Below are 57671 nucleotides of genomic sequence, written 5' to 3'. Positions count from 1 at the left end.
AATCATGGTGCCGAAAGGCGAATGGGGCGACCGCGTGTTGCGCGCGTTCAGCCAGGACTGGCAGGCTAACGGTGGCAGCATCGTCGCCACCGAGCGTGTTGATCAGCCGGTGCAACTGGCCCAGCAGATCGCCGACATGTTCCAGCTGCGTCAGAGTGAAGCCCGCGCCAAGAGTCTGCAGAATGCGGCCGGCACCAACGTCGCCGCGCAGCCTTCGCGTCGCCAGGACATCGAATTCATCTTCCTTGCCGCCACGCCACAACAGGCGCAGCAGATCAAGCCGACCCTGAACTTCCAGTACGCCGGTGACGTTCCGGTCTACGCGACTTCGCACGTGTACAGCGCCAGCGGTGACGTCAACCAGTACAACGACATGAACGGCATTCGCTTCTGCGAAACCCCATGGTTGCTCGACACCAGCGATCCACTGCGTCAGCAAGTGGTTGCGCAGTGGCCGCAAGCCGCCGGCAGCCTCGGCCGCCTGTACGCAATGGGCGTCGACGCCTATCGCCTGGCACCGCGTCTGGGCCAGCTCAAGGCCCTGCCGGACAGCCGCATCGACGGTGAGTCGGGCAGCCTCGGCATGACCCAGACCCAACGCGTTGTCCGTCAGCTACCTTGGGCGCAGTTTGTCAGCGGTCAGGTGCAGCGCCTGCCGGACACTCCCCGCTGATGCCCGACAGGTCACGCTCGCAAAGCGGCAAGGATGCCGAGCGTCAGGCGCTCGAACATCTGCAAAATCAGGGTCTGCGCCTGCTGGCGCAGAACTGGCTCTGCAAACGCGGCGAGCTTGATCTGGTCATGCTTGATGGCGATACAGTAGTATTCGTCGAAGTTCGCTATAGAAAGAACACTCAATGGGGCGGCGCGCTTGCCAGCATCGATGCGCGCAAGCAGCAGAAACTGATTTTCGCCGCGCAGTATTTTCTTCAGCGTGAATCGCGCTGGGCCAATTCCCCCTGCCGCTTCGACGTGGTGGCGATCGACAGCCACCCCGATCAGCTGAACTGGTTGCAGAATGCTTTCGACAGTTGATCGCCGGCGTTGCGACCCGGACAATTTCACCGACACATTTTGCTCTTTGCTTTGCGGGCTGCACATTCATGTGCCGGACAGCCGCGCTACTTAAGGTCACACAGATGGACATGCAATCCCGAATTCGCCAGCTTTTCCAGGCCAGTATCGACACCAAGCAACAGGCGATGGACGTACTTGCACCGCACATCGAGCAAGCCAGCCAGATCATGGTCAACGCCCTGCTCAACGAGGGCAAGATGCTCTCATGCGGCAACGGTGGCTCTGCCGGCGACGCGCAGCACTTTTCCTCGGAGCTGCTCAACCGCTTCGAGCGCGAGCGCCCGAGCCTGCCAGCCATCGCGCTGACCACCGACACCTCGACGATCACCTCGATCGCCAACGACTACAGCTACAACGAAGTGTTCTCCAAGCAGATCCGCGCGCTGGGCCAACCCGGTGACGTGCTGCTGGCGATTTCGACCAGCGGTAACTCGGCGAACATTATTCAAGCGATCCAGGCCGCACATGATCGCGAAATGATTGTCGTAGCTTTGACCGGACGCGATGGCGGCGGCATGGCGTCGCTGCTGTTGCCCGAGGACGTCGAGATTCGCGTACCGGCCAATGTCACTGCACGTATTCAAGAAGTCCACTTGCTGGCGATCCATTGCCTCTGCGATCTGATCGACAGCCAACTGTTCGGGAGTGAAGAATGACCCCTAATCGCCTTGGCCTTCTGGCCTTGACTCTGTGCCTCGGCATCAGCGGCTGCACCTCGGTGGTGAATGCCAGCCGTGAAGCGCCGATCGAAGACGACCGTGGCACGCGCACCTTCGGCAGCAAGATCGACGATTCGTTGATCGAAACCAAGGTCGGCGTGAACATAGCCAAAGCCGACCCGGCGCTGGACAACGATTCGCACATCGTCGTCACCAGCTTCAACGGCGTGGTATTGCTCGCCGGCCAGACCCCGCGCGAAGATCTCAAGGCCAAGGCTGAACAGGCTGCCGCCAATGTGCAACGGGTCAAGAAAGTCCACAACGAACTGCAAGTGCTGCAGCCTTCGTCCCTGCTGGCCCGCCAGAATGACGCGTGGCTGACCACCAAGATCAAGACCCAGATGCTCACCGACGCGAGCATTCCCGGCTCGCGCATCAAAGTCATTACCGAAAATGGCATCGTCTACCTGCTGGGCCTGCTGACCAAACAGGAAGCCACTCAGGCGACGAATCTGGTTCAGGGCGTTTCCGGTGTGCAGAAGATCGTGAAGCTGTTCGAGTACATCGACTGACCGCTGAACGACAGGCACAAAAAAGGCGATCCATGCGGATCGCCTTTTTTATTACTTCACCACTTTCAGGCTTGGCCGGCCACTAGGGCGCGGCGGCTCGCTGTCCGGTGGCGGCTGATCGTCATCCTGCTCGATATCGTCTTCGTCATCCAGCGGCGACTCGAGATCGAATACCATGCCCTGACCGTTCTCCCGGGCGTAGATGCCCAGAATCGCGCTGATCGGCACGTACAGGCTGTGCGGCACACCACCGAAGCGACCTTCGAACGTCACCACGTCGTTGTCCATGTGCAGATGACGCACAGCACTTGGCGAGATGTTCAGCACGATCTGCCCGTCGCTGGCGAAACCTTGCGGCACCTGCACCGCCGGATATTCGGCATTGACCAGCATGTGCGGGGTGCAATCGTTATCCACAATCCACTCGTAGAGCGCGCGGACCAGATAAGGTCGACTGGAGTTCATAGCGGCTCCTTAAGCCTTAGCGCATGTCGCGTTCGACACCAGACAGACTCGCCTGGAAAGCCTCACGCGCAAACTGGCGCTCCATATAATCAAGCAGCGGCTTGGCCGGCCGCGGCAGTTCAATACCCAGAATCGGCAAACGCCAGAGTATGGGTAATAGGCAGCAATCGACCAGACTTTGTTCCTCACTGAGGAAGAACGGCTTGTCGGCAAACAGCGGCGACACGCCCGTCAGGCTTTCGCGCAATTCCTTGCGCGCCACCACCCGCGCGGCTTCCTTGGCCTTGGGATCAAGAATCAGATCCACCAGACCGCACCAGTCACGCTGAATGCGATGAATCAGCAGACGGCTGTTGGCACGCGCCACCGGATAAACCGGCATTAACGGCGGGTGCGGGTAACGCTCGTCCAGATACTCCATGACCACGGTCGATTCCCACAACGCCAGGTCGCGATCGACCAGCGTCGGCAGGCTGCCGTAAGGGTTCACCTCGATCAGTTTAGGCGGCTGGCGGCCAGCCTCCACATAAATGATTTCGGCGCTGACACCCTTCTCTGCAAGCACGATGCGCACTCGGTGGGAATAGTGGTCGGCGGGGTCGGAGTAACAGGCCAACCGATTGGTCACGCCCATGGCGATCCTCCTCGCTTGTTGAATTTTTCGGAACCGGAAAAACGCGCGCGCCCAGAGGGCACCTCCCGCAGGGTCTGACCGAGCAGACCCTGCTTTATCGGAGGCGCCCTTGGGCGCGCGCGATTAACAGCAATGCTTGAAGCGTATCAGTGCACGTCTTTCCAGTATTCACGCTTGAGCAGGTAGGCGAACACAAAGAAGAACGCCAGGTACAGCAAGACATAAGTACCGATGCGCTGATGTTGCAGCTTAACCGGGTTAGCCGAGTAAGCCAGGAAGGTTACCAGATTCTTGACCTTCTCATCGAACTGCTCTTCGTTCAGAGCACCGGATTTAGGCACGATGGTCAGTTGATCACAGGCTTCATGAGTCAAAGGCGTGCCGGTCAGCGGATCATATTGCTTCTTGCCGTCTTCGACGATCTGCACCTGCTTGCAACCTACGACCTGGCGACCTTGCAGGCCGACCAGTACGTTAGGCATGCCGACGTTCGGGAAGACCTTGTTGTTCACGCCCCACGGGCGCGCCGGATCTTCGTAGAACGACTTCAGGTAACCGTACAGCCAGTCAGTGCCACGCACGCGGGCCACCAGGGTCAGGTCCGGCGGCGCTGCGCCGAACCAGGTCTTGGCATCGGCCGGCTGCATGCCGATGTTCATGTGGTCGCCAATCTTGGCGCCGGTGAACACCAGTTTCTCCAGCATCAACTCGTGGGGAATACCGAGGTCATCGGCGACCCGCTCGTAACGCTGGAATTTGGCACTGTGGCAACCCATGCAATAGTTGGCGAAGGTCCGTGCGCCATCCTGCAAAGCCGCCTTGTCAGACACATCGATGTCGACTTTTTCCAGTTCCGGACCATGGCCCTCGGCAGCAAAAGCCAGGGAAGGCAGCGCAGCAAAAATCAGAGCAATAAATAACTTTTTCATCAGCCAGTCACCCTTTCCGGTACCGGTTTGGTCTTCTCGAGCCGGGTGTAGAACGGCATCAGAATGAAGTAGGCGAAGTACAGGAAGGTGCAGACCTGCGACAGCAACGTGCGGCCCGGCGTCGGCGCAAGCACACCGAGAATGCCGAGAATCACGAACGAAATGCAGAACACCACCAACCAGATCTTGCTCAGCCAGCCTTTATAGCGCATCGATTTGACCGGACTGCGATCCAGCCACGGCAGCACGAACAGCACTGCAATCGCCGCCCCCATGGCGATAACGCCGAGGAGTTTATCCGGCACCGCGCGCAAGATCGCGTAGAACGGCGTGAAGTACCAGACCGGTGCGATGTGCTCAGGCGTCTTGAATGGGTTGGCCGGCTCGAAGTTCGGTTTTTCGAGGAAGTAACCACCCATTTCCGGGAAGAAGAACACAATGAAGCAGAAGATGAACAGGAACACTACGACACCGACAATGTCTTTCACGGTGTAGTACGGGTGGAAGGCGATGCCGTCCAGCGGGATGCCGTTTTCGTCTTTGTGCTTCTTGATATCGACGCCGTCAGGGTTGTTCGAACCCACTTCGTGCAGCGCCAGAATGTGCAGCACCACCAGACCGAGAATCACGATCGGCAGCGCCACGACGTGCAGCGCGAAGAAGCGGTTCAAGGTGATCCCGGAGATCAGGTAGTCACCACGAATCCACTGGGTCAGGTCATCGCCGATCAGCGGAATCGCGCCGAACAGCGAGATGATCACCTGCGCACCCCAGTACGACATTTGCCCCCAGGGCAGCAGATACCCCATGAACGCTTCAGCCATCAGCGCCAGGTAGATCAGCATGCCGAACACCCAGACCAGCTCGCGCGGCTTCTGGTACGACCCGTAGAGCAGGCCGCGGAACATGTGCAGATACACCACGATGAAGAACGCCGAAGCACCGGTCGAGTGCAGCAGACGCAGGATCGAGCCGTACTCGACGTCGCGCATGATGTATTCGACGGAAGCGAACGCCTCTTCTGCCGACGGCGTGTAGCTCATGGTCAGCCAGACGCCGGTGACGATCTGATTGACCAGCACCAACAGCGCCAGAGAGCCGAAGAAATAGAAGAAGTTGAAGTTTTTCGGAGCGTAATACTTGCTGAGATGGTCTTCCCACATCTTGGTCGCAGGAAAGCGCGCATCAACCCAATCCATGAACTTGCTCATCACGCTTTCTCCGTATCGACGCCAATGACAATCAGGTCATCGGTCTCATAGGAATGCGGGGGAACTGGCAGGTTCAAAGGCGCAGGTTGCGACTTGTAGACGCGGCCAGCCAGATCGTAGTGGGAACCGTGGCAAGGGCAGAAATAACCGCCTACCCAGTCCTTGCCCAGATCAGCAGGTGCCACTTCGGGACGGAAAGTCGGTGAGCAACCCAGGTGTGTGCAGATCCCGATCAGCAGCAGAATTTCCGGCTTGATCGAGCGCACTTCAGGGTCGACATAGGTGGGTTGCGTAGAGTTTTTCGAGGTCGGATCGGAGAGCTGGCCCTCGATCTTCTTCAGATTCCCCAGGATTTCCTCGGTACGGCGGACAATGAACACCGGCTGGCCGCGCCATTCAGCAATCATTTGCTGGCCTGGCTCGATTTTGCTGACATTCACTTTCACCGGTGCGCCGGCGGCTTTCGCCTTGGCACTGGGAAACCATGACCCTACGAACGGGACCGCAGCCCCCACCGCTCCTGCAGCACCCACCACGGATGTGGCTGCTACCAGAAAGCGACGCCGGCCTGCATTCACGCCGTCATTGCTCATTCAGTCCTCTCCCATCAGCTTTTTTGGCCTGTTAAATCAGGCGTCTACTAAATAAACCACGTACTACTTATAAAAATTTTGCCGAATGGTAATGAAAAGCCCCAATTCTGACAAGGGAATTACCCGGAGCTCTCCACCCCTAAGCCTTGCAGTATAGGGGGTCTGCGAATGAGGCAAGTTGTCACAGCGCAATTCTTTCTGGAAAAACTGCAGGCATAAAAAAACGCCCGATTCCGTGAGGAATCGAGCGTTCTTTTTTGAACGTGGAAGCGGTATTAACGCTTCGAGTACTGCGGACGCTTACGCGCTTTACGCAGACCCACTTTCTTACGTTCAACTTCACGGGCGTCGCGGGTAACGAAGCCAGCTTTGCGCAGAGCGCTACGCAGGGTTTCATCGTAGTCCATCAGAGCGCGAGTGATGCCGTGGCGGATTGCGCCAGCCTGACCACTTACACCACCGCCGATCACGGTGACGTAGATGTCGAACTTCTCGACAGTCTCGGTCAGCTCCAGCGGCTGACGAACTACCATGCGGGCAGTTTCGCGGCCGAAGAAGTTATCCAGCGAACGGTTGTTGATGGAGATGTTACCAGTACCCGGACGCAGGAAAACGCGTGCGGTTGCGGTCTTGCGACGGCCAGTGCCGTAATTTTGAGTCGCCGACATAATGTACTATTCCGTTAAAACTTCAGTTCTTGGGGCTGCTGAGCAGTATGAGGGTGAGCAGCGCCCGCATAGACTTTCAGCTTACGGTACATGTCGCGACCCAGTGGGTTTTTAGGCAGCATGCCTTTAACCGCGGTCTCGATCACGCGCTCAGGGGCCTTGGCGATCAGCTTTTCAAAGTTGATCGACTTGATGCCGCCCGGGAAACCGGAGTGGGAGTAGTACATTTTGTCAGTGGTTTTAGCGCCGGTAACACGGATCTGCTCGGCGTTGATGACGACGATGTAGTCGCCGGTGTCAACGTGAGGAGTGTACTCAGGCTTGTGCTTGCCACGCAGACGGCTCGCGATTTCGGTGGCCAGACGACCCAGGGTCTGACCAGCAGCGTCGACGACAAACCAGTCGCGCTTTACTGTTTCCGGTTTAGCAGTAAAAGTTTTCATTCTTTATAGCCTCAGGGGCCGCCTGTAAATAAGACGGCGGATCTTACTGAATAGTGCGTACTTTGACAAGTCAAAGGCAGCCGGATACAGACGCTTTCGGGGGCTCGGGTCGGCGCGTCCGTTCAACGGCAAGATTCTTCGGCGGCGGCGCATCACTTCCACTGCAGAAAGAGGTCGGCAATTATGCAGATTGCGAAAAATATTTCAACCTGCTTTTATGATTGTTTTGCCCAAGGAGCACCCGATGGACTATCGCCAGCTAGGCCGTACCGACCTGAACGTGAGTGCAATCTGCCTCGGCACCATGACCTGGGGCGAGCAGAACACTGAAGCTGAAGCCTTCGCCCAGATCGAACGCGCCAAAGAGGCCGGGATCAATTTCCTCGACACCGCCGAGATGTACCCGGTGCCGCCGAAAGCCGAAACCTACGCCACCACCGAGCGCTACATCGGCAATTACTTCAAGAGTCGCGGCGACCGTGCCGACTGGATCCTCGCCAGCAAGATCGCCGGCCCGGGCAACACCATCGACTACATTCGCGACAAGAACCTGCGCCACAACCGTCAGCACATCACCGAAGCGCTGGACGCCAGCCTCAAGCGCCTGCAGACCGACTACATCGATCTGTATCAACTGCACTGGCCGGAACGCAGCACCAACTTTTTCGGACAGCTGGGCTACAAGCACAAGACCGAAGCCAACCTGACGCCGCTGGAAGACACCCTCGAAGCCCTCGACGAGCAAGTGAAAGCCGGCAAAATCCGCCACATCGGCCTGTCCAACGAAACGCCATGGGGCACCATGCGCTTTCTCGCCCTGGCCGAAGCCCGTGGCTGGCCGCGTGCGGTGTCGATCCAGAATCCGTACAACCTGCTCAACCGCAGCTTTGAAGTGGGCCTGGCGGAAATCGCCATCCGCGAACAGTGCGGCCTGCTCGCCTATTCACCGCTGGCGTTCGGCTTCCTCTCGGGCAAGTACGAGGACGGCGCGCGCCCGCCGAAAGGGCGCCTGAGCCTCTACAGCCGCTTCAGCCGCTATTTCAACCCGCAGTCTGAGGCAGCCTGCAGCCGTTACGTTGCTCTGGCCCGTGAGCACGGTCTGGATCCGGCGCAGATGGCCCTCGCATTCGTCAATCAGCAAACGTTCGTCACCAGCAACATCATTGGTGCGACGACACTTGAGCAACTGGACAGCAACATTGCCAGTTTTGATCTGAAGCTTTCCGATGAAGTGCTGGCCGGGATCGAGGCGATTCACAAGGATCATCCGAATCCTGCCCCATGATTTGCCGCTAAAAGCTTCGCGAGCAGGCTCGCTCCCACAGGTACGGTGAAGCCCTTTGGGAGCGAGCCTGCTCGCGAAGGGGCCAGTCAGATCACCTCCACAGCGGAACGCGGAGCGTCCCCGGCGGCATTCCCACGCAGAGCGTGGGAACGATCATCAGAGCGACCGCGCGATGATCTCCTTCATGATTTCATTGGTGCCGGCATAGATCCGCTGCACTCGCGCATCCGCCCACGCCCGGGCCACCGGGTATTCCCACATGAAGCCGTAGCCGCCATGCAACTGCACGCATTCATCGAGCACCTTGCACTGCAGGTCGGTGCCCCAGTATTTGGCCATCGCCGCCGTCGGCACATCCAGCTTGCCTTGCAGATGCAGCTCCAGGCAGCGGTCGACGAATACCCGGCCGATCTGGATCTCCGTGGCCATCTCGGCCAGCTTGAAGCGGGTATTCTGGAAATCGGCGATCGCTTTGCCGAACGCCTTGCGATCGCGGGTGTATTCGAGCGTCCACTGTAACGCCGCTTCGGCTGAGGCCAGGCCGCCGATCGCCACGGTCAGGCGTTCCTGCGGTAATTCCTGCATCAGGTAAGCGAACCCTGCCCCGGCCTGCCCCAGCAGATTTTCCTTCGGCACGCGCACGTCCTGGAAGAACAACTCGGACGTGTCCTGGGCCTTCATGCCGACCTTTTCCAGACGCTTGCCCTTCTCGAACCCCGGGGTGTTCGCCTCCACCAGAAACAGACTGGTACCTTTGGCACCAGCTTTCGGATCGGTCTTGGCAACGACGATCACCAGGTCGGCAAGAAAGCCGTTGGTGATGAAGGTTTTCGAGCCGTTGATCACATACTCGTCGCCGTCCAGCACGGCAGTGGTTTTAACCCCTTGCAGATCAGAGCCTGCACCCGGCTCGGTCATGGCGATCGCCGTAACCATCTCACCGGAGACCAGTTTCGGCAGGTATTTGTGCTTCAGCGCTTCACTGCCGTAATGCAGGATGTACGGCGCGACGATGTCCGAATGCAGAGAGAAACCGATCCCGGTCAAACCCAGTCGCCCGACCTCTTCGATCACCACCGCACTGTAGAGAAAATCCGCGCCCAGCCCGCCGTATTCCTCCGGCAGGTGCGAGCAGAGCATCCCCGCCTCGCCCGCCTTGTTCCATAGCTGACGGTCGATGTGGCCTTGTTTTTCCCATTGCGCGTGGAACGGCACCGCTTCTTTTTCGAGGAAGGTTCGTACGCTGTCGCGGAACAATTCGTGCTCTGCGCTGAACAGGGTTCTGGGGATCATGCGGCACCTGTCTTTCTTGTTGGAGGGATACGTCCCTCAGAGACTATGCGCCGCCAGCGTCACGGGACACTGGACACATCCGACAAAAAATAAGACGATCCAGCCGTCTGGTGACCACTTTCCCTTATAAAAACAAAACAAAAGTTGAATTATGTCCAAGCACGTCTCCACGCCCTTGCGGCGCGTCAGCATCCTGGCAATTGACCGGGTTTTCGCTTCCACTCTCATGCAAGCCAAGGATTTCTTTCATCTGGCCAGCCTGCGTTACGGCAAACAACTGGGCCAGGGCCTGACACCGGCGTTCGAAACGCGCCTGGTCAGCCCCGATGGCAAACCGGTGAACAGTTTCAGTGACGTGGTGATGCCGGTCGATGGCGGCCTGGAAAACGCCGACGTGATTATCCTTCCAGCGTTCTGGGATGACTTCGACACGCTGTGCAGCCGTTATCCGCAAATCCTGCCGTGGCTGCGTGAGCAACACGCCCGTGGTGCGGTGTTATGCGGCGAAGCCACCGGAGTGTTCTGGCTGGCCGAAGCGGGTTTGCTCAACGGCAAGGAAGCGACCACCTACTGGCGTTTCTTCAATGCTTTCGCCGAGCGCTTCCCCAAGGTGTATCTGAATCAGGACAAACACCTGACCGATGCCGACAATCTGTACTGCGCTGGCGGTACAACGTCGGCCTGCGACTTGTACATTTATCTGATCGAGCGCTTCTGCGGCGCCAACGTGGCGCAAGCCGTGGCCCGCGACATTCTTTACGAAGTGCAGCGCAGTTATTCGCCGGGACGCATTGGTTTCGGTGGGCAGAAGCTGCACCAGGACGTGATCATCCTGCAGATCCAGCACTGGCTCGAAGAGCATTTCGCCGACAAGTTCCGCTTCGAAGACGTGGCCCGCGAACACGGCATGAGCATCCGCAATTTCATGCGCCGCTTCCAGACCGCCACCGGTGACAAACCGCTGCACTACCTGCAGCGCCTGCGCATCGAAACCGCCAAAGGCTTGCTGTCGGGCAGCCGCAAGAGCATCAAGACCATCAGCTATGAGGTGGGATATGACGACGCGAGCTTCTTTGCGCGATTGTTCCGCCAGCACACCGAATTGTCGCCGAACCAGTATCGGCAGCAGTTTCAGCAGGCGGCTTAGAACAACCTCATCAACCTTGAGTTGATGATCGTTCCCACGCTCTGCGTGGGAATGCCGCCATCGGGCGCTCTGCGTCCGCTTCGCAAGTGACGCGGAGCGTCACGGGATGCATTCCCACGCGGAGCGTGGGAACGATCAGTTGGCGCGCGGCCGGATAAAAACCGAGTACAAAAAGGGCCTGCAATCGCAGGCCCTTTTTTTTTGCCGAAAGCTGTTTAAGGCTTGTGCGCCCGCGACAGGAATTCGTGGGATTGCATCTCGAGCAGTCGGCTCAGCGTACGCTGGAATTCGAAGGTCAGGCGGCCGCCGGTGTACAGATCCTTCAGCTCGACTTCGGCAGAAATGATCAGCTTGACGTTGCGGTCGTAGAACTCGTCGACCATGTTGATGAAGCGTCGGGCGATGTCGTCGGTGGTGACGCTCATCTGCTCGACACCGCTGAGCAACACGGCATGGAAAATCTTGCCCAGTTCGATGTAATCGTTCTGGCTGCGCGGGCCGTCGCACAGTTCACGGAAGTCGAACCAGGCGACGTCGTCGCAAGTGCGCAGCGCACGGATTTCGCGGTTCTCGATGATCAGCACATCGTTTTCGACCGCGGCGGTACACTCCGGCGTCAGCGCCTTGAAGCTCTTGCGCAGGCTTTCGTGAGCGGCTTCGTCGAGCGGATAGTGGAACAGCTCGGCTTGTTCGAGGTGGCGCAGACGGTAGTCGACGCCGCTGTCGACGTTGACGATCTCGGTGTTCTGCTTGATCAGCGCAATCGCTGGCAGGAAGCGCGCGCGTTGCAGGCCGTCCTTGTACAGACCGTCCGGGACGATGTTCGAGGTCGCAACCAGGGTCACGCCATTCTTGAACAACTCTTCCATCAAGGTGCCGAGAATCATCGCATCGGTGATGTCGGAGACGAAGAATTCATCGAAGCAGATCACCCGCGACTCGGTCGCGAAGCGCTTGGCGATGATGGTCAGCGGGTTTTTCTCGCCGCCGAGGGTTTTCATCTCTTCGTGCACACGCTTCATGAAGCGGTGGAAGTGGGTGCGGGTCTTTTCCTTGAACGGCAGCGCTTCGAAGAAGGTGTCGACCAGGTAAGTCTTGCCGCGACCGACGCCGCCCCAGAAATACAGCCCCTTGACCGGCGTCTGATCTTTTTTGCCAAACAGCTTGCCGAGGAACCCCGGCTTGTTCTGGTCGGCGGCGATCAGGTCGTCGTACAGACGCTGCAAATGACGCACAGCGGTTTCCTGCGCAGCGTCATGGAAGAAGTCCGGGCGTTTCAGATCTGCTTGATATCGTTCTAGGGGCGTCATAATTCGTTAGCAAGGCAACAAAAACGGGCCGTCACTGTAGCGACGGCCCGCGGGAATGGCAATCGGCCCTTGGTCGGGTCGTGCCGCCGATCAGTCCTGAGCCGGGGTCAGCGCGACGCGCAGTGCCGCGATGGCCGCGTCCCGCGCAGCCGCGTCGGCGAACGCCGGGCTGTCGCCGACGCATTCGCCTTGCAGCCAGACGCTGAAGCTCAGTTCATCGTTGCGCACGTCCAGCGGCTCGCCCGATTGCAACTGCTTGGTCACTTGCCCGGCGGTTTTGCCATCGGCGAAATTGCGCGACAACAGCAATTGCTCACCATCGGCTGCCAGCAGACGGAATCGGAAGCTGCCGTCGTCTTCGCGGAAGCTGACGAAGCGTGCGGCTTTGGCGGCTTTCTTCTTGGTGGTCGCGGCAACCTGCACCTGATTGACGAAAGAACGCAGGCCCACCGCTTCACGCAACTCATTGAGGAACGGCGTGGCCACGGCACGGGCCTTTTTCGCGCCGATCTGCAGAATGTCTTCCAGATCCGCCGGGCGCTCGATCAACTGGTGATACTTGTCGCGCGCTTCGCCCAATTCGTTGTCGAGCAACTGGAACAGGCGGTTCTTCGCCTCGCCCCAACCCAGACCGCCGAGCAGTTCGCTGCGGAATTCGTCAGCCTGTGCCGGTGTAGCGAACGCCGTGAACAGGGTGAACAGGTGCGAGTTGTCCGGATCCTTGGCTTCGCCCGGGGCTTTGGAGTCGGTGACGATCCGCGAGATCGCGTCCTTCATTTCCTTGGCGCTGGAAAACAACGGGATGGTGTTGTCGTAGCTCTTCGACATCTTGCGCCCGTCGAGGCCTGGCAGCGTCGCCACGCTTTCCTCGATCAGCGCTTCGGGCATGGTAAAGAACTCTTTGCCCTGGCCGAACAGATGGTTGAAGCGCTGACCGATATCCCGGGCCATTTCCACGTGCTGGATCTGGTCGCGACCGACCGGCACCTTGTGCGCGTTGAACATCAGGATGTCCGCGGCCATCAGCACCGGGTAGCTGTAGAGGCCCATGGTGATACCGGCGTCCGGGTCTTCACCGGTCTCGGCATTCTTGTCCACTGAGGCCTTGTAGGCGTGCGCACGGTTGAGCAGGCCTTTGGCGGCGACGCAGGTCAGCAGCCAGGTCAACTCGGGGATTTCCGGAATGTCGGACTGGCGGTAGAAAGTCACGCGGTCAACATCCAGGCCACCGGCCAGCCAGGTCGCGGCGATTTCCAGACGCGAGCGCTGGATGCGCAGCGGGTCATCGCATTTGATCAGGGCGTGGTAGTCAGCCAGAAAGTAAAACGAATCGGCGTTGCTGTCGCGGCTGGCGAGGATCGCCGGACGGATCGCACCGGCGTAGTTGCCCAGGTGCGGCGTGCCGGTGGTGGTGATGCCGGTGAGGATGCGGGTACGGTTGGTCATGAGTAATCGCTTGTCAGACTGCAATCAATTCGAGAGACGCGGCAGGATCAGATCCTTGAGATCGGTCAGCTTGCCGTGAAAAAAGTGTCCGCATTCTGCCACTTTCAGCAGCTCATGGGGGCGCTGGAGTTGTTCCGACCATTGGTAGACCAGCTGCGGATCGATGACCTCGTCGGTTTCCGGCTGGATCACGGTCAGTTCGCCGTGCTGCGGCAGTTGATCCTGCTCGCCCAGGCGCATTACCGCTGGGGCGACCATGAACAGTTGCTTGAGCCGCACGCCTTGGGCTTCGAGACGGCCACCGAGACTTGCTGCAACAAATCCGCCGAAGGAAAAACCGAACAGGGTCAGCGGCAAGTCCGGGTGTTTTTCACGCAGCCAGGCAGCGGCGGCCTGGGCGTCATCGACTTCACCCGTGCCCATGTCATGCGTGCCTTCGCTGGTGCCGACGCCGCGATAGTTGAAACGCAAGGTGATCAGCCCGGCGTCGCGCGCGGTGCGCTGCAGGGTCGAAACGACCTTGTTGAGCATGGTGCCGCCCTGCACCGGGTTCGGATGGCAGATCAGCGCGATGCCACGCGGCTGCTCGTTGTCCAGGTAAAGACTTTCCAATTGACCCACCGGGCCGGCAATCACTACAGGGGTTTCACGCATCAGCAAGGGAGGAACTCCGTGACCTCGAATCGGGTCGACTCGTCTAGCAAATTGTCTGTGCCGATCTATTGCGAGTGAATCGCGGTATACAGCGCAGGTTCGAGCCGTTAACGTAAAGCAAAGCCGTTTATAGAGGAAGGACTCGTGGAACACTCGCTCTTAGTTTGGTTGTTACCGACTCTTGCCCTGGTTGTGGGTGTCGCCATTGGATTCCTGATCGCGCGCGTTGCGCCGAACGCCGCACCGAGCCGTACGCAGCGTCAACTGGATGATATCCAGGAGCGTTTCGACAGTTATCAAAACGAGGTGGTTACGCACTTCAACAGCACCGCGATGCTGGTCAAGAAGCTCACTCAGAGCTATCAGGAAGTGCAGGATCATCTTGCCGAGGGCGCCAACCGTCTGGCCCTTGACGAGCAGACCCGCCAGCGCCTGATCGCCGCCCTGCATGCGGATGCCGCGCAGGCACCGCGTGAGCGCCTGACGCCGCCGCGCGATCAGGAACCACCGCGTGATTACGCACCGAAGAGCCCGAACTCGCCGGGCATGCTCGATGAGCATTATGGGTTGAAGAAGTAAGCAGTCGCAGCGACAGACAAGAAGCCCCTGGACAGTGATATGTCCGGGGGCTTTTTTGTGTCTGATGATTTTGTGGTGCCCATTTTATCGCCATCGCGAGCAGGCTCACTCCTACAGGGGAATGCATTTCAAGATGTAGGAGTGAGCCTGCTCGCGATGGGGCCATAACAGGCGACACAAAAAAATGCCCGGTCACAGGACCGGGCATTTCTTCATTCAGGCAACCGTTTACGGATACTGCTGCACCGTACCCGGCTGTTGCTGCTGACCACCATACTGCTGACCCGGAATCGCCTTCAGGTTGACTTCAACCCGGCGGTTCTGCGCGCGGCCATTGACGTCACCGTTGCTGGCAATCGGATTATCCGGGCCGGCACCACGGGCCGACAGGTTGGCACCGCTGACGCCTTGCGAAGTCAGGTAGGTCGCCACGCTTTGCGCACGACGCTGGGACAGGTCCATGTTGTGCTGGCGGCTGCCAGTGCTGTCGGTGTAGCCGACGATTTCGATCTGGTTCTGGTTGAACTCTTTCAGCGAGTTGGCCAGGTTGTTCAACGGTTGGTAGAAGCTCGAAGCGATGTTCGCCGAATCAGTCGCGAAGGTGATGTTGCCCGGCATGATCAGCTTGATCTGATCGCCCTGGCGCTGCACTTCAACGCCAGTGTTGGCCATGCTCGCGCGCAGTTTCTTCTCCTGCTGGTCGGCGTAATAACCGTAACCGGCAGCCGAGGCACCGACGACGGCGGCGCCGATCAACGCGCCCTTGCCACGGTTATCGTGACCGATCGCAGCACCGGCGAGCGCGCCGGCCAAGGCACCGAGGCCACCGTATTTGGCGGTTTTGCTCATGCCTTGCGAGCCACCGTCGGCCTGCCCCTGATTGTCATACGGGTTAGGCGAGGCGCAGCCGGACAGCACGGCCACGGCAGTAGCGACAATAATCAAACGACGCGTGGTGAACATGGAGAGCTCCTACTTTTTTGCATTCTATGGTGCAGCGGCCATCGATGAATGGACCCGTGCGGGCGTTGGATCATGACAATGCCCAAAAATTCCGCCGCACACCCGTGACAAAAAATTCAGGCACGCACAAACGGGTTCTCACGCATCTCGTCGCCCAAGCGTGTGTCCGGACCATGTCCGGTCACTACTGTCGCGTCCTCATCCAGCGTATACAACCGCTGCTTGATTGAACGCACGATGGTCGCCTGATCGCCGCCCCACAAATCCGTACGCCCTACCCCGCGACGAAACAGCGTGTCGCCGGCTATCAACAGCTTAGCCTCGGAAAACCAGAAGCTCATGGAACCTGGCGTATGTCCCGGCGTATGCAATGCCACGCCGCAGCCGCAAGCCAGTTCTTCATCGTCGCTCAACCAGCGGTCCGGTGCTGGCACCGGCGTGTAAGGCACGCCGAACATCTGGCATTGCATCTCGAGGTTGTCCCAGAGGAACTGGTCGTCCTTGTGCAGATGCAGGGTCGCGCCGGTTTTTTCTTTCATCTGCCCGGAAGCGAGGAAGTGATCGAGATGGGCGTGGGTGTGGATGATGCTGACGACCTTCAGGCCATGCGCATCGAGGCGCGCCATGATCAGGTCCGGGTTGCCGCCGGGGTCGACGACGATGGCTTTTTTGGTGATCGGGTCGCCGATGATTGTGCAGTTGCACTGGAGCGGGCCTACGGGGAAGGTTTCGCGGATAAGCTGAGGGGGTAAAGCAGGCATATGAATCCTCGACAAGTGGCAATTAAGCGCTCTTCAGGAAATTGACGCAAAGGCCGATACAAAACGCCAGGTCGTTTATTTGGCGCCATTAATCTGAAAATAATGGCCATATGATGTCAAATTTCTCAAGTCTGATGCAAAATCGTGGTTTTTGTAGCGGCCGCATTCAGGAAGGGCCGCAGCGCATTCAGGAAATACTCCATGCCGACTCCCAAGACATTCACCTTCGCACTTCCCGCCTCGCTAACTGGCAACGCTATCGTTGACAGCCTTATTGCGGGTAATTATTGGCTAGGAAACAACTGGCCATTCGGTGGAGCGACGGAACTCAGTTACAGCTTCATGGTGCCGGGCACCTCTAGCTTCGCTCCGCTCTATAGCGCAGATCGTGAAAACAGGGCGCTTTACGAATTGACAGACACGCAGAAAAACGCAGTTGTCAGTGCCTTGGCCGCATGGAGTGCTGTTGCTCCTCTCACTTTCACGCTGACCAGTGACAATTATGACAACGTCGGCGATCTGCGCTTCGGTGGTTATAGATGGATGGATGACAGAACAGCAGCCTGGGCCTATTTTCCCGATAATCTGCCTGTATCTGGAGACGTGTGGATCGGTCCTCAAACCAGCGATCCGAACCCATCAAAGGGCTCTTATGACTTCCTGACTTTCGTTCATGAAATCGGCCATGCGCTGGGCCTCAAACATCCCTTTGATACCAGCGCCACTAACAATACCGTGCTCAACCCATTGCTCGACGATGTGCACTTCACGGTAATGAGCTACAACAACAACTACTCCTACCAACCAACGACGCCGATGGTGCTGGACATCCTTGCGATTCAGAGCCTTTACGGCGCCAATATGCTCTGGCAGGCCGGCGACACCGTGTACAAGTGGGACGCCAGTCAATCCATCTTCGAAACCATTTGGGATGCAGGCGGAAACGATACCATTGACGCAAGTAACCAGTTGACGGCCGTCAACATCAATTTAAATGAAGGCAGCTATAGCAATATCGGCAAGGTTTTCACTGATCTGAATTACAACATTTCCGTCAATGACGGATTGGCGATTGCGTACGGAGCGGAAATTGAAAACGCGATTGGCACAGCATTTGATGACGTATTGACGGGTAATCAACTGGATAACGTATTAACTGCGGGGGCTGGCTCGGATATTCTGGATGGTGGGCTGGGCACCGACACACTTATCGGCGGAATAGGTGACGACACCTATGTAGTAGACAGTCAGGCCGATAAGGTTGTGGAAGCCACTGGCGAAGGCCACGACGTGGTGCGCACCAGCGTCAGCTATACCCTCTCGGCAAACATCGAAGACGGGGTGCTGCTGGGCACCGGCAACCTCAACTTCGCCGGCAACGCAATCGATAACACCCTCACCGGTAACGCCGGCAACAACATCCTTGCCGGTTATGCAGGCAATGACATCCTCGATGGCGGCGCCGGTACCGACACTCTGATGGGCGGTGAAGGCGACGACATCTACTACGTCGACAGCCAGAGCGACATCGTTACCGAGCTGGCCGGCGAAGGCCGCGACGTGGTGCGCACCAGCGTCAGCTATACCCTTTCGGCAAACGTCGAAGACGGGGTGCTGCTGGGCACCGGCAACCTCAACTTCGCCGGCAACGCACTGGACAACATCCTCACCGGTAACGCCGGCAACAACATCCTCGACGGCTACGCCGGCGCCGACACCATGATCGGTGGGGTGGGCAACGATACCTATTACGTCGACAATGTCGGTGATGTCATTGTCGAGAGCAGCGCCGCGCTTAATGAGATCGATACGGTTTATGCTGCGCTGGACTGGACACTGGGCGCCAACCTGGAAAATCTCGTTCTTCGCACAAGCGACAACCTGAACGGCACCGGCAACGCGCTCAACAACGTCATCACCGGTAATGCTGGCAACAACATCCTCGATGGCGGCGCCGGCAATGACACGCTCGATGGCGGCGCTGGAGCCGACACCCTGATTGGTGGCACCGGCAACGATACTTATGTTATCGATAGCAAGAGTGATGTGGTTGTCGAAGCAATCGGTGAAGGTCGCGACGTCATCCGCACATCCATTAGTTATACCTTGATGGACAATGTTGAAGATGGTGTGCTGCTCGGCAACGGCAATATAGACATCACTGGCAATAGTGTTGCCAACACGCTCACAGGTAACCTCGGTGAAAACATTCTTGACGGAGGCACCGGCGCCGACACCTTGATTGGCGGGGACGGAAATGACATCTACCGGGTAGATAATACCCAGGACGCGATCATCGAAACCGCTTCCGCAAACAGTGGAATCGATACCGTACAAGCGACAGTCAGTTGGACACTGGGAGCCAATCTGGAAAAGCTTGTTCTTCAGGGCAGTGCCAACCTTAACGGATCCGGCAACGCTCTCAACAACACCCTCACCGGCAATGCCGGCAACAACATACTGGATGGCTATGCCGGTGCCGATACCATGATCGGCGGCGACGGCGATGACCTGTATTACGTTGACAGCCAGAGCGACAAAATCGTCGAAGCCACTGGCGAAGGCCACGACGTGGTGCGCACCAGCGTCAGCTATACCCTCTCGGCAAACGTCGAAGACGGGGTGCTGCTGGGCACCGGCAATCTCAACTTCGCCGGCAACGCACTGGACAACGTCCTCACTGGCAACGCCGGCAACAACATCCTCGACGGCTACGCCGGCGCCGACACCATGATCGGTGGGGCGGGCAACGATACCTATTACGTCGACAATGTCGGTGATGTCATTGTCGAGAGCAGCGCCGCGCTTAATGAGATCGATACGGTTTATGCTGCGCTGGACTGGACACTGGGCGCCAACCTGGAAAATCTCGTTCTTCGCACAAGCGACAACCTGAACGGCACCGGCAACGCGCTCAACAACGTCATCACCGGTAATGCTGGCAACAACATCCTTGACGGCGGCGCCGGGATCGATACCCTCACCGGTGGCGCAGGAGACGATACCTACGTCGTCGACAGTCAGAGCGACAAGATCATCGAAGCAGCTGGCGAAGGTCATGACGTAATCCGTTCTTCCGTCAGCTATACCTTGGCAGCCAACGTCGAGGACGGGGTGCTGCTTGGGAGCAGCAACCTTAACTTTGCCGGCAACGCCCTCAACAACACCCTCACCGGCAATGCCGGCAACAACATACTGGATGGCTATGCCGGTGCCGATACCATGATCGGCGGCGACGGCGATGACCTGTATTACGTTGACAGCCAGAGCGACAAAATCGTCGAAGCCACTGGCGAAGGCCACGACGTGGTGCGCACCAGCGTCAGCTATACCCTCTCGGCAAACATCGAAGACGGGGTGCTGCTGGGCACCGGCAACCTCAACTTCGCCGGCAACGCAATCGATAACACCCTCACCGGTAACGCCGGCAACAACATCCTTGCCGGTTATGCAGGCAATGACACCCTCGATGGCGGCGCCGGTACCGACACTCTGATGGGCGGTGAAGGCGACGACATCTACTACGTCGACAGCCAGAGCGACATCGTTACCGAGCTGGCCGGCGAAGGCCGCGACGTGGTGCGCACCAGCGTCAGCTATACCCTTTCGGCAAACGTCGAAGACGGGGTGCTGCTGGGCACCGGCAACCTCAACTTCGCCGGCAACGCACTGGACAACATCCTCACCGGTAACGCCGGCAACAACATCCTCGACGGCTATGCCGGCGCCGACACCATGATCGGTGGGGTGGGCAACGATACCTATTACGTCGACAATGTCGGTGATGTCATTGTCGAGAGCAGCGCCGCGCTTAATGAGAGCGATACGGTTTATGCTGCGCTGGACTGGACACTGGGCGCCAACCTGGAAAACCTCGTTCTTCGCACAAGCGACAACCTGAACGGCACCGGCAACGCGCTCAACAACGTCATCACCGGTAATGCTGGCAACAACATCCTCGACGGCGGCGCCGGGATCGATACCCTCACCGGTGGCGCAGGAGACGATACCTACGTCGTCGACAGTCAGAGCGACAAGATCATCGAAGCAGCTGGCGAAGGTCATGACGTAATCCGTTCTTCCGTCAGCTATACCTTGGCAGCCAACGTCGAGGACGGGGTGCTGCTTGGGAGCAGCAACCTTAACTTTGCCGGCAACGCCCTCAACAACACCCTCACCGGCAATGCCGGCAACAACATACTGGATGGCTATGCCGGTGCCGATACCATGATCGGCGGCGACGGCGATGACCTGTATTACGTTGACAGCCAGAGCGACAAAATCGTCGAAGCCACTGGCGAAGGCCACGACGTGGTGCGCACCAGCGTCAGCTATACCCTCTCGGCAAACGTCGAAGACGGGGTGCTGCTGGGCACCGGCAACCTCAACTTCGCCGGCAACGCACTGGACAACATCCTCACCGGTAACGCCGGCAACAACATCCTCGACGGCTACGCCGGCGCCGACACCATGATCGGTGGGGTGGGCAACGATACCTATTACGTCGACAATGTCGGTGATGTCATTGTCGAGAGCAGCGCCGCGCTTAATGAGATCGATACGGTTTATGCTGCGCTGGACTGGACACTGGGCGCCAACCTGGAAAATCTCGTTCTTCGCACAAGCGACAACCTGAACGGCACCGGCAACGCGCTCAACAACGTCATCACCGGTAATGCTGGCAACAACATCCTTGACGGCGGCGCCGGGATCGATACCCTCACCGGTGGCGCAGGAGACGATACCTACGTCGTCGACAGTCAGAGCGACAAGATCATCGAAGCAGCTGGCGAAGGTCATGACGTAATCCGTTCTTCCGTCAGCTATACCTTGGCAGCCAACGTCGAGGACGGGGTGCTGCTTGGGAGCAGCAACCTTAACTTTGCCGGCAACGCCCTCAACAACACCCTCACCGGCAATGCCGGCAACAACATACTGGATGGCTATGCCGGTGCCGATACCATGATCGGCGGCGACGGCGATGACCTGTATTACGTTGACAGCCAGAGCGACAAAATCGTCGAAGCCACTGGCGAAGGCCACGACGTGGTGCGCACCAGCGTCAGCTATACCCTCTCGGCAAACATCGAAGACGGGGTGCTGCTGGGCACCGGCAACCTCAACTTCGCCGGCAACGCAATCGATAACACCCTCACCGGTAACGCCGGCAACAACATCCTTGCCGGTTATGCAGGCAATGACACCCTCGATGGCGGCGCCGGTACCGACACTCTGATGGGCGGTGAAGGCGACGACATCTACTACGTCGACAGCCAGAGCGACATCGTTACCGAGCTGGCCGGCGAAGGCCGCGACGTGGTGCGCACCAGCGTCAGCTATACCCTTTCGGCAAACGTCGAAGACGGGGTGCTGCTGGGCACCGGCAACCTCAACTTCGCCGGCAACGCACTGGACAACATCCTCACCGGTAACGCCGGCAACAACATCCTCGACGGCTACGCCGGCGCCGACACCATGATCGGTGGGGTGGGCAACGATACCTATTACGTCGACAATGTCGGTGATGTCATTGTCGAGAGCAGCGCCGCGCTTAATGAGATCGATACGGTTTATGCTGCGCTGGACTGGACACTGGGCGCCAACCTGGAAAATCTCGTTCTTCGCACAAGCGACAACCTGAACGGCACCGGCAACGCGCTCAACAACGTCATCACCGGTAATGCTGGCAACAACATCCTTGACGGCGGCGCCGGGATCGATACCCTCACCGGTGGCGCAGGAGACGATACCTACGTCGTCGACAGTCAGAGCGACAAGATCATCGAAGCAGCTGGCGAAGGTCATGACGTAATCCGTTCTTCCGTCAGCTATACCTTGGCAGCCAACGTCGAGGACGGGGTGCTGCTTGGGAGCAGCAACCTTAACTTTGCCGGCAACGCCCTCAACAACACCCTCACCGGCAATGCCGGCAACAACATACTGGATGGCTATGCCGGTGCCGATACCATGATCGGCGGCGACGGCGATGACCTGTATTACGTTGACAGCCAGAGCGACAAAATCGTCGAAGCCACTGGCGAAGGCCACGACGTGGTGCGCACCAGCGTCAGCTATACCCTCTCGGCAAACATCGAAGACGGGGTGCTGCTGGGCACCGGCAACCTCAACTTCGCCGGCAACGCAATCGATAACACCCTCACCGGTAACGCCGGCAACAACATCCTTGCCGGTTATGCAGGCAATGACACCCTCGATGGCGGCGCCGGTACCGACACTCTGATGGGCGGTGAAGGCGACGACATCTACTACGTCGACAGCCAGAGCGACATCGTTACCGAGCTGGCCGGCGAAGGCCGCGACGTGGTGCGCACCAGCGTCAGCTATACCCTTTCGGCAAACGTCGAAGACGGGGTGCTGCTGGGCACCGGCAACCTCAACTTCGCCGGCAACGCACTGGACAACATCCTCACCGGTAACGCCGGCAACAACATCCTCGACGGCTATGCCGGCGCCGACACCATGATCGGCGGGGCAGGTGCCGACACCTTCAGGTTCAGTGCCGTTAGCGAAATGGGGCTGGGTGCCGATCGTGACCTCATTAGCGACTTCAGTAGCATGGAAGGCGATAAAATCGACTTGCGAGGGTTTGATGCCAACCTGATGACTAACGGAATCAATATGTTCACTTTTATTGGTAATGCTGACTTTACAGGTGCCGGCCAACTGCGTTTCGCCGACCACGTGCTGTCGGGCAACGTCAGTGGCAACGTTGGTGCGGACTTTGAAATTCAGCTTGTCGGTGTGAACAACTTCAGCGCCAGCGATCTGGTGGCCTGACGCCCTCCACCTAAGCACGCCTTGGACAGCAGGGGCAGCGTCATGAAAAACAAGCGCCTTGACCGGTTCGGGGCGCTTGTCCGTCAACTCTGCAGACTTCAGGTCAGCTCAGCAATCCCAACGCCTTCGCCCGTGCCACCGCCTGAGTACGCCGTTCAACCCCCAGCTTGCTGTTGATGTGGCTGGCATGGGTTTTCACCGTATGCAACGAGATGAACAACTGCTCGCTGATTTCCTGATTCGAACAACCTTGAGCAATCAGGCGTAATACCGATAGCTCCCTGCTGCTCAGCTGCTCGGTGGCGCCTGGTTCGAGGATTTGACGCGCTGCAACAGGCGCAAAGTGCTGCAGCAACTGTTGCCCTGACAAAGAGGCAGATGTCTGCAACTGCCCGCGTAACCAGTCACCGTATTTCTTCAACAAGCTATCGAACGGTTGCAGCACACCTCCCGTCGCCGCTTCCAGCGCTTGCCCCAGCGCTCTGCGGGCTTCCGGCTCACGGCCCACCGTCAACATCAACGCCACCTTCTGCGTCAACGCCATTACGCTGAGCAACTGCCGCCCGGTCTGCTGGCCGTTCTCATGCAGCACGTTCAGCCGTCCTTCGGCGAGCATCGGTTGCCCCTGAATCAGGTCGAGCAATGCCTGTTGCAATTCCACATGCAGCGGCAACTGTGGATGAAACTCCGGCGGCGCCGCCGCACGCTCACCGGTATAGGTCTGCCCCAACCGAGCAAGCCAGGCTTCGGCCAGGTCGGTTCGCCCTTGCGCCAGCCACAACTCGCATTTGACCAACGTGATCATCGCCAGATAGTAGATCGGCGGTACGTCCCAGATGTGCATCAGGCGTTCGGCTTCGGCCAGTTCCGCGAAGGCTTTGGCGAACTCGCCGGTAGCACCGTCCAGACGCGCAATCACGCAATGACCGATCAACACGCTGATATCGCGACAGGCGCGGGCTTCGCCAAGGCCCGCCAGCAGGCGCATTCGCGCCGCGTCGGGCTGCAAGCGCATCGCCAACAGAAAACCTTCGTACAACGTCAGCCGCGCGCGCACGGCGTACAGGCGTTGCGGCGACAAGCCGCGCAGGCGTTCCAGGCCCTGATGCACTTCGTCCAGCGCACGGAGGATTTCGCCACGCGATTGCAGAACGCGCGCCCGGTCGTAATGTGCGAGCGCTTCGAACAGTGGATTGCCAACACGCTGCGCCAGCTCAAGTGATTCACGGTTGAGGCCGCGCGCGCGCCACAGGTCACCGTCGGCAATCGCCAGATTGGACAGGGTCGACAAACACATCAACCGTTGCCCGTAACGCTTGGCCGGCAAGCTTTCCAGGGCTTCGGTGCAGTATCTGATCGTCAATTCACGATGGCCGCGCCCCCGGGCAATAATCCCGCTCAGCGCCAGCCACTGCGCCAGCATCGACTTTTGCGCGGTGGCCGATGGCGCCGGCAGAAAGCGGCTCAGATGGCTGGACAGCTCTTCGGCGGCATCGAGCTGACAGGCCAGCCCCAGTGCCCAGCTGTACAGAACGATCAGCCGCGGCGTGCTGATCAGCAGGCTGTCGGGCAAGTCCATCTTCCAGCGCAGCAGCATGCCGACATTCTGCTCGGCCAGAAGCTGTTCCTCGGACAGGTTCTGCACCAGATTTGCCGCCACATCGAGGTGACCGGCGCGCAGTGCCTGCTCCACGGCTTCGTCGAGCAAGCCCTGCGCGTTGAACCAGCGGCAGGCACGCAAGTGCAGCGTGGCAGTCGGCACCAGCGCCTGTGCTGGGGACGGCTGCGCAGCAAATCGGAAAACAGATGGTGATAGCGATACCAGTGCCCGTGCTCGTCGAGCGGCACCAGAAACACCTGATGAGCCAGCAGGAAACGCAAAATCTCGGCGCTGTCATGGGCTTCGCGCACCGCGTCGCACAACTCGCTGCAGAAACGCTCCTGCGGCGCGGTGTCATACAAAAGGCTTGCACCTCGGCCGGCAGGCAATCGATGACTTCTTCGAGCAGATAATCGCGGATCAACCCTTCCCCGCCGTTCAGCGCTTGCGGTAACGCCGCATCGCTGCCCGCCTCGGACACTGCCAGCAGCCAGAAACGCAAACCGGCGACCCAGCCTTCGCTGCGCTGGATCAGGTTCTCCAGCGCTTCGCCGCGCAGCGAGCTGCTGTGGCGATCGAGCAGCGTCAACGCTTCGTCGTGGGTCAGGCGCAGATCCGTCTCGTGCAATTCGAGCAACTGCCGCGACAGGCGCAGGCGCGCCAGATGCCAGTCCGGGCGCTGGCGGCTGGTGACCATCACCAGCAAACCATCGGGCAGGTGATTGAGGAAAAACTGCAGGCAACGGTCCAGCACCGGGCCTTGGGCGAGATGGTAATCATCGAGCACCAGCAATAACGGTGCGGCGGGATCGAGGTGCAGCGCCAGCTCATCGAGCAGGCCGTCGAGCCATTCTTCGAAGGCGAACGGCTGATGGCGCTGCCGCATTTTCAGCAGCCCGAGGGCGCCGGCGCCCAAGGCGGGATAATAGTCTTGCAAGCCTTCGAGTAGACGCTCGAGAAAACGTCCGGGATCGCTGTCACGAGCGCTCAAACCGAGCCACAGGCTGTGCCAGTGCGCTGGCAGGCTTTGACAGAATTCCACCGCCAGCGAACTCTTGCCGAACCCCGCCGGAGCACTGACCAGCAGCAGACGCCCGCCGAGCCCGGCTTGCAGACGCTCGCACAGACGCGGTCGCAGCACGTAGCCGTCGGGCAGTGGCGGGCGGAAAAAACGCCCCTCCAATGCCGCGATGGCAGCACTTGCAGGACCCGGAAGCGGGGACAGATCAGTCATGGCCGGCTCTTGTTCGAATGGCGGTTGGCGGCGTTGCAGATGTCCGCAGCCTAGCCTTAATCGAACCGGTTATGAAGGTTGCTGCTACAAATGGCTACAAAAAGACTACAGACACAAAAACGCCCCGAACCGGTCGGGGCGTTTTCACGAGGATGCGGCCTCGGGTTTACCGCGGTTTAGCGGACACCATCCTGACGCAGAGCGGCCGGGGTGAAGTCGCTGGTGGTGGCGGTGAAGCCGAAGTCATACGCACTCTTCTCTTCGTTCTTCATGCCCAGCGCCAGATAGCGGCCGGATTGCAGGTCGTAGAGGGTTTCCAGCGCATACCACGGCACTTGCTTGTCGTAGTAGTTTTCGGCATGCGCCTCGGCTACACGCCACAGTTGGCCACGACCGTCATAGTGGTCGATCACCGCGGCCTGCCAGGTGTCTTCGTCAATGTAGAAGTCACGCTTGGCGTAAATGTGGCGCTGGCCTTCCTTCAGCGTCGCAGTCACATGCCAGACGCGGCGCAACTCGTAACGCGCCAGGTCCTGGTTGATGTGGCCGGCCTTGATGATGTCGGAGTACTTCAGTTTCGGATCGTCGAGCTTGTAGCTGTCGGAGGCGATGTACATCTCTTTCTTGCCTTCGAGCTTCCAGTCGTAGCGATCTGGCGCACCGTTGTACATGTCGAGGTTGTCGGAGGTACGCAGGCCGTCTGCCGCGGTACCCGGGCCGTCATAGGACACTTGCGGTGCGCGGCGCACACGACGCTGACCGGCGTTGTAGACCCACGCCGAACGTGGTTCTTTGACCTGATCGAGCGTTTCGTGCACCAGCAGTACGCCACCGGCCAGACGTGCCGGCGCGGTCACTTTCTGCTTGAAGTAGAACAGGATATTGCCCGGGTTCGCCGGATCGTAATCCTTCATCTTGTCGCGGAACACGAACTGGTCCTGGAAGTACACCAGGCTGTACGAGCCGTTCGGTTGCGGCGTGGCCTGAGTCACCAGACGGGTCACGCTGCCGCCGCGATAGCGGGTGATGTGGTTCCAGATCACTTCTACGCCGGTTTTCGGAATCGGGAACGGCACGGCGGTATCGAAGTTTTCCAGACCGTTGCCGCCCGACACCAGATTGGTGCTGGTGGCGTTTTTCTTGATCGCCGCGAACACGTCATCTGGCACGGTGGCGCCGCGATGGGACGGGTAGACCGGCATCTTGAAGGTTTCCGGGTAGCGCTTGAACATCGCGTACTGGCCCGGCGCAAGCTTGTCCTTGTACTTGTCGGCATCCTTGGCGGTGATGGTGAACAGCGGCTGCTCACTGGCGTAAGGGTTGGACAGGAAGCCCTTGCTGTCGACACTGCCGGCATTTTTCGGCAGCGGTTTCCAGGCCGGGATCGAACCGTCGGCGTTACCGGCCATTTCCGCGCCCATCGGCGTCAGGCTTTTACCCAGTTTGTCAGCTTCAGCGGCAGGCACCGCGGCCATGACGCTGGTCGCCAGCAGCGACAGACCCAGAACACCGGCGTGGAACAGACTCTTTGTTATTTTCATAAATTCGTTCGTCCTGAAATGCAGTGCTTAGAAGTTCACGCCGAAGCTGAGCGCAACGAAGTCGCGGTCATCCACGGTGGTGTACTTGCCGTCGAAGAAGTTGGTGTAAGCCAGGCTCGCGGTGTAGGTGTTCTGATATTCGGCATCGACGCCCAGGCTGACCGCTTTGCGACCTTCCTCGAAGTTGCCGCCAGGGCCTGGCGAGTAGCCGCTGACGTCGTGGGACCAGGCCACGTTCGGCTTGAGGTTGACCCCGGCAAACACGTCGTTGTATTCCCAGATGGCGCGACCACGGTAGCCCCACGACATCGAGGTGGTGAAACCGTCGTTGTCGCAATTGCGGCTGCGGTTGTTCTGTGGCGAACCCGGGCCTGCGCCGTTGATGGTGCTGGCGTTGAGAATGTTCGCGCAGGTGTTGGCGGTGCCAGTGGCCGGCAATTCGCCCGGACCGTAGACCGGATCGCGGCCATAACGTTTTTCCGAACGGCTTTCCAGGCCGCCGACGTAAGTCGCGCCGACTTCACCGACGAGGGTCAGACGGCTGGCGCCCATGACCTGATCGAAGAAGTGCGTGAAGGTCGTCTGGATCTGAGTGATTTCCTTGCGCTCGTAACCATGCAGATCCTGACCCGGCACACCCGTGAGCAGCGAAGCGTTGGTCAGCGCGCCACCCAATGGACGTACGCCAGCGAACAGGATGTCGGTGGAGTTCAGTTGCACCGGTGCGTTCGGACGGTAGCTGATCTCACCGCTCCACGCCGTGCCGGTAGGCAAGGTAGTGGAGAAGCTCAAGCCGTAGAGGCGGATGTCTTCAGGGTATTCAATGAAGTATTGCGAATTGCCCGCCACCAGCAGTGGCGCAAGTGCGGCAAACGGGCCCGGCAAGCCGGCGGCGGTGTTGTAGACCGACTGTGGCGCCCCCGTTGCGCTGAAGATCGGCGCACGGCTGTGGTAGTTCATGAAGTAGGCGCCGAATTCGGTGTCCAGCGGGTCGTACATGTACTTGAAGGACACACCGTACTGGCCGCTGTCGCGGGCATCGCGATCCGGGCCGCGGCGCACCAGTACGCCTTCCTGGTTGACATCGACGCCTGCGCCCGCCAAAGGCCCAAGGGCAATGGCCGGAATCTGCGAACGCTTGTTCAGCACACGCAGGTTGCTGTCGCAACCGTCAGCGACGATGTCCGGCTGTGAGAAGAACGTGCCGCAGTTATCGACAACGGTCTGGTCCCATTCCAGCTGGTAGAAAGCTTCGGCGGAGAGGTTGTCGGTCAGGCTCTGCGAGACGTAGAACATGTTGACCGGAATCAGGCCTTCCTTGATCTCGGCGCCGGGACGACGGAACGCGGACACATCAATCGGGTTGATCGAGTTGATGCCGCCGCCGATGAAGGTGCTTTCACCCCAGCTGACCACCTGCTTGCCCAGACGCACGGAGCCTGGCTGATCGGCGATCGCGTAGTTGTGGTAGACGAAGGCGTCGAGGATCTGCCCGCCGGAGGACTTGGCGCCCTCTTTGCGATTGCTGTCGCTGATGTCCTTGAACTGACGGCTCTCGTCTTTCAATTCAAAGTCGTACCAGTACTTGCCACGCACGAACACACCGGTGTCGCCGTACTTCAATTCAAGGTCATGGATACCCTTGAAGATCTTCGAGAAGGTTTCGCCGCTCTTGAAGTTGGCGTGGCCGTCATCGGAAGTCTGCGACAGCCCGTGGCCGCCGTTGTTAACGCCGATGAGGTTCTTGTTCGGGCTCTGAGTAGACCAACTGGCACCGATCGACAGGGACGAGTCGAACTGGCCTTCGATTTCACCGACGTTGAAACTGACGCCGAATGCGGGCCCGGCGAGCGAGGAGGCAAGACTGACTGCCAGAGGCAGTTTCGCCCGGCGCCAGAACTGGTTTACTGAGGTCATCGACGCTACTCCATGTGCATTATTGTTATGGCAGTGAGTACTTTCAAAAACGCTGTGAAGGGCCGGAAGCCAAGGCTGCCCGAAACCGCTTCAAAGTTGCTCGCCCCTATCAGTGCGTGTGCTCCGTTTTCAAAAAGTCCTTGAGCGGACTATAGCCAGCAGGGGGTACTGCTTGATCCCTCTAAAGTGTGATTTGCAGTCGCCAACCACTCTGGAACAGTCCTTTCGCCAGTCCGACACAAGTCGGCACGGCAAGGATGGCTGATTTTTTCGATTTCACAAGCCAAGCGCTTGCTTGGTGGGTCTGGCGCGCCGGTTTCGGCGCGCCAGCAGGCACTCAAAGTGTCGAAAGGAAGGTGCTGTTGCTGGCCTGCCACTCGCTGATGTCGAGGCGGATACGCTTCTTGTCGAGCTTGCCGACGCTGGTCTTGGGAATTTCGGTAACAAGGGCGATCTGGCTCGGAATCGCCCACTTGCTCAGATGCCCCAATTCGACGAATGGCTTGAGGTGTTCCTTGAGCTCGCGTGCGCCGATCTCATGGCCTTCGCGAACCACCAGCAGGGCAAACGGGCGCTCGCCCCACTGCGGATCGGCGATGCCCACCACTGCTACTTCGCGTACCGCAACGTGACGGCTGATCAGGTCTTCGAGGTCCAGTGACGAAATCCATTCGCCGCCAGTCTTGATCACATCCTTGATGCGGTCACGAATGTCGATCACCCCCATGCTGTCGAGCGTGGCGACGTCGCCGGTGTGCAGCCAGCCGCCGCTCCACAGTTCGGCGCCCTTCTGCGGCTCGTTGAAATAGCCCTCGGTGAGCCACGGCGCGCGCAGCACCAGTTCGCCCTGGGTTTCGCCGTCGGCCGGGAGGAAGTTGCCCTCGCCGTCGATGATCGCTGCCTCGACCAAAGGTCCCGGTACACCGGCCTTGATCCGGTACGTGGTGCGTTCGTCCTCCGTGCCGGCCATCAGCTCATCGTTAAGATGCGCGCAGGAGACCAACGGCCCGGTTTCCGACATGCCGTACGCCGCCGTCAACTGAATGCCCCGCGCCTTGGCGTTCTCATACAGGGAGCGATTCAGTGCGCTGCCGCCGATGACGATTTTCCAGCCGCCGAAATCGACGCCTTGCGCGCCCTTGGCGTTGAGCAGCATTTGCAGGATGGTCGGTACGCAATGCGAAAAGGTGACTTTCTCCTTGCGCCACAACTCGACAAGAAACTCCGGATCGTAACGCCCCGGATAAACCTGTTTGAGCCCGAGCATGGTCGCCACATAAGGCAAGCCCCAGGCGTGAACGTGGAACATCGGGGTGATCGGCATGTACACGTCGTTAGTGCCGAGCAGACGCACGCTGTCGATCGAGCCCATGATCGTCGACACGCCGATGGTGTGCAGGACCAGTTGCCGATGGGTGAAGTACACGCCCTTCGGATTACCGGTGGTGCCGGTGGTGTAGAACGTGGTCGCGACGGAGTTTTCGTCGAAGTCCTGAAAGTCGTATTGCGGACTCGCAGCAGCCAGCAATTGCTCGTATTCGCCGACCAGGTTTGGCAGCTCGGCGGTTTTTTCCGGCAGATCGGTGAGCAGCAGGGTTTTTTCGACCGTGGTCAGCTGCGGCGCGATCGCTTGATAGAGGCCGACGAACTCGCTGTTGACCAGCACGAAGCGGTCCTCGGCGTGGTTCATCGTATAGAGAATCTGCTCCGGCGACAGGCGCACGTTGATGGTATGGATCACCGCGCCGATCATCGGGATCGCGAACATGCATTCCAGATAACGATGGCTGTCCCAGTCCATCACCGCCACCGTGTCACCGGCCTTCACACCCGCCGCTGTGAGCACATTGGCCAGCCGTGCGACGCGCTCGATCAGCGTCGGGTAGCTGTAGCGCAACTGGTCACGGTAGATGATCTCGCGGGTTTTCTCGTACCGGGCGCCGGACATCAGCAGCCGTTTGATCAGCAATGGATACTGGTAGGCCCCGTCGGCCGGGGGAATGACGCGAGTCTGCAACATAAGAATCCCTTTTCTGACTGCACGGTGTTGGCGGAGAGATTCGTACTCTAGTGCGCCTGCAGGACAGTCAAATCAGCCAAAGGAATGATTTGCACAGCCGTACAAATGCTAGCTTTGAGCCAGCATCCGGTGGCAAAAACTCAACCGCTTCAGAAGCCCCTCACCCTAGCCCTCTCCCAAAAGGAGAGGGAACTGACCGAGTTGTGCCGAACCAAACGCCGACCTGAAAGACCGAGGCGATTGTGGGTGCGGAGAAAGTCGTTCATGTCGGCGTATTTCTCCAACGTCCCCCAATCGGTCCCCTCTCCCTCGGGAGAGGGCCAGGGTGAGGGGCTACCGTCTGCCAAGCGCCTTAAAACTCGAATCAATCACCCGCCACTCAATGCATCTCGGTCAACGCGATTTTCACGCCGAGAGCAATCAGCACGGCGCCCATGGTCCGATCGAACCAGTGGCCCATGCGGGCGAAACCGGCACGCACGCGCTGCTGACTGAACAGCATTGCCACCAGGCAGAACCAGATCGCGGTGGCCATGGCCAGGTAAACGCCGTAACCGGCCTGCACTGCCAAAGGCGTGTGCGGGTTGATCACCACGGTGAACAGCGAAAGGAAAAACAGCGTGGCTTTCGGGTTCAGGCCGTTGGTCACGAACCCCGAAGTGAAGGCGCCACGCGCAGTGCGCACACCCGCTTCCTTGTGCAAATCATCCGTCACGGTTTTCGCCGGTTGCGCGCGCAACGCCTTGAAGCCGATGTACAGCAAGTACGCGGCGGCGGCCCATTTCAAGGCGTTGAACAGCACGATCGATTGCGACACGATCAGGCCGATGCCCAGCAGCGAATAACCGACGTGCAGGAAAATCGCCGTGCCGACACCCAGTGCCGTCCATGTACCGGCGCGACGACCGTGGGTCACGCTCTCGCGCACCACCACGGCAAAGTCCGGGCCGGGACTGGCGACGGCCAGCAGGTGAATCAATGCAACGGTCAAGAACTCGGTCCAGTACATGGGGGCTCCTTTCGGCAAGGCGTATCAATTTGTTTCATCTGGTAGGCTCGGCAGAGTACGCCCTACGCTCTTCGCACAAAAGGTACAGTTGATGACGAACACGCACCGCGCGGTATTCCTCGATCACCCGTCGCTGGATCTCGGCGACCTCGACCTCAATCCACTGCGCGACTGTTTCAGCGATCTACAGCTGTTCGCCCAGACCACGCCGCAGCAGGTTGCCGAACGCCTGCACGGCGCCAGCGTGGCGATCACCAACAAAGTCGTGATCGAGGCGGCCGCCATGGCGGCCAACCCACAACTGAAACTGATCCTGATCAGCGCCACCGGCACCAATAACGTCGACCTCGCCGCCGCGCGTGCGCAAGGCATCACGGTGTGCAACTGCCAGGGCTACGGCACGCCATCCGTGGCGCAACACACGATCATGCTGCTGCTCAACCTCGCCACACGTCTGGCCGACTATCAGAAAGCCGTCGGCGAAGGTCGCTGGCAGCAGGCGAAGCAGTTCTGCCTGCTCGACTATCCGATTGTTGAACTCGAAGGCAAAACCCTTGGCCTGCTCGGTCACGGTGAACTCGGCGGCGCCGTGGCGCGGCTGGCCGAAGCGTTCGGCATGCGCGTGCTGCTCGGGCAGATTCCCGGGCGCCCTGCCCGCCCCGACCGCGTGCCACTGGATGAACTGCTGCCACAGATCGACGCCCTGACTCTGCACTGCCCGCTCAATGAACACACCCGCCATTTCATCGGTGCACGCGAGCTGACCTTGCTCAAACCCGGCGCGTTCGTGGTCAACACTGCACGCGGTGGCCTGATCGATGAGCAGGCGCTGGCCGATGCCTTGCGCAACGGGCATCTGGGCGGCGCGGCGACGGATGTGCTGAGTGTCGAGCCGCCTGCTCAGGGCAATCCGCTGCTGGCAAACGACATTCCGCGCCTGATCGTCACCCCGCACAACGCCTGGGGCAGCCGCGAAGCACGCCAGCGCATCGTCGGCCAACTCAGTGAAAACGCGCAGGCGTTCTTCAGCGCTAAGGCGCTGCGGGTCGTCAGTTGATAAACTGCGGCACTTTTTTTTCGAGGAGCAGTTATGGATCCGCGCAGTGAAGTACTGCTTCGTCAGCCTGAATGGTTTCAAGGTTCGCTGTTGCTCGCCGGTTTGCCCGCCGACGACTTGCTCGGACGCCTGCCGAATGCCTTTGGCTGGTGCTGGCACGCCGGCGATCAAGCCGCGCTGGAGGCCCGCTTCGAAGGTCGCAGCGATTTTGGCGTGAACATCCCGCAGCGTGAATTCGACAGCGCCGTGGTGTTTCTGCCCAAGTCCAAGGACCTGACCGATTACATTCTCAATGCCGTCGCCTCACGTCTGGCCGGTCGAGAGGTGTTTCTGGTCGGGGAAAAACGCAGCGGCATCGAAGGGGCGGCGAAACAGCTCAACCCGTTCGGCAAACCACGCAAGCTCGACAGCGCGCGGCATTGCCAACTGTGGCAGGTCACCGTGGCCAATGCGCCTGAAACCAAATCGCTGGAAAGCCTGGCGCAGACCTACGAACTGCCCTTGGCCGAAGGCCCGCTGAAAGTCATCAGCCTGCCGGGCGTGTTCAGCCACGGTCGCCTCGATCGCGGCAGCGCCCTGTTGCTGGAGCATCTGGACAAGCTGCCAAGCGGCCATCTGCTCGATTTCGGTTGCGGTGCCGGCGTGCTCGGTGCGGCGGTCAAACGTCGCTATCCGCACAATCAGGTGACGTTGCTGGATGTCGATGCATTCGCTGCCGCCAGCAGCCGTCTGACCCTCGCCGCCAATGGCCTCGAAGCCGAAGTGCTGACCGGCGATGGCATCGATGCTGCACCGATGGGTTTGAGCGCAATTTTGAGCAACCCGCCGTTCCATGTCGGCGTGCACACGGATTATTTCGCTACCGAGAACTTGCTGCGAAAAGCGGCGAAACATCTGAAAAACGGCGGCGAACTGCGCTTGGTCGCGAACAGCTTCCTGAAGTATCAGCCGTTGATCGAAGAGCACTTGGGCGTCTGTGCAATCAAGGCCGAAGGCAACGGTTTCCGAATCTATCGGGCCAAGCGCGGCTGAAACCGCTTCGAAAAAAGTCGCTTGCCCAAACGGATTTGCCTAGGCAGAATCCGCTCCGTCCTAGGGGAGTAGTCTCCCACGAGCGCCAAGCTCGTCCGGCATACGTCAACATACTTGATCCTCAGATCATGGCGTATGCGACCCAAGCGTCCGCACCAGACGGATCGCAGGGTTTGACAAGACCTATGACACGCACACCTTACCCGGGGCGGGAAGGCTGTACGTGTCATAGCCGTGTCGACCCGCCCCTTAGGAAATCCCTGATGCTGGACTCGTTACTCGTTCCCACCGCAATCGTTGCCTTGGCCGAAATCGGCGACAAGACGCAACTGCTCGCGCTGATTCTGGCCGCTCGCTTCCGCAAACCCTGGCCGATCATCGCCGGGATTGTCGCCGCGACCCTGGCTAACCACGCGGCAGCCGGTGCGGTCGGCGCCTGGTTCGGCAGTTTCTTCTCCGACAGCGTTCTGCACTGGATTCTCGCCGCCAGCTTCGCCGCCACAGCCCTGTGGACGCTGGTACCGGACAAGCTCGATGACGACGAAGCCAGCACGGCGCGCAAGTTCGGCCCGTTCCTGACCACGCTGATTGCATTCTTTCTTGCCGAAATCGGCGACAAGACACAGATCGCCACAGTGATGCTCGCCGCGCAGTATCCGGAATTGTGGCTGGTGATCATCGGCACCACCGTGGGCATGCTGATTGCCAACGTGCCGGTGGTATTGGCGGGTAATTTCGCGGCGGACAAACTGCCACTGACCTTGATCCGTCGCCTCGCGGCTTCGGCGTTTTTCATTCTGGCAATTGTCGCGGTGTACAAGGCGATGCAGAGCAGTGGCTGGATTTGAAGCAGCTGCAAGCTTCTAGCTACAAGCTTCAAGAGAAAGCTGCAAGCCACGCGAATCTGCTTTGACTTGTAGCTTGCCGCTCGAAGCTTGCCGCTGCTTCAAAGATCGTTCCCACGCAGAGCGTGGGAACGATCACTGACTCAGGATTTCGGGGCTTTTTCGTAGAGCGGCATGACCTTCGGAATCGCTGCCTGCAACGCGGCGATCCGGCTGGTCGAGGCCGGGTGGGTGCTCATGAACTCCGGCGGCGAACCTTCCGAAGCCTTGCTCATCTTGTCCCACAGGGTGATTGCGGCATTCGGGTTGTAGCCGGCGCGGGCGGCCAGTTCCAGACCGATCAGGTCGGCTTCGTTTTCGTTGGCGCGGCTGTTGGGCAAGGTCATGCCGTAGTTGGCCACGGTGTCGGCCAGGGCCAGGCTGTCCTGACCGAGACCGAACAACGCACCGGCGCCCTGCTTGGCCATTTCCACGCCATAGGCCTTGGACATCGCTTCACGACCGTGCTCGCGCAAGGCGTGGGCGATTTCATGGCCCATGACCGCAGCGATTTCATCGTCGGTGAGTTTCAGGCTGTCGATCAGCCCGGTGTAGAAAATGATCTTGCCGCCGGGACCGCAGTTGGCGTTGAGTTCGTCGCTCTTGATCAGATTGACCTCCCACTGCCACTGCGCCGCATCCGGACGGAAATTCGGCGCCTGGGCGATCAAACGGTTGGCAATCGCCTGCACTCGCTTGGCCTCGGGGCTGGTCTTGTCCAGCACACCTTTGCTGGACGCCTCGCCAACAGTTTTCTGATAAGACTGGGCATACATCTGGTCGACCTCTTGCGAGGACAGCATGCTGAACATGTACTGCTTGCGCTCCACCCCGACGGCGCCGCCGCTGGTGGTGTTGACCGACTGACAACCGGCCAGCAACAGCGCTGCGCTCAGTGCACTAACAACCAATGTCTTGTTCATTGAAAAGCTCCCTGAAAACCTGTGCGTATCCTAGGCGGGTAATTGTATGGATGCCAGATACAAAGGATAGGTTGAAGTGACTTTCAGACATTTCCCGCAGCGTAATGTCGCGAAAAAATTCCCAGCGCCCGCCAGCCACGCAGCCACTGCGTCGCGCAACAGCCGATTTACGACATCTCCGGCCGATTCCGACCGGCGCCACTCATGGCCCCGCTGACGCCGCCGATAAAACTTTCGCAGATATTCTCTTGCCTGCGGAGCTCCCATGAAGTTCAAGTCGATCCAGTTTTCCGTCGCCGCCCTGGCCGGCGCCATCGTCCTCAGCGTGGTCGCGGCGCTGGTGCTGTATGCGCTGTTTGCCGGCGCGCGCACTCAGACAATGGTGCAACAACGCACCCAGGCCCAGTTCGAGCAGGTCATCGAGCAGCGCCTGACCGCGCTGGCGCAAACCCAGGTCAGCCAGATCCAGCGCGAGCTCGAAGCACCGCTGCTGATTGCCGGCGGCCTGGTGCGCGCCAACGCTTTGCTTGGCACGCCGGGCGTCGATGGCCAGCCGCGCCTGAGCGTCAGCCGCGAGCAACTGATCAGCCTGATCAAAGAGAACGTCGAAAAGAACCCGAAAATTCTCGGCACCTACATCGGCTGGGAAAAGAACGCCCTCGATCACAACGACGCGGCCTACGTCGGCACCAGCGTGGTCGGCATCGACGCAAGCAACGGGCGATTTCTGCCGTGGTGGTTCCGCAACGAGGACGGCACCCTCGGCCTCGACAAACTGGTCGACGTCGACGATCAGAAAACCCTGTCGACCGGTGTACGCGCCAGCGAGTACTACCTGTGCTCGAAGGAAAACAAGAAATCCTGCGTGATCGACCCGGCGCCGTACAAGGTTGGCGACAAGGTCGTCATGCTTGCCTCGTTTATCGAACCGATCATGCTCAACGGCGTGTTCCAGGGCATCGTCGGCGCTGATCTGTCGGTGAACTTCATTCAAGAAATGCTGCTGGGCGCCAACCAGAAACTCTACAGCGGTGCCGGGGAAATGGCCCTGGTCGGCAGCAATGGCCGGATCGTGGCTTATACCAAGGACCCGAGCAAATTCGGCGAGAAGGTCAGTGACATTCTTGATGCCGAACAGTCCGCCAACATGGCCAACCTCAAGCGCGGCGAAGTGACTTACTCCGTTAACAAGGACAAGGGCCGGATCGAGTTGTACCTGCCGTTCGGCATCGGCCAGACCGACGCACGCTGGACGCTGATGCTGCAACTGCCGCTCAACGCGGTGATGGCCGATCTGCAAGCGCTGCAGGCCGACCTCGATGCCCAGCGCAAATCCGACACCTTCGGCATGGCCATGGTCGGTTTGCTGATCGCCGGCCTCGGCTTGCTGGTGATCTGGCTGGTCGGTCACGGCATTGCCCGGCCGCTCAAGCAAATGGTCGCCATGCTCAATGACATCGCCCAGGGCGAAGGCGATCTGACCCGCCGCCTGAGCAGTGACCGCAGCGATGAACTCGGCTCGATCGCCAAGGGCTTCAACACCTTCCTCGCCAAGTTGCAGGCGATGATTACCCAAGTGGTGACCTCGGTGCAGAGCGTCAGCGATTCCTCGGAACACACCGCCGACATCGCCATTCGCACCAACATCGGCATCCAGAAGCAAATGGCCGAGATCGATCAGGTGGCGACCGCGGTGCAGGAAATGACCGCGACCGCGCAAGACGTGGCGCGCAACGCCACACAGGCTGCGCAGGCCGCGAGCCACGCCGATCAGGCGGCCACTCAGGGCATGCAAATCGTGCGCGACACCTCGAACTCGATCGGTGTGCTGGCCAAGGAAATCGGCAAAGCGGTCGACGTGGTGCAAACCCTGGCCAAGGACAGCGAAAACATCAACGCGATCCTTACAGCGATTCGCGGGATTGCCGAGCAGACCAATCTGCTGGCATTGAACGCGGCAATCGAAGCGGCGCGCGCCGGCGAGCAGGGTCGCGGCTTTGCGGTGGTGGCGGACGAGGTGCGCAATCTGGCGCAGAAAACCCAGCAAGCCACCGAAGAAATCCAGTCCATGATCCAGCAACTGCAACAAGGCACCCGCGATGTGGTGCGGGTCATGGAAGACAGTCAGAACCGCACCGACGAAAGCGTGCAACACGCGGCGAAAGCCGCCGAGGCGCTGGAGACGATCACCCACGCGGTGTCGGTGATCAACGACATGAACACGCAGATCGCCAGCGCGGCGGAAGAACAGAGTGCGGTGGCCGATGACATCAATCGCAATGTGATCAATATCGGCCAGGTGGCCAATGAAGTGGCGGGCGGTGCGGATGAATCGAGTTCGGCGAGCGCCGGGTTGACCAGACTGGCGGAGCAGCAGCGGCGGTTGATCAATCAGTTCAAGGTCTGAAGATCAAGAGCCCCTCACCCTAGCCCTCTCCCGGAGGGAGAGGGGACTAATTGGGGGATGCTTCAGAATTTCACCTACCTTAACGTTTCGCATTGAATCCATAATCGACCGACTCTTTCAGGCGGATATAAGGCGCAAGACACCTCGGTAAGTCCCCTCTCCCTCCGGGAGAGGGTTAGGGTGAGGGGCTTTTGATCTACAGGCTTACCCCGGGGTCAAACACTCCGGCCCATTCAGCTTCGGATCATTCACCAGATTCGCCAGCACCCGCTCGCGCAGCGCCGCCGGCTCACTGGCCAGCAAGCCCTGCAACACATGCAGCGGCGTTTCGGGGTCGAGCCACGCCGCCTGCCCCGCCTCATCGAGAATCAACGGTCGGCGCTGACTCGCCGCCGGCTGGGTGATGACAGCGGTGCTCAGCCAGACCTGTTCCTGCACCGGATACGCCTCCCAGATCGCCGCAAAAAAAAGCGATGAGCCCTCCCCCGGCGTCAGCCAGAACGGACGCTTGCGCTGGGTCCCGCGCCATTCGTAAAAACCGTTGGCCGGCAGCAGGCAGCGACGCAAGCGCAGCGCTTCGCGGAACATCGGTTGCTCGGCCACGGTTTCAGCTCGCGCATGGGCGGGGGTTTTCGACAGATCGGTCAGCCACCGCGGCGTCAGCCCCCAACGCGCGCGGGCCAGCGTGCGCTCACCGCCTTCACCGGCGCGCAGCATCAGCACTGAATCATTGGGGGAAATGTTCCACTGCGCCTGCTGATCGGCGGGAAAACCTGGCAGGGCCGCGAAGTCGCGGTTCCAGCGAAACAGGGCATAACGTCCACACATGGGGCAACACGACTCTTGAATAAAACTGACGCCAGCCTAACAGACCAGCGTACCGGGATAGCTCTCCGGTTCATCGCCGGGCAGCGGCAGCGCGGCATTGTACGCGGTGATCAGCTCGCGGGCGTATTCGGCCTGATCATTATCCACCGACAGACCCAACAGCCCGAAAATCGGCAACTCGCCCGTGCCACCGAGCAGATCGCGGCCAATCAGGTGTGCCTCGATGCCTTCGCTGGCGAGCATGCCCTTGAGCATTTCGCCTTCCATCAGGCTGGCCGGTTCGTAGATTCGCTGCATGGGCGCCCCTCATTCGTTTTCGCTGAAGACTTCGAGAAACCAATCCTCTCCATGGACCTGCAGGACGAAAGTGATCGGCCGGCAGCACACCTGACAATCCTCGATATACGTATCATCACCACCGGACAGATCCAGCGTGGTCTCGACTCTCTCCCCACAATACGGGCATTCATACTCAGCGGCTTCCAGCATCGCGGTCTCCCAAGTGACTTGTGCGTATAATCGCCGGTCTATTTGCAGGGCTATTGGTGTCTGGCTATTTTTCAGACCGTGCCCCGCGGGTTTTCGATCAAACCCTTTACTTACCCTAGCCGTTTCCAACAAGAGAGCATGATGGGCGAATTCGATGCCATCCGACCTTACGACGACAGCGAAGTACCCGTGGTACTGGCACGACTGCTCGGCGACAAGGCGTTTCTAGATATCCTCACCCACTTCCGCTTCCCGCGTTTTGCCGGTGCCTTCGGCTGGATGCTCAAACCTCTTATAGCGCATCGGCTGCGCCGTGAGTTCGCCGACGTGGTTTCGGTGGCGACTTTGCAGGACAAGATCGAGTCTTACGTCGATCACACCATCGAGCGCGCCACCGACGGCGTGACCTACACCGGGGTCGAGCAATTCAAGTCCGGCAGCGCCTATCTGTTCATCGCCAACCACCGCGACATCGTCATGGACCCGGCCTTCGTCAACTACGCCGTGTACCACGCCGGTCTGCCAACACCGCGCATCGCGATTGGCGACAACCTGCTGCAGAAGCCCTTCGTCAGCGACCTGATGCGCTTGAACAAGAGCTTCATCGTGCATCGTTCGATCACCGGTCGACGCGAGAAAATGGCCGCCTATCAGTTGCTGTCGGCGTACATCAACCACTCGATCCGCAACGATTGCGCGTCGATCTGGATCGCTCAGGCGGAAGGCCGGGCGAAGGACGGCGACGACCGCACCGAGTCGGCGATCCTCAAGATGTTCCACATGAGCCGCAAGGACGAGCCGTTCGGCGAAGTGATCCGCTCGCTCAACGTCACGCCAGTATCGATCAGCTATGAATACGATCCGTGCGACCAGGCCAAGGCCCGCGAGCTGTACATCCGCGCCACCACCGGCACCTATTGCAAAGCGCCGGGCGAGGATGACGTGAGCATTGCCAAGGGCATCACCGGCTACAAGGGCCGCGTGCACATCAACTTCGCCGCGCCGATCACCGAGGTCTACGAAGACACCAAGCAGTTGGCGACCGAGATGGACAAGCAGATTCTCGGCGGTTACCGGTTGTTCCCGGTGCATTACCTGGCGTATGCGCAGTGGACTGACGCTGATCCGCAACTGAATGTGCCGAAGGCGTCCGAAGTGTTCCCGGCTGACGAACTGGCCAGGGCCGAGGAAGAATGGCAGAGCCGGCTGGACGCCTGCCCCGCCGAGCATCGCCCGTATCTGGTGCTGCAATATGCGACGCCGGTGCGCAATCAGTACCGGGTCAAAGCTGGCCTGCCGTTGTAAGCAGTCTGAGCCAGAGACAAAAACGGCGCCTGCGGGCGCCGTTTTTCATGCCTGAACGAATCAGAAACGCGTGCTGATCCACGACACCAGCAAGGCCAGGCCCAGGCAGGCAAAACCGAAACGATAGAAAAAACGGTTCATGCGCAAGGTCGCCCAATCGAGGATCGGCTCGGCATTCGGCTGCGCCTGACGCTGCGCGGCGAGGCTGGCCTGCGCGCGTTGTTCACGGCGACGAGTGGCGTGCAACAGCCAACTGCCGGGAAACGCCAACAGCAGCGCCAGCAGGTTGATCAATTTGGCGGGATGAGCGGTAAACAGTGTCATCAAGTGCAGCGACATCACAGACCTCAATCTAGACCGGTTCGGCAGACGCCAGACCGACGACCGCGGCGCGGATTCTACCCAAACCCGAGCGGCCTGCCCCAGCCTTTGCGACAAATAACCTGACAATCGACCGATGGCTGTCCTGTGTCACGGCATCGTCATGTGGATGCTGCACCCTGCGCGCCTCGAAACTTCAATGGATTGCACCATGCTGCACGCGGAAAACCAGGATCGCCTGTACCTCATCACGCCTTACGACGAACAGCAGAGTCTGGTCGGCAGCCTCGCGTTCAACGTGCAGGATCGGCACTGGCTGGTGTATTGCGCGCTGGGCGGGCATCAGCATGCGGATTTGCCGGAAACGGATTTGTTGACGGGTGTGAGTGTGCTCGACTTTTATTCGCAGGCGGCCTGAACGGCAAAAGCTTAAAAGCCCCTCACCCTAGCCCTCTCCCGGAGGGAGAGGGGACTGATTGGGGGATGCTTTGAAATTTCACTGACCTGGCCGTCATGCTGTGAATCCATAATCGACAGAATCCTTCAGGTCGATGCATGACGCAAGACAACACGGTCGGCTCCCTCTCCCTCTGGGAGAGGGCTGGGGTGAGGGTGAGTTTTTTCCAGCCAACATCAATCTCAAGTCCCACAAAAAAGCCCGGGCTCATCGCTGATCCCGGGCTTTTTCACATCCGCTGAAAACTTACTCAGCCAGAACCTGCCCCACCGTCGGATCCTTGAACAGACGCGTCAACGCATCGCTCAACACATCGCTGACCAGTTTGGTGTTGGTTTCCTGGTTCGGCGCCATGCCGAAGCGCTGATCCAGCGAAGCGCCATAACGGCCACTGTAGCGGCGGTTGGCGTTCTGCACGTCGGAGCGGAAGGTCGCGCCGATGGTCGCTTCGGTCACGTACATGCCTTCCTTGGGCGACTGATATTTCAGCTCAGCCAGGGTCACGGTCAGCTGCGGCGCGTTCGGCGCATTGGTGGTCGGGGTGAAGCCGAGCAAGCGCACGGCGGCTTCGGCCTGAGCCTGCAGCTTGGGCAGGATCTGCTCGCGCTGCACGGTGATGGCGCTGGTTTCCGGGTACAGGCCGCCGCGGGTGCCGAGGGTTGGCGACGGACGACCGTCGACCACACGCACGATCACCGGCTGGCCACGACCGACCGCTGGCAGTTGCGTGGTCAGCTTCGGCTCCGGATTCAGTTGTTGCGGGCTGTGGGCGCAGCCGGCCAGGGTCAAACCGGCCACAGTGATCAAACCGAACAACAGGCGTTGCAACATGCTCTTCTCTCCAGAATCAGGCACAAACAGGCCGGCAGTATAGCGGTGGGCCACTGCGGGTAACCAGCGCCGCACAGTGAATACTGAAATGTCTGACAAACCCGCTCGAAAGCGGTTCCTGTCACAGATTCTTCACCGCGCATACACCGCGACGTCACGGCCCGGCGGCAAGCTGCAATCAGTTCTCAAACAAGGAGCGCCGCCATGCGTTATCTGATCTCGCTGTTCGCCCCGCGTCCGCTGCACCGCTGCTTTGCCCTGCTCGACCGCAACGGCCACTGCCAGGCCTTCAAGCAGTGCAGTCTGCAACCGATGGGCGACGGCTGGGTGGAAATCGAAGAAATCCGCCTCAACTGGTTGCACCAGCCACTGCCGGCCAGCGCCCGCGTCATAGCGTCGCAGCCTCGCACACGGGTCCAGGCGATGTTGAGCATCTGACCGGATGCCTAATAAAAGTCATTAAACACGAGCAACTGCGCGCATTTCTTCGCTACAATCTCCCCCCGATTATAAGGACGTCTCCTGATCGGGCCCCGCAACAGCGTCAGTGCACATGCATCGACACCCAAAATCGCCCACAGAGAGCCGCCCACACAGATCGAGTGAAGTTGGCGCGCTTGCCTGTTCTTCCGGCAAAAACCCGCTTTTCGCGAATCTGCAGAGCTGTCATGACGCTCGGCCACCGCGTTGTTTTTGCCCTTGCGGGCAGGTGCCAGGCCAAGGCAGCCCTTTTTTGAGGTTCACGTCTTCAAAAGAGCGTGAAAAAAACGGGTTTTCACAACTTCACAAGAGTGTGGCGAGCAAATGAATAGTTTTGCGTCTGAACATGCACCATTAGCGTCTGAAACAGCCCAACGACACAGGACCGGGTATACCTCGAATACCGGAGCCTGAAGCCTGTCCGCTACGGATTTGGTTGCACAAAACGGATGTCTCGACCATAAGTCGAATTGCCAGCCTTGCGCAGAAATGAGTTCATGGAACCCTTGAAGCCAGGCCGCACGCATCCGTCGAAGTTGCGAAAAATTGCGAAGATTCGGACATGGCGAACCTGACCACGGATAGCCCGGACACCACTGACCTGTCCCGGAACGCCTGGCAGCCATGCCGACAATTTGGTGCTGCAGATTTTGGAGACGCGTTAAATGGCGCATAACGAAGCAGTCGACGTAGTTCTGGTAGGGGCCGGCATCATGAGCGCCACCCTGGCCGTACTGCTCAAAGAGCTCGACCCCGCGATCAAGCTGGAAGTCGTCGAGCTGATGGATTCCGGTGCTGCCGAGAGTTCCAACCCCTGGAACAACGCCGGTACCGGCCACGCGGGTCTGTGTGAGCTGAACTACACGCCGCAGGCTGCCGATGGCAGCGTCGACATCAAGAAAGCCGTGCACATCAACACCCAGTTCGAGGTGTCGAAGCAGTTCTGGTCGTACCTGACCAAAAAAGGCACCTTCGGCTCGTGCAAAACCTTCATCAGCCCGGTGCCGCACCTGAGTTTCGTTCAGGGCGACAGCGGTGTGTCGTTCCTCAAGGAACGTTTCAATGTCCTGAGCAAGCACCACGCCTTTGCCGACATGGAATACACCGAAGACAAAGGCAAGATGGCCGAGTGGATGCCGTTGATGATGCCGGGCCGTTCGCCGGACGAAGTCCTCGCCGCGACCCGCGTGATGAACGGCACCGACGTCAACTTCGGCGCCCTGACCAATCAGTTGCTCAAGCACCTGACCAGCGCCCCGGACACCCAGGTCAAATACTGCAAGCGCGTCACCGGCCTGAAGCGTAACGGCAACGGCTGGACCGTCAGCATCAAGGACGTCAACAACGGCAACACCCGCGAAGTCGACGCCAAATTCGTCTTCCTCGGTGCTGGCGGCGCGGCGTTGCCATTGCTGCAAGCCTCGGGCATTGAAGAAAGCAAAGGCTTCGGCGGCTTCCCGATCAGCGGCCAGTGGCTGCGTTGCGACAACCCGGAAGTGGTCAAGCAGCATCAGGCCAAGGTCTACAGCCAGGCGGCTGTGGGTTCGCCACCGATGTCGGTGCCGCACCTGGATACCCGCGTCGTCGATGGCAAGAAATCCCTGCTGTTCGGGCCATACGCCGGTTTCACCACCAAATTCCTCAAGCACGGCTCCTTCATGGACCTGCCGCTGTCGGTGCGTGCCGGCAACATCGGGCCGATGCTGGCGGTGGCGAAAAACAACATGGACCTGACCAAGTACCTGGTCAGCGAAGTGATGCAATCGATGGAGCAGCGCCTGGATTCCCTGCGCCGTTTCTACCCGCAGGCGAAAGCTGAAGACTGGCGCCTGGAAGTGGCCGGCCAACGGGTGCAGATCATCAAGAAAGACCCGAAAAAGGGCGGCATCCTGCAATTCGGTACCGAGCTGGTTGCGGCGAAGGACGGCTCCCTCGCCGCCCTGCTCGGCGCTTCGCCAGGCGCGTCGGTGACCGTTTCGATCATGCTGGAACTGATCGAGAAGTGCTTCGCGGACAAAGCCAGGGGCGAATGGGCCGGCAAACTGGCCGAGATTTTCCCGGCCCGTGAGAAAGTCCTGGAAACCGATGCTGCGCTGTATCGCAAGATCAACACGCAGAACAACATCGCGCTGGAACTGGTAGAAGAAAACAGCGAGACGCCAAGCTACGCTTGATCTCGCGGCATAAAAAACGCCCCGTACTCAATGAGTGCGGGGCGTTTTTTTATGCCTTGGCAAATGTATCGAACGCCTCAGCCGCGAACCTTGTCGATCAGCTCGATGTACTCCGGGGCATTGCGCTGATCGGCGATCAGCTCGACGAAGGTCTTGCCCTGCGCGTCCTTGCCATCAACGTCATAACCGGCCGCGACGAAGAAGCCCAGAAAGCGCTCGAAGTCATCGATGCGCAGGCCGCGATACGCCTTGATCAGTTTGTGCAGCGACGGCGAAGTGGCGTCGACCGGCTCAAAATCGAGGAACAGCTTGATCTGCTCATCGCCGATCTCGTCACCAATCACTTGTTTCTTATCTTTACGCATTGCCGACTCCAGCTCGCAGACATGACACGGGGCGGGCAGTTTACCCCTGCCCGGCCGCCCTGCTCAACGCGCTCGCACCGCACCGGTGTGCAAATCGGCCCAGATATGGCCATTGGCGTAACTGAGGAATTGCACATACACGGTGTCGTTGCGCAGCAAATCTATGATCACCCGGTATTGAGCCAACGGGTAAAACAGGTTCAGGGTTTTGCTTTTCTCGTCGTAGGCCGGTTTTTTCAGGCTTTTGCTTTCGCCGTCAAAACTCACCAGCACCTGGCTGATGGTTGCGCCCTTGTTCAGCGACTTGCCTTTGAGGCGGATCAACAACGACGAGGTCACCGGAATCGGCTGCTGGTTGGATTGGCGTTGCGCACCGACCACCACCGAGTACTCGCTGACTTGCAGCAGTTGTTGCTGCTCCGGCTCGGCATCGCGCACGGTCAGATCGTCGGGCGGCAGGAATTGACTGTGCATCGGCGCGGCGGATAACGGCAGGCTGAGGGACAGCAACAGCGCGGTGAGGCTGCGGATCAAGAGGCGCATGGCAGGCTCCGGGGGCGGGGCCGAGCACTCTAGCATGGGTGTACGAAATAGAATCAGCATACAAAAATCCCTGTGGGAGCGTGGCTTGCCCGCGATAGCGTCAGCACATCCAACATCAATGTGTCAGACATTCCGCCATCGCGGGCAAGCCCGCTCCCACAGGGATTGGGGGTAAGTTGGGATTACATGCCCTTGACGGCGTAGATCCCGTTGGCGTTGCGCCAGTAACCCTTGTAGTCCATGCCGTAACCGAAGATGTAGCGGTCGATGCATGGCAGGCCGACGAAATCGGCTTTCAAATCAGGACGCGCCTTGCGGTCGTGGTCCTTGTCGATCAGTACGGCGGTGTGCACTTTGCGGGCGCCGGCGTGTTTGCAGAAATCGATGATCGCGCCCAGGGTGTGACCTTCGTCGAGGATGTCGTCGATGATCAGCACGTCGCGGTCGATGAACGAGACTTCCGGCTTGGCTTTCCAGAACAGGTCGCCGCCGCTGGTTTCGTTGCGGTAACGGGTGGCGTGCAGGTAGGACGCTTCCAGCGGGAACTGCAGATGCGTCAGCAGTTTGCCGGAGAAGATCAGGCCGCCGTTCATCACACAGAACACCACCGGGTTGGTGTCCGCCAGTTGTTCGTTGATTTGTGCACCGACACGGGCGATGGCCGCCTCGACTTCAGCTTCGGTGTACAGGCAGTCAGCCTCTCGCATGACTTGACGGATATGCTCGAGATCAGCGGACATGGCGCTCTCCAGGGGGGGCTTCGGATTCGGAAAAGCGGGCAAAGGTACGCATCCGCAACGGCTGAATCAAGCCTTCATGGACTAACGTACTGTATGTCCTATAGGACATCACCCTCGGATAGATTAATCTAGGCCGGTTTTTTTGCCCGCCGCCGGAGTTTTTCCATGCCCATTCTCGAGATCCGCCATCCGCTGATCCGCCATAAACTCGGCCTGATGCGCCGCGCTGACATCAGCACCAAGAATTTCCGTGAGCTCGCTCAGGAAGTCGGCGCCCTGTTGACCTATGAAGCGACCAAAGACTTGCCGCTCGAATCCTACGACATCGCCGGCTGGTGCGGCACCGTGTCGGTGGAAAAGATCGCCGGCAAGAAAATCACCGTCGTGCCGATCCTGCGCGCCGGCATCGGCATGCTCGAAGGCGTGCTCAGCCTGATTCCGGGGGCCAAGGTTTCCGCGGTGGGTGTTGCGCGCAACGAAGAAACCCTGCAAGCGCACACCTATCTGGAAAAACTGGTGCCGGAAATCGACGAACGCCTGGCGATGATCATCGACCCGATGCTCGCCACCGGCAGCTCCATGGTTGCGACCATCGACCTGCTGAAGAAGGCCGGTTGCCGCGACATCCGCGCCATGGTGCTGGTCGCAGCGCCGGAAGGCATTGCTGCGGTTGAGCAGGCGCACCCGGACGTGACCATCTACACCGCGTCCATCGATGAACGTTTGAACGAGCACGGCTACATCATTCCTGGGCTTGGCGATGCCGGTGACAAGATTTTCGGCACCAAGCAGAAGGACGCGTAAGCATGCAGCAAGAGTTCAACGATCCGCTCTGGCGCACGGTGCTGTCCGGCGCGCAGATGCTGTTCGTGGCTTTCGGCGCTTTGGTGCTGATGCCGCTGATCACGGGCCTGGACCCGAACGTGGCACTGTTTACTGCGGGTCTGGGGACGATCCTGTTCCATATCGTCACCGGGCGTCAGGTGCCGGTGTTTCTGGCGTCGAGCTTCGCCTTCATCACCCCGATCATTCTCGCCAAGGGTCAGTTCGGCCTCGCCGCGACCATGGGCGGGGTGATGGCGGCCGGTTTCGTCTACACCTTCCTAGGCCTTGCCGTGAAGATCAAAGGCACCGGGTTCATTGACCGTTTGCTGCCACCGGTGGTGATCGGTCCAGTGATCATCTCGATCGGCCTGGCCATGGCGCCGATTGCCGCGAACATGGCGATGGGCAAGGCTGGCGACGGCTCTGAGCTGATTCCCTACCAGACCGCCATGCTGATTTCGATGCCGGCGCTGCTGACCACGTTGATCGTGGCGGTGTTCGGCAAAGGCATCTTCCGTCTGGTGCCGATCATTTCCGGCGTACTCGTCGGTTTTGCCATGGCGTTCTATTTCGGCGTGGTCGACACCGCGAAGATTGCCGCAGCGCCATGGTTTGCGATTCCGCACTTCACCGCGCCGGAGTTCAACTGGCAGGCGATTCTGTTTATCGTTCCGGTGGCATTGGCCCCGGCCATTGAGCACATCGGTGGCGTGATTGCCGTCGGCAGCGTGACCGGTCGCGACTATCTGAAAAAGCCTGGCCTGCATCGCACCTTGCTGGGTGACGGCATTGCCACCACTGCAGCCGGTCTGTTCGGTGGTCCGCCCAACACTACTTACGCCGAAGTGACTGGCGCAGTAATGCTGACCAAGAACTACAACCCGAAAATCATGACCTGGGCGGCGATCTTCGCCATCAGCCTGGCGTTCATCGGCAAATTCGGCGCGCTGCTGCAAAGCATTCCGGTGCCGGTGATGGGCGGGATTCTGTGCCTGTTGTTCGGCTCGATCGCGGCGGTGGGGATGAACACTCTGATCCGCCACAAGATCGACCTGGGCGAAGCGCGCAATCTGGTGATCGTCTCGGTGACGCTGGTATTCGGTATTGGCGGTGTGCTGGTCGGCACCGGCACCGGTCCTGACGACTTCGGCCTCAAAGGCATCGCGCTGTGCGCGGTGGTGGCGATTGCGCTGAACCTGATCCTGCCGGGCAATGATGGCTGGAAGCAGAAGAAGGCGGATGAACCGCTGATCTAGCCTGTGTGATGATCGTTCCCACGCTCTGTGTGGGAATGCAGCCCGTGACGCTCCGCGTCACTGGACGCGGAGCGTCCCTAGAGGCATTCCCACGCGGAGCGTGGGAACGATCACTTGGTCAGCCGCGCTCGATCTCAGAGGGTCAGCCGGGCTCGACCATCAGAGGGCCAGCGGCGCTCGTTCGCAGAGGGTCGCCAAGGCCTTGGCCCATTGCGGGTCGTCATTCAGGCAGGGCACCAGCACCAGCTCCTCGCCCCCGCTTCGCGGAACTGCTCCTTGCCGCGATCGCCGATTTCTTCCAGCGTCTCGATGCAGTCGGCAACGAACGCCGGGCACATCACCAGAATCTTTTTCACCCCGCTTTTCGCCAGTTCATCCAGCCGCGCTTCGGTGTACGGCTCGATCCACTTTGCCCGCCCCAGTCGCGACTGGAATGACACCGACCACTTGCCATCCGCCAGCCCCATGCTTTTGGCGAACTCGGCGGCGGTACGGAAGCACTGCGCGCGGTAACAGGTCGCCAGCACCGCCGGTGAGGCGGTCTGGCAGCAATCGGCGCCTTTCAAGCAATGACTGCCGCTCGGATCGAGCTTGGTCAGATGCCGCTCCGGCAAGCCGTGGAAGCTCAGCAGCAAATGATCGAAATCCTGTTGCAAATGCGGGCGAGCGCTGGCCACCAGCGCATCGATGTATTCCGGCTGGTCGTAAAACGGTTGCAGGATCGACAGCTGCACATCCAGCTTGTGTTCGCGCATTACGCGTCGGGCTTCTTCGATCACCGTGGTGGTGGTGCTGTCGGCGAATTGCGGATACAGCGGCGCCAGGGTGATCTTCTTGTGCCCGGCCTTCACCAGGCGCAGCAGGCAGGTTTCGATCGACGGCTCGCCATAACGCATCGCCAGATCGACCGGGCCGTGTTTCCAGGTCTGGGTCATCTGCTGTTGCAAACGCTGGCTGAGCACCACCAGCGGCGAACCCTCCTCCCACCAGATCGAGGCATAGGCATGCGCCGATTGCTCCGGGCGCTTGATCAGGATCAGCGACACCAGCAAACGCCGCACCGGCCATGGCAGGTCGATGACGTACGGGTCCATCAGAAATTGATTGAGGTAGCGGCGCACATCGGCCACCGAGGTCGAGGCCGGGGAACCCAGGTTGACCAGAAGCAAGGCGTGATCGGTCATGCAACGTCCTATTTCAGAGGCGGCTGGAGAGATCGTCCAGAGCCGCGCGTAAATCCGTGAACCGGAAAGTGAAGCCCGCTTCCAGCAAGCGTACCGGCATGGCCTTTTGGCCGCCGAGCAACAACAACGACATCTCGCCGAGGCCGACTTTCAGCGCCAGCGTCGGCATCGGCATGAACGCCGGGCGGTGCAGCACCTTGCCCAGCGTCTGCGCGAATTCGCGATTGCGCACCGGTTTCGGCGTGCAGGCATTATAAGGACCACTGGCCAGCTCGCGGTGCAGAAGAAAATCAATCAGGGCGATTTGGTCGTTGATATGAATCCACGGCATCCACTGCCGCCCCGTGCCCAACGGCCCGCCCAGACACAGCTTGAACGGCAACAGCAGGCGCGACAAAAAGCCGCCCTCGGCCGACAGCACCAGACCGGTTCGCACCAGCACCACGCGCAGACCCAGATTCTCCGCACGCAGGGCCGTCTCTTCCCAGGCGATGCACAACTGACTGGCGAAATCATCGATCACCGGCGGCGACTCTTCGGTCAACTCGCGCTCCCCGCCGTCGCCGTACCAGCCGATCGCCGAGCCTGAAATCAACACTGCCGGTTTTTGCGTACGCGTTTCGAGCCAGGTCAACAGGGTCTCGGTGAGCTTGATCCGGCTGCTCCACAGCAACGCCTTGCGCCGATGCGTCCAGGGCCGATCGGCAATCGGCGCGCCGGCCAGATTGACGATCGCGTCGAGCGGCTCCTCGCCCAGGTCTTCCAGACGGGCGATGCCACGCACCGATGCGCCGCAGATCTTCGCAACTTTATCGGGACTGCGACTCCACACTGTCAGACGATGGCCCTGCTCCAGCCAATGTCGGCAGAGCTGACGTCCGATCAAACCAGTACCGCCGGTCAGCAATATGTGCATGACATCTTCCTCGCGTGGCGTTTAACCCGGATCACTAGTCTATTTTTATAAGCAGGGATCTTTTCCATCGGGCGGGCTCTATTGTTTAACCATAGGCCAAGCTTACGAAACGAGAATGGCAGAAGTTATACCAAAAAACATAATTGTACAGGTTTCAACGACGGCGTAGTCTGTACAGAAAGGTAAACGAGGCCCCTATGACTGTACCTATCGCAATCATCGGCACCGGCATCGCCGGACTCTCCGCCGCCCAGGCTCTGACAGAGGCCGGGCACACCGTGCAACTCTTCGACAAAAGCCGCGGCAGCGGCGGACGCATGTCGAGCAAACGCAGCGACGCCGGTTCGCTGGATCTCGGCGCGCAATACTTCACCGCCCGCGACCGCCGCTTCGTCACCGAAGTGCAGCGCTGGCAAAGTCAGGGCTGGGTCGCCGAATGGGCGCCGCAGCTCTACTCGTATCAGGGCGGGCAATTGAACATGTCCCCGGACGAGCAGACCCGCTGGGTCGGCGCACCCCGCATGAGCGCCATCACCCGTGGCCTGCTCGACGGCCTGAACGTGCAGTTCGCCTGCCGTATCACCGAAGTGTTCCGTGGCGAACAACACTGGCATTTGCAGGACGCCGAGGGTTTCACCCACGGCCCGTTCAGCCACGTCGTGATCGCTACACCGGCGCCACAAGCCACCGCCCTGCTCGCCGCCGCACCGAAACTCGCCGCGGCCGCCGCCGGGGTCAAAATGGACCCGACCTGGGCCGTCGCCCTGGCCTTCGAAACCCCACTGGACACCCCGATCGAAGGCTGCTTCGTGCAAGACAGCCCCCTCGACTGGCTGGCCCGCAACCGCAGCAAACCCGGACGCGACACCACCCTCGACACCTGGGTGTTGCACGCCACCAGCGCCTGGAGCCGGCAACACATCGACCTGTCCAAGGAAGCGGTGATCGAACACCTGCACGGCGCCTTTGCGGAACTGCTGCACAGCGCCATGCCCGCGCCCACCTTCAGCCTCGCCCACCGCTGGCTCTACGCCCGCCCGGCCACCGGCCACGAATGGGGCACCCTCGCCGACGCCGACCTCGGCCTCTATGCCTGCGGCGACTGGTGTCTCTCCGGCCGCGTCGAAGGCGCCTGGCTCAGCGGCCAGGAAGCCGCACGCCGCCTGCACGAACACCTGCAATGAACCGCCTCAATCCCAGCAAACTGCTGCTGTCGAAATGGACAGCAGCCCAGCCACAACACCGCGAAAAACACTTCCTCGTCACCGAACTGTTCCGCGACGAAGAAGGCACCGTACTGGAAATCGAACTGCAGGCCGTGCTGACCAAACGCAGTGAGCGGATGGAATGGCAAGTGCTGAAGAATGCCGAGCAGTGGATTCTGGGCTGGAAATAAACTGGCGAGAGCCAGCCTGCTGGCGATCGACGATAACCCGCTCGTCCTGCAAATCATTTGGCAGCCAAGGCACAGCTAAAAGCCAACCCTCACCTAGCCCTCTCCCGGAGGGAGAGGGAACTGACCGTGGTGGATGTGGGCGGTACGCCGACGTGCAATACCGAGTCGAATGCAAAACTTCGAAGCCAACCAAAATCGGCTCCCTCTCCCTCGGGAGAGGGCTGGGGTGAGGGGCGAATCCACTGAAGATCCCAAGCCAAGCGCCCGCTTCTAACCACTCAACAATGAGCGTTAGCTCGCGTGCTTTTGATCTTGCGTCACCGGCGACGTCGGAAGGCTGAGTGGAGGGATTGATCCGGGCGTGGGAGCGCAGCGACCGTACGACGAAGTCGTACACAGCGGAAGGAGGTGCAGCGAAGCAAACCGTAGCCGCTGCGCCCGGATCGATCCCGGAGCGAAGGGACCCGAGCCTGCGAGGGCCGAACGCAGGAGCAAGCGTTTTGGGTTACCTTTTTGGCGTTTGAAAAAGGTGACCCGCCGTAAGGGCGGAACCTTAAGTGGCCGTTACCGCAGCAACGGATATGTACCCAAAGAGACGCCATCGCGCGCAAGCTCACTCCCACAGAAAAACCACAACCACCATCCAACCCATAAATCTTGTACAAACTATTTGACTTGTACACCAACCCATCTATGCTGACAAAAAGTTGTACAGACAAAACCCCCTGTACAGGTATAGATCGCGAGGTGCCCATGTCCGCTACCCCCACGTCCAAGCCAAAAATCGCCATCAGCGCCTGCCTGCTCGGCGCCGAGGTGCGCTACAACGGCGGACACAAGGAATCGCGCCTGTGCAGCCGCACCCTCACCGAATACTTCGACTTCACCCCGCTGTGCCCAGAAGTCGCGATCGGCATGGGCATCCCCCGCGAACCGATCCGCCTGGTCGGCGACCCCGAACAGCCACAAGCCGTCGGCACCGTAAACCCGACGATCAACGTCACCGCACCACTGGCTGAATACGGCAAGCAGATGGCCGCCGAACTCAACGACATCTGCGGCTACATCTTCATGCAGCAATCACCGTCCTGCGGCCTGGAGCGGGTCAAGGTCTACCACGCCAACGGCGCCCCGGTGAACGGCGGCGGTCGCGGCATCTACGCCCAGGCCTTCTGCGCCGAACACCCCGACCTGCCCGTGGAAGAAGCCGGACGCCTGAACGACCCGGTCCTGCGCGAAAACTTCATTACCCGCGTACTCGCTTACAGCGCCTGGCAGCAAGTGCTTGCACAAGGCCTGAGCCGCCGCGCCCTGACCGAATTCCACTCGCGCTACAAATACCTGCTGATGGCGCACAACCCGCTGCAATATAAAGCCCTCGGCAAACTGCTGGGCAACATGGCCGACAGCGATCCGGCCGAACTCGGCCCGCGCTACTTCAGCGAGCTGATGGCCGCCCTGAAGAAATGCGCGACCCGTGGCACCCACTGCAACGTCCTGCTGCACATCAGCGGTTATTTGAAACAATCGCTGAGCGCCGAAGACAAAAAAGAAATGCAGCACGTCATTGGCCAGTACCGCCAGGGCATTGTGCCGCTGGTGGTGCCGCTGACTTTGCTCAAGCATCACTTTCGCCTCCATCCGGATCCGTACATTGCGCAGCAGGTTTACCTGCAACCGCACCCGGAAAACCTCAGTCTGCGAAACGCTATCTAATGAACGATAAAACCGACAGCAGCGCCCAGGAAGATCTCGGCGCCGACTTTAAAAAAGCCCTCGACGAGGGATGGTTGCCGATTCGCGAAGTGGCGCGACAGACCGGCGTCAACGCGATCACCCTGCGCGCCTGGGAGCGCCGCTACGGGCTGGTCGTGCCGCAACGTACGCCCAAGGGCCATCGCCTGTATTCGGCCGAACATGTGCAGCGCATTCTGGCGATTCTCACTTGGCTCAACCGCGGCGTCGCGGTCAGCCAGGTCAAGCCGTTGCTCGACACGCCGCAGGCGTTCAGTGAAACGGTAGAGAACGACTGGCAGCAATTGCACCAGACGCTGATGACCGCCGTCACCCAACTCAACGAGCGCTTGCTCGATGACAGCGTGAATCAGGCGATGGCCTTGTACCCGCCGCGCACCCTGTGCGAGCAACTGCTGATGCCGCTGCTGACGGAGCTGGAACAACGCTGGCAGGGCCAGTTCGGCGCGCAGATGGAACGGGTGTTCTTCTATTCCTGGCTGCGCAGCAAATTCGGCACGCGCATCTACCATAACAACCGCCAGTTCCACGGCGCGCCACTGCTGTTGATCAACCATTCCGATCTGCCACTGGAACCGCATCTGTGGCTGTGTGCCTGGCTGATCAGCAGTGCCGATTGCCCGGTGCAAGTGTTCGACTGGCCGCTACCCGCCGCCGAATTGGCTCTGGCGGTGGAACATCTACAGGCCCGTGGCGTACTGCTGTATTCCAGCAAAGCCATGAACCTGGGCCAGTTGCCGAAGCTGCTCAATGGCATCGACTGCCTGAAAATCATCGTCGGACCAACGGTATGCATCCACCACGCCGAGTTGTCCGTAAAAACCTCCGAGATGGCTGATGTGCTCCTGGCAGAAGACGTGCTTCTGGCCCACCAGGCACTGGTTCAGCGTGGATTGATTTAAATGGACGCGGTGAGTTCCGACATGCAATTGATCTGGCTGCGCTGCGACTTGCGCCTACATGACAACACCGCTCTGGCCGCCGCCGCTGCGCGCGGGCCGACGGTGGCCGTGTACCTGCTGAGTCCGCAGCAATGGCTGGAACATGACGACGCGCCGTGCAAGGTCGACTTCTGGTTGCGCAACCTTGGCGTCCTGAGCCAAAGCCTCGCCGCGCTGAACATTCCCTTGCTGATTCGCACCGCGACGCACTGGGATCAGGCGCCCGCTCAGTTGCTGAAGCTGTGCAAGGAGCTAGGGATTCAAGCAGTCCACGTCAACGAGGAATACGGCGTCCATGAAAGTCGCCGCGATGCCGCCGTCAGCGAAACGCTGAAAGCCGCAGGCATCGAATTCCACAGCTACCTAGATCAGTTGCTGTTCAAGCCCGGCACCGTGCTGACCAAGACCGACACCTACTTCCAGGTGTTCAGCCAGTTTCGCAAAGTCTGCTACGAACGCCTGCACGGCTCGTTGCCAGCGCTGATCAAGGCCCCCGGCAAACAAGCCGCGCAGCCCATCGACAGCGATGCGGTGCCGGCATCGATCAAGGGTTTCGCCACGCCGAGCGAAACCTTGCAGGCGCTGTGGCCGGCCGGTGAAGACGAAGCCCGCCGCCGTCTCGACAGCTTCACCGACGCGCAAATCGACTATTACCAGAGCGAGCGCGACTTCCCGGCCAAACCCGGCACCAGCCAGCTGTCTGCCTATCTGGCCGCCGGGGTGATCTCGCCGCGTCAGTGCCTGCATGCCGCGCTGCACAGCAATCAGGGCGAATTCGAAAGTGGCAAGGTCGGCGCGGTCACCTGGATCAACGAACTGCTGTGGCGCGAGTTCTACAAACACATCCTGGTTGGCTATCCGCGCGTCTCGCGTCATCGCGCGTTTCGCCCGGAAACCGAAGCGCTGGCCTGGCGTGACGCGCCGGCCGAACTGGCCGCCTGGCAAGAGGCGCGCACCGGCCTGCCGATCATCGACGCGGCGATGCGCCAACTGCTTGAAACCGGCTGGATGCACAACCGCCTGCGCATGGTCGTGGCGATGTTTCTGACCAAAAACCTGCTGATTGACTGGCGCGAAGGCGAGCGCTTTTTCATGCGCCATCTGATCGACGGCGATCTGGCGGCGAACAACGGCGGCTGGCAGTGGAGCTCCTCGACCGGCACCGACTCGGCACCGTACTTCCGCATTTTCAATCCGCTGAGCCAGTCGGAAAAGTTCGACAGCGAAGGCCTGTTCATCAAGCACTGGCTGCCGGAACTGGCCGGTCTGAACAAAAAAGATGTGCACAACCCGGCCAAACTCGGTGGCTTGTTCGGCGTGGCGGATTACCCGGCGCCGATCGTCAACCTCAGCACCTCGCGCGAACGCGCCTTGGCCGCGTTCAAGAACCTGCCGTCGCGCCAGCCAGCCGGAGGCCGTGATGAGTGAATTCCTGCGCCGCTTCGCCGGGCAGTTTTCCACGTTGAACAAGGACAACCTGGAGCGCCTCGGCGAGCTGTACAGCCATGACATTCATTTCACCGACCCATTGCACGAAGTGCAGGGCCTGCAACAGTTGCGCGGTTACTTCAACGAGCTGTACGCCAACGTCAGCGAGTTGCGCTTCGATTTTCACGGTTATGACCAGATCGCGGACGGCGAAGGCTACTTGCGCTGGGTCATGAGTTATCGCCACCCGCGTCTGGCGAGCGGGCAAGTGATTCGCGTCAGCGGCTGCTCGCATTTGCTGTGGCACGACAAGGTTTATCGCCATC

Annotated in this window: 52 protein-coding genes, 2 pseudogenes and 1 riboswitch (2 of these 55 cut by a window edge); of the genes and pseudogenes, 24 read left to right on the top strand and 30 right to left on the bottom strand. The window is 59.9% G+C overall.

Going from position 1 to position 57671, the window contains the following annotated elements; genetic code table 11:
* The 4 genes from M0746_RS02020 to M0746_RS02005 form a co-directional block, all read left to right on the top strand.
* Positions 1–673: the 3' end of a penicillin-binding protein activator gene (locus M0746_RS02020; RefSeq protein ID WP_258448057.1), read on the top strand. Its footprint begins 1139 nt before the window's first position; the window shows 673 of its 1812 coding nt (coding positions 1140–1812); its start codon lies beyond the left edge, outside the window; it ends in the stop codon at positions 671–673.
* Positions 673–1035, top strand: coding sequence for a YraN family protein (locus M0746_RS02015; protein ID WP_090286138.1), 363 nt, complete (start codon positions 673–675; stop codon positions 1033–1035). Before M0746_RS02020 ends, M0746_RS02015 begins: the two co-directional genes overlap by 1 nt.
* 104 nt (positions 1036–1139) lie before the next feature.
* The gene (locus M0746_RS02010; RefSeq protein ID WP_008082788.1) at positions 1140–1733 is read left to right on the top strand and encodes a phosphoheptose isomerase; all 594 of its coding nucleotides are present in this window, start codon (positions 1140–1142) and stop codon (positions 1731–1733) included.
* Complete coding sequence (locus M0746_RS02005; RefSeq protein ID WP_090286140.1) at positions 1730–2308, top strand: BON domain-containing protein; 579 nt, start codon at positions 1730–1732, stop codon at positions 2306–2308. Before M0746_RS02010 ends, M0746_RS02005 begins: the two co-directional genes overlap by 4 nt.
* Positions 2309–2359: 51 nt before the next feature.
* Here M0746_RS02005 and M0746_RS02000 read toward each other — a convergent pair whose 3' ends face one another.
* From M0746_RS02000 to rplM, 7 genes are all read right to left on the bottom strand, one after another.
* Entirely contained in the window at positions 2360–2773 is a 414-nt protein-coding gene (locus tag M0746_RS02000; protein WP_208939826.1) for a ClpXP protease specificity-enhancing factor, read from the bottom strand.
* Between the two features lie 16 nt (positions 2774–2789).
* Positions 2790–3407 (bottom strand): glutathione S-transferase N-terminal domain-containing protein, encoded by a 618-nt coding sequence (locus tag M0746_RS01995; protein WP_090286143.1) that lies wholly within the window; start codon positions 3405–3407, stop codon positions 2790–2792.
* Positions 3408–3553: 146 nt separating this feature from the next.
* Positions 3554–4336, bottom strand: a complete 783-nt coding sequence (locus tag M0746_RS01990) for a cytochrome c1 (RefSeq protein WP_258448056.1) — start codon at positions 4334–4336, stop codon at positions 3554–3556.
* On the bottom strand, positions 4336–5547 hold the full coding sequence (locus tag M0746_RS01985) for a cytochrome b (RefSeq protein ID WP_042608381.1): 1212 nt from the start codon (positions 5545–5547) through the stop codon (positions 4336–4338). Before M0746_RS01985 ends, M0746_RS01990 begins: the two co-directional genes overlap by 1 nt.
* Positions 5547–6140 carry a ubiquinol-cytochrome c reductase iron-sulfur subunit gene (petA, locus tag M0746_RS01980; protein WP_007917031.1) on the bottom strand — a complete coding sequence of 198 codons (594 nt, stop codon included), beginning with the start codon at positions 6138–6140 and terminating at the stop codon, positions 5547–5549. The genes M0746_RS01985 and petA overlap by 1 nt, the downstream gene beginning before the upstream one ends.
* 275 nt (positions 6141–6415) lie before the next feature.
* Entirely contained in the window at positions 6416–6808 is a 393-nt protein-coding gene (gene rpsI, locus M0746_RS01975; protein ID WP_003228056.1) for a 30S ribosomal protein S9, read from the bottom strand.
* Between the two features lie 14 nt (positions 6809–6822).
* Positions 6823–7251 (bottom strand): 50S ribosomal protein L13, encoded by a 429-nt coding sequence (gene rplM, locus M0746_RS01970; protein ID WP_007917032.1) that lies wholly within the window; start codon positions 7249–7251, stop codon positions 6823–6825.
* A 244-nt stretch (positions 7252–7495) separates the two neighbouring features.
* On the opposite strand from rplM, the gene M0746_RS01965 reads away from it, so the two are divergent.
* The gene (locus tag M0746_RS01965; protein ID WP_258448055.1) at positions 7496–8536 is read left to right on the top strand and encodes an NADP(H)-dependent aldo-keto reductase; all 1041 of its coding nucleotides are present in this window, start codon (positions 7496–7498) and stop codon (positions 8534–8536) included.
* A 156-nt stretch (positions 8537–8692) separates the two neighbouring features.
* Here the strand turns inward: M0746_RS01965 and M0746_RS01960 are convergent, their stop codons facing one another.
* Positions 8693–9829, bottom strand: a complete 1137-nt coding sequence (locus tag M0746_RS01960) for an acyl-CoA dehydrogenase family protein (protein WP_208939822.1) — start codon at positions 9827–9829, stop codon at positions 8693–8695.
* 250 nt (positions 9830–10079) lie between these two features.
* Between M0746_RS01960 and M0746_RS01955 the strand changes: the two genes are divergently transcribed.
* A complete protein-coding gene (locus tag M0746_RS01955) occupies positions 10080–10976 on the top strand; it encodes a GlxA family transcriptional regulator (protein ID WP_208941045.1) in 897 nt (298 codons plus the stop codon).
* A 215-nt stretch (positions 10977–11191) separates the two neighbouring features.
* Here the strand turns inward: M0746_RS01955 and zapE are convergent, their stop codons facing one another.
* The 3 genes from zapE to M0746_RS01940 all read right to left on the bottom strand — a co-directional run bounded on the left by zapE (position 11192) and on the right by M0746_RS01940 (position 14386).
* Positions 11192–12286 (bottom strand): cell division protein ZapE, encoded by a 1095-nt coding sequence (gene zapE, locus M0746_RS01950; protein WP_090286153.1) that lies wholly within the window; start codon positions 12284–12286, stop codon positions 11192–11194.
* 90 nt (positions 12287–12376) lie between these two features.
* Positions 12377–13732, bottom strand: a complete 1356-nt coding sequence (locus M0746_RS01945; RefSeq protein ID WP_258448054.1) for a tryptophan--tRNA ligase — start codon at positions 13730–13732, stop codon at positions 12377–12379.
* A 24-nt stretch (positions 13733–13756) separates the two neighbouring features.
* On the bottom strand, positions 13757–14386 hold the full coding sequence (locus tag M0746_RS01940; RefSeq protein WP_258451422.1) for an alpha/beta hydrolase: 630 nt from the start codon (positions 14384–14386) through the stop codon (positions 13757–13759).
* A gap of 144 nt (positions 14387–14530) precedes the next feature.
* Between M0746_RS01940 and M0746_RS01935 the strand changes: the two genes are divergently transcribed.
* Entirely contained in the window at positions 14531–14965 is a 435-nt protein-coding gene (locus M0746_RS01935) for a YhcB family protein (RefSeq protein ID WP_016773251.1), read from the top strand.
* A 228-nt stretch (positions 14966–15193) separates the two neighbouring features.
* On the opposite strand, the gene M0746_RS01930 is transcribed toward M0746_RS01935, so the two are convergent.
* Positions 15194–15928 carry an OmpA family protein gene (locus tag M0746_RS01930; protein WP_016773250.1) on the bottom strand — a complete coding sequence of 245 codons (735 nt, stop codon included), beginning with the start codon at positions 15926–15928 and terminating at the stop codon, positions 15194–15196.
* A gap of 116 nt (positions 15929–16044) precedes the next feature.
* Positions 16045–16689: an MBL fold metallo-hydrolase gene (locus M0746_RS01925; protein ID WP_258448053.1), complete on the bottom strand. Its 645-nt coding sequence runs from the start codon at positions 16687–16689 to the stop codon at positions 16045–16047.
* A 414-nt stretch (positions 16690–17103) separates the two neighbouring features.
* Here M0746_RS01925 and M0746_RS28995 point away from each other — a divergent pair.
* Positions 17104–23487: pseudogene (locus M0746_RS28995) on the top strand (matrixin family metalloprotease); the annotation flags it as partial.
* A gap of 103 nt (positions 23488–23590) precedes the next feature.
* On the opposite strand, the gene M0746_RS29355 reads toward M0746_RS28995, so the two are convergent.
* The 6 genes from M0746_RS29355 to M0746_RS01875 all read right to left on the bottom strand — a co-directional run bounded on the left by M0746_RS29355 (position 23591) and on the right by M0746_RS01875 (position 32808).
* Positions 23591–24910 carry a LuxR C-terminal-related transcriptional regulator gene (locus M0746_RS29355; protein WP_446731313.1) on the bottom strand — a complete coding sequence of 440 codons (1320 nt, stop codon included), beginning with the start codon at positions 24908–24910 and terminating at the stop codon, positions 23591–23593.
* On the bottom strand, positions 24852–26321 hold the full coding sequence (locus M0746_RS29350) for a hypothetical protein (RefSeq protein WP_446731327.1): 1470 nt from the start codon (positions 26319–26321) through the stop codon (positions 24852–24854). Before M0746_RS29350 ends, M0746_RS29355 begins: the two co-directional genes overlap by 59 nt.
* 176 nt (positions 26322–26497) lie before the next feature.
* Positions 26498–27862, bottom strand: a complete 1365-nt coding sequence (locus tag M0746_RS01890) for a DUF1329 domain-containing protein (protein ID WP_258448052.1) — start codon at positions 27860–27862, stop codon at positions 26498–26500.
* A gap of 27 nt (positions 27863–27889) precedes the next feature.
* Positions 27890–29779 (bottom strand): DUF1302 domain-containing protein, encoded by a 1890-nt coding sequence (locus M0746_RS01885; RefSeq protein WP_258448051.1) that lies wholly within the window; start codon positions 29777–29779, stop codon positions 27890–27892.
* 337 nt (positions 29780–30116) lie between these two features.
* Entirely contained in the window at positions 30117–31799 is a 1683-nt protein-coding gene (locus tag M0746_RS01880) for a fatty acid--CoA ligase (protein ID WP_258448050.1), read from the bottom strand.
* A 379-nt stretch (positions 31800–32178) separates the two neighbouring features.
* A complete protein-coding gene (locus M0746_RS01875) occupies positions 32179–32808 on the bottom strand; it encodes a LysE family translocator (RefSeq protein WP_258448049.1) in 630 nt (209 codons plus the stop codon).
* Between the two features lie 91 nt (positions 32809–32899).
* Between M0746_RS01875 and M0746_RS01870 the strand changes: the two genes are divergently transcribed.
* The 3 genes from M0746_RS01870 to M0746_RS01860 all read left to right on the top strand — a co-directional run bounded on the left by M0746_RS01870 (position 32900) and on the right by M0746_RS01860 (position 35745).
* Entirely contained in the window at positions 32900–33865 is a 966-nt protein-coding gene (locus tag M0746_RS01870; protein WP_258448048.1) for a 2-hydroxyacid dehydrogenase, read from the top strand.
* A gap of 33 nt (positions 33866–33898) precedes the next feature.
* On the top strand, positions 33899–34897 hold the full coding sequence (locus M0746_RS01865) for a class I SAM-dependent methyltransferase (RefSeq protein ID WP_258448047.1): 999 nt from the start codon (positions 33899–33901) through the stop codon (positions 34895–34897).
* A 50-nt stretch (positions 34898–34947) separates the two neighbouring features.
* Positions 34948–35072, top strand: a riboswitch (yybP-ykoY riboswitch).
* Positions 35073–35160: 88 nt separating this feature from the next.
* A complete protein-coding gene (locus M0746_RS01860) occupies positions 35161–35745 on the top strand; it encodes a TMEM165/GDT1 family protein (RefSeq protein WP_258448046.1) in 585 nt (194 codons plus the stop codon).
* A gap of 140 nt (positions 35746–35885) precedes the next feature.
* Here the strand turns inward: M0746_RS01860 and M0746_RS01855 are convergent, their stop codons facing one another.
* Positions 35886–36704, bottom strand: a complete 819-nt coding sequence (locus tag M0746_RS01855) for a M48 family metallopeptidase (RefSeq protein WP_258448045.1) — start codon at positions 36702–36704, stop codon at positions 35886–35888.
* Positions 36705–36969: 265 nt separating this feature from the next.
* On the opposite strand from M0746_RS01855, the gene M0746_RS01850 reads away from it, so the two are divergent.
* Positions 36970–39111, top strand: a complete 2142-nt coding sequence (locus tag M0746_RS01850) for a methyl-accepting chemotaxis protein (RefSeq protein ID WP_258448044.1) — start codon at positions 36970–36972, stop codon at positions 39109–39111.
* A 204-nt stretch (positions 39112–39315) separates the two neighbouring features.
* On the opposite strand, the gene M0746_RS01845 is transcribed toward M0746_RS01850, so the two are convergent.
* Genes M0746_RS01845 through M0746_RS01835 form a run of 3 tightly spaced genes read right to left on the bottom strand, consistent with a single transcriptional unit; the run spans position 39316 to position 40428 of the window.
* On the bottom strand, positions 39316–39939 hold the full coding sequence (locus M0746_RS01845; RefSeq protein ID WP_258448043.1) for an SOS response-associated peptidase: 624 nt from the start codon (positions 39937–39939) through the stop codon (positions 39316–39318).
* 36 nt (positions 39940–39975) lie between these two features.
* Positions 39976–40236 carry a DUF2007 domain-containing protein gene (locus tag M0746_RS01840; protein WP_258448042.1) on the bottom strand — a complete coding sequence of 87 codons (261 nt, stop codon included), beginning with the start codon at positions 40234–40236 and terminating at the stop codon, positions 39976–39978.
* A gap of 9 nt (positions 40237–40245) precedes the next feature.
* The gene (locus M0746_RS01835) at positions 40246–40428 is read right to left on the bottom strand and encodes a CPXCG motif-containing cysteine-rich protein (protein WP_258448041.1); all 183 of its coding nucleotides are present in this window, start codon (positions 40426–40428) and stop codon (positions 40246–40248) included.
* Positions 40429–40569: 141 nt separating this feature from the next.
* Between M0746_RS01835 and M0746_RS01830 the strand changes: the two genes are divergently transcribed.
* Entirely contained in the window at positions 40570–41733 is a 1164-nt protein-coding gene (locus tag M0746_RS01830; RefSeq protein WP_208939803.1) for a 1-acyl-sn-glycerol-3-phosphate acyltransferase, read from the top strand.
* A gap of 60 nt (positions 41734–41793) precedes the next feature.
* Here the strand turns inward: M0746_RS01830 and M0746_RS01825 are convergent, their stop codons facing one another.
* Positions 41794–42072: a hypothetical protein gene (locus M0746_RS01825; RefSeq protein ID WP_101161925.1), complete on the bottom strand. Its 279-nt coding sequence runs from the start codon at positions 42070–42072 to the stop codon at positions 41794–41796.
* Between the two features lie 193 nt (positions 42073–42265).
* Between M0746_RS01825 and M0746_RS01820 the strand changes: the two genes are divergently transcribed.
* Positions 42266–42472 (top strand): hypothetical protein, encoded by a 207-nt coding sequence (locus tag M0746_RS01820; protein WP_008083982.1) that lies wholly within the window; start codon positions 42266–42268, stop codon positions 42470–42472.
* A gap of 285 nt (positions 42473–42757) precedes the next feature.
* Here the strand turns inward: M0746_RS01820 and M0746_RS01815 are convergent, their stop codons facing one another.
* The gene (locus M0746_RS01815; protein ID WP_024014276.1) at positions 42758–43342 is read right to left on the bottom strand and encodes a YajG family lipoprotein; all 585 of its coding nucleotides are present in this window, start codon (positions 43340–43342) and stop codon (positions 42758–42760) included.
* A 204-nt stretch (positions 43343–43546) separates the two neighbouring features.
* Between M0746_RS01815 and M0746_RS01810 the strand changes: the two genes are divergently transcribed.
* Entirely contained in the window at positions 43547–43780 is a 234-nt protein-coding gene (locus M0746_RS01810) for a hypothetical protein (RefSeq protein WP_090286191.1), read from the top strand.
* A 707-nt stretch (positions 43781–44487) separates the two neighbouring features.
* Positions 44488–45996, top strand: a complete 1509-nt coding sequence (mqo, locus tag M0746_RS01805; RefSeq protein WP_258448040.1) for a malate dehydrogenase (quinone) — start codon at positions 44488–44490, stop codon at positions 45994–45996.
* Positions 45997–46073: 77 nt separating this feature from the next.
* On the opposite strand, the gene M0746_RS01800 is transcribed toward mqo, so the two are convergent.
* The 3 genes from M0746_RS01800 to M0746_RS01790 all read right to left on the bottom strand — a co-directional run bounded on the left by M0746_RS01800 (position 46074) and on the right by M0746_RS01790 (position 47644).
* Positions 46074–46361 carry a PA4642 family protein gene (locus M0746_RS01800; protein WP_258448039.1) on the bottom strand — a complete coding sequence of 96 codons (288 nt, stop codon included), beginning with the start codon at positions 46359–46361 and terminating at the stop codon, positions 46074–46076.
* 63 nt (positions 46362–46424) lie between these two features.
* Positions 46425–46904, bottom strand: a complete 480-nt coding sequence (locus M0746_RS01795; protein WP_258448038.1) for a hypothetical protein — start codon at positions 46902–46904, stop codon at positions 46425–46427.
* Positions 46905–47086: 182 nt separating this feature from the next.
* Positions 47087–47644 (bottom strand): hypoxanthine-guanine phosphoribosyltransferase, encoded by a 558-nt coding sequence (locus tag M0746_RS01790; protein ID WP_090286198.1) that lies wholly within the window; start codon positions 47642–47644, stop codon positions 47087–47089.
* 165 nt (positions 47645–47809) lie between these two features.
* Here M0746_RS01790 and upp point away from each other — a divergent pair, with 165 nt between their 5' ends.
* Positions 47810–48448 (top strand): uracil phosphoribosyltransferase, encoded by a 639-nt coding sequence (gene upp, locus M0746_RS01785; RefSeq protein ID WP_024014279.1) that lies wholly within the window; start codon positions 47810–47812, stop codon positions 48446–48448.
* Between the two features lie 2 nt (positions 48449–48450).
* On the top strand, positions 48451–49725 hold the full coding sequence (locus M0746_RS01780) for a uracil-xanthine permease family protein (RefSeq protein ID WP_258448037.1): 1275 nt from the start codon (positions 48451–48453) through the stop codon (positions 49723–49725).
* 159 nt (positions 49726–49884) lie between these two features.
* Here M0746_RS01780 and hemH read toward each other — a convergent pair.
* Both hemH and M0746_RS01770 read right to left on the bottom strand, forming a co-directional pair.
* A pseudogene (gene hemH, locus M0746_RS01775) lies at positions 49885–50909 on the bottom strand (ferrochelatase).
* Positions 50910–50922: 13 nt separating this feature from the next.
* Positions 50923–51825: a TIGR01777 family oxidoreductase gene (locus M0746_RS01770; protein ID WP_258448036.1), complete on the bottom strand. Its 903-nt coding sequence runs from the start codon at positions 51823–51825 to the stop codon at positions 50923–50925.
* A gap of 197 nt (positions 51826–52022) precedes the next feature.
* On the opposite strand from M0746_RS01770, the gene M0746_RS01765 reads away from it, so the two are divergent.
* From M0746_RS01765 to M0746_RS01740, 6 genes are all read left to right on the top strand, one after another.
* Positions 52023–53009 (top strand): NAD(P)/FAD-dependent oxidoreductase, encoded by a 987-nt coding sequence (locus M0746_RS01765; protein WP_090286208.1) that lies wholly within the window; start codon positions 52023–52025, stop codon positions 53007–53009.
* Complete coding sequence (locus M0746_RS01760; RefSeq protein ID WP_208939796.1) at positions 53006–53221, top strand: TIGR02450 family Trp-rich protein; 216 nt, start codon at positions 53006–53008, stop codon at positions 53219–53221. Before M0746_RS01765 ends, M0746_RS01760 begins: the two co-directional genes overlap by 4 nt.
* A 753-nt stretch (positions 53222–53974) precedes the next feature.
* A complete protein-coding gene (locus M0746_RS01755) occupies positions 53975–54937 on the top strand; it encodes a YbgA family protein (RefSeq protein ID WP_258448035.1) in 963 nt (320 codons plus the stop codon).
* On the top strand, positions 54937–55878 hold the full coding sequence (locus tag M0746_RS01750; protein WP_258448034.1) for a MerR family transcriptional regulator: 942 nt from the start codon (positions 54937–54939) through the stop codon (positions 55876–55878). Before M0746_RS01755 ends, M0746_RS01750 begins: the two co-directional genes overlap by 1 nt.
* 21 nt (positions 55879–55899) lie before the next feature.
* Entirely contained in the window at positions 55900–57345 is a 1446-nt protein-coding gene (gene phrB / locus M0746_RS01745) for a deoxyribodipyrimidine photo-lyase (RefSeq protein WP_258451420.1), read from the top strand.
* Positions 57338–57671, top strand: partial view of a nuclear transport factor 2 family protein gene (locus M0746_RS01740; RefSeq protein WP_258448033.1) — the 5' portion only. Its footprint extends 89 nt past the window's final position; 334 of the gene's 423 nt are visible here — the first part of the coding sequence; its start codon is at positions 57338–57340; the stop codon falls past the right edge of the window. The genes phrB and M0746_RS01740 overlap by 8 nt, the downstream gene beginning before the upstream one ends.

It is taken from the genome of Pseudomonas sp. S11P7 (assembly GCF_023195435.1).
Lineage (GTDB): Bacteria > Pseudomonadota > Gammaproteobacteria > Pseudomonadales > Pseudomonadaceae > Aquipseudomonas > Aquipseudomonas fluorescens_G.
Note: the sequence above shows the minus strand (reverse complement) of the source record. Positions and strands in the feature narration are given on the sequence as shown.

Bases quoted from the DNA above. Each gene is read 5' to 3' on its own strand.
- zapE (WP_090286153.1), bottom strand. From the start codon at position 12,286: ATGACGCCCCTAGAACGATATCAAGCAGATCTGAAACGCCCGGACTTC.
- M0746_RS02005 (WP_090286140.1), top strand. From the start codon at position 1,730: ATGACCCCTAATCGCCTTGGCCTTCTGGCCTTGACTCTGTGCCTCGGC.
- M0746_RS01890 (WP_258448052.1), bottom strand. From the start codon at position 27,862: ATGAAAATAACAAAGAGTCTGTTCCACGCCGGTGTTCTGGGTCTGTCG.
- M0746_RS01855 (WP_258448045.1), bottom strand. From the start codon at position 36,704: ATGAACAAGACATTGGTTGTTAGTGCACTGAGCGCAGCGCTGTTGCTG.
- M0746_RS01985 (WP_042608381.1), bottom strand. From the start codon at position 5,547: ATGAGCAAGTTCATGGATTGGGTTGATGCGCGCTTTCCTGCGACCAAG.
- M0746_RS02015 (WP_090286138.1), top strand. From the start codon at position 673: ATGCCCGACAGGTCACGCTCGCAAAGCGGCAAGGATGCCGAGCGTCAG.
- M0746_RS01870 (WP_258448048.1), top strand. From the start codon at position 32,900: ATGACGAACACGCACCGCGCGGTATTCCTCGATCACCCGTCGCTGGAT.
- M0746_RS01760 (WP_208939796.1), top strand. From the start codon at position 53,006: ATGAACCGCCTCAATCCCAGCAAACTGCTGCTGTCGAAATGGACAGCA.
- M0746_RS01825 (WP_101161925.1), bottom strand. From the start codon at position 42,072: ATGTCGCTGCACTTGATGACACTGTTTACCGCTCATCCCGCCAAATTG.
- M0746_RS29355 (WP_446731313.1), bottom strand. From the start codon at position 24,910: ATGCTGGCGCAGTGGCTGGCGCTGAGCGGGATTATTGCCCGGGGGCGC.
- M0746_RS01885 (WP_258448051.1), bottom strand. From the start codon at position 29,779: ATGACCTCAGTAAACCAGTTCTGGCGCCGGGCGAAACTGCCTCTGGCA.
- M0746_RS01780 (WP_258448037.1), top strand. From the start codon at position 48,451: ATGCAGCAAGAGTTCAACGATCCGCTCTGGCGCACGGTGCTGTCCGGC.
- M0746_RS01860 (WP_258448046.1), top strand. From the start codon at position 35,161: ATGCTGGACTCGTTACTCGTTCCCACCGCAATCGTTGCCTTGGCCGAA.
- M0746_RS01820 (WP_008083982.1), top strand. From the start codon at position 42,266: ATGCTGCACGCGGAAAACCAGGATCGCCTGTACCTCATCACGCCTTAC.
- M0746_RS01755 (WP_258448035.1), top strand. From the start codon at position 53,975: ATGTCCGCTACCCCCACGTCCAAGCCAAAAATCGCCATCAGCGCCTGC.
- M0746_RS01865 (WP_258448047.1), top strand. From the start codon at position 33,899: ATGGATCCGCGCAGTGAAGTACTGCTTCGTCAGCCTGAATGGTTTCAA.
- M0746_RS01845 (WP_258448043.1), bottom strand. From the start codon at position 39,939: ATGTGTGGACGTTATGCCCTGTTTCGCTGGAACCGCGACTTCGCGGCC.
- M0746_RS01925 (WP_258448053.1), bottom strand. From the start codon at position 16,689: ATGCCTGCTTTACCCCCTCAGCTTATCCGCGAAACCTTCCCCGTAGGC.
- M0746_RS01965 (WP_258448055.1), top strand. From the start codon at position 7,496: ATGGACTATCGCCAGCTAGGCCGTACCGACCTGAACGTGAGTGCAATC.
- M0746_RS29350 (WP_446731327.1), bottom strand. From the start codon at position 26,321: ATGACTGATCTGTCCCCGCTTCCGGGTCCTGCAAGTGCTGCCATCGCG.
- M0746_RS01930 (WP_016773250.1), bottom strand. From the start codon at position 15,928: ATGTTCACCACGCGTCGTTTGATTATTGTCGCTACTGCCGTGGCCGTG.
- M0746_RS01795 (WP_258448038.1), bottom strand. From the start codon at position 46,904: ATGCGCCTCTTGATCCGCAGCCTCACCGCGCTGTTGCTGTCCCTCAGC.
- M0746_RS01835 (WP_258448041.1), bottom strand. From the start codon at position 40,428: ATGCTGGAAGCCGCTGAGTATGAATGCCCGTATTGTGGGGAGAGAGTC.
- phrB (WP_258451420.1), top strand. From the start codon at position 55,900: ATGCAATTGATCTGGCTGCGCTGCGACTTGCGCCTACATGACAACACC.
- M0746_RS01850 (WP_258448044.1), top strand. From the start codon at position 36,970: ATGAAGTTCAAGTCGATCCAGTTTTCCGTCGCCGCCCTGGCCGGCGCC.
- M0746_RS01880 (WP_258448050.1), bottom strand. From the start codon at position 31,799: ATGTTGCAGACTCGCGTCATTCCCCCGGCCGACGGGGCCTACCAGTAT.
- M0746_RS01770 (WP_258448036.1), bottom strand. From the start codon at position 51,825: ATGCACATATTGCTGACCGGCGGTACTGGTTTGATCGGACGTCAGCTC.
- M0746_RS01940 (WP_258451422.1), bottom strand. From the start codon at position 14,386: ATGCGTGAAACCCCTGTAGTGATTGCCGGCCCGGTGGGTCAATTGGAA.
- M0746_RS01800 (WP_258448039.1), bottom strand. From the start codon at position 46,361: ATGCGTAAAGATAAGAAACAAGTGATTGGTGACGAGATCGGCGATGAG.
- rpsI (WP_003228056.1), bottom strand. From the start codon at position 6,808: ATGTCGGCGACTCAAAATTACGGCACTGGCCGTCGCAAGACCGCAACC.
- rplM (WP_007917032.1), bottom strand. From the start codon at position 7,251: ATGAAAACTTTTACTGCTAAACCGGAAACAGTAAAGCGCGACTGGTTT.
- M0746_RS01840 (WP_258448042.1), bottom strand. From the start codon at position 40,236: ATGCAGCGAATCTACGAACCGGCCAGCCTGATGGAAGGCGAAATGCTC.
- M0746_RS02010 (WP_008082788.1), top strand. From the start codon at position 1,140: ATGGACATGCAATCCCGAATTCGCCAGCTTTTCCAGGCCAGTATCGAC.
- M0746_RS01945 (WP_258448054.1), bottom strand. From the start codon at position 13,732: ATGACCAACCGTACCCGCATCCTCACCGGCATCACCACCACCGGCACG.
- M0746_RS01765 (WP_090286208.1), top strand. From the start codon at position 52,023: ATGACTGTACCTATCGCAATCATCGGCACCGGCATCGCCGGACTCTCC.
- M0746_RS02000 (WP_208939826.1), bottom strand. From the start codon at position 2,773: ATGAACTCCAGTCGACCTTATCTGGTCCGCGCGCTCTACGAGTGGATT.
- M0746_RS01790 (WP_090286198.1), bottom strand. From the start codon at position 47,644: ATGTCCGCTGATCTCGAGCATATCCGTCAAGTCATGCGAGAGGCTGAC.
- mqo (WP_258448040.1), top strand. From the start codon at position 44,488: ATGGCGCATAACGAAGCAGTCGACGTAGTTCTGGTAGGGGCCGGCATC.
- M0746_RS01750 (WP_258448034.1), top strand. From the start codon at position 54,937: ATGAACGATAAAACCGACAGCAGCGCCCAGGAAGATCTCGGCGCCGAC.
- M0746_RS01990 (WP_258448056.1), bottom strand. From the start codon at position 4,336: ATGAAAAAGTTATTTATTGCTCTGATTTTTGCTGCGCTGCCTTCCCTG.
- M0746_RS01815 (WP_024014276.1), bottom strand. From the start codon at position 43,342: ATGTTGCAACGCCTGTTGTTCGGTTTGATCACTGTGGCCGGTTTGACC.
- upp (WP_024014279.1), top strand. From the start codon at position 47,810: ATGCCCATTCTCGAGATCCGCCATCCGCTGATCCGCCATAAACTCGGC.
- M0746_RS01995 (WP_090286143.1), bottom strand. From the start codon at position 3,407: ATGGGCGTGACCAATCGGTTGGCCTGTTACTCCGACCCCGCCGACCAC.
- M0746_RS01830 (WP_208939803.1), top strand. From the start codon at position 40,570: ATGGGCGAATTCGATGCCATCCGACCTTACGACGACAGCGAAGTACCC.
- petA (WP_007917031.1), bottom strand. From the start codon at position 6,140: ATGAGCAATGACGGCGTGAATGCAGGCCGGCGTCGCTTTCTGGTAGCA.
- M0746_RS01810 (WP_090286191.1), top strand. From the start codon at position 43,547: ATGCGTTATCTGATCTCGCTGTTCGCCCCGCGTCCGCTGCACCGCTGC.
- M0746_RS01960 (WP_208939822.1), bottom strand. From the start codon at position 9,829: ATGATCCCCAGAACCCTGTTCAGCGCAGAGCACGAATTGTTCCGCGAC.
- M0746_RS01875 (WP_258448049.1), bottom strand. From the start codon at position 32,808: ATGTACTGGACCGAGTTCTTGACCGTTGCATTGATTCACCTGCTGGCC.